Annotated in this window: 28 protein-coding genes; 12 read left to right on the forward strand and 16 right to left on the reverse strand. The window is 55.6% G+C overall.

Translation table 11 applies throughout. The features are described 5' to 3' along the window. Both RDV48_12230 and RDV48_12235 read left to right on the forward strand, forming a co-directional pair. Nucleotides 1–962: VWA domain-containing protein (locus RDV48_12230; protein ID MDQ7823557.1), on the forward strand; the 962-nt coding region annotated here is incomplete at its 5' end. 1 nt (nucleotide 963) lies between these two features. Continuing rightward, nucleotides 964–1,410, forward strand: a complete 447-nt coding sequence (locus tag RDV48_12235; protein ID MDQ7823558.1) for a hypothetical protein — start codon at nucleotides 964–966, stop codon at nucleotides 1,408–1,410. A 58-nt stretch (nucleotides 1,411–1,468) separates the two neighbouring features. Here RDV48_12235 and RDV48_12240 read toward each other — a convergent pair whose 3' ends face one another. From RDV48_12240 to RDV48_12265, 6 genes are all read right to left on the reverse strand, one after another. Beyond that, nucleotides 1,469–2,095, reverse strand: coding sequence for a hypothetical protein (locus RDV48_12240; protein ID MDQ7823559.1), 627 nt, complete (start codon nucleotides 2,093–2,095; stop codon nucleotides 1,469–1,471). 140 nt (nucleotides 2,096–2,235) lie between these two features. Then, nucleotides 2,236–3,102: a tetratricopeptide repeat protein gene (locus RDV48_12245; protein MDQ7823560.1), complete on the reverse strand. Its 867-nt coding sequence runs from the start codon at nucleotides 3,100–3,102 to the stop codon at nucleotides 2,236–2,238. Between the two features lie 106 nt (nucleotides 3,103–3,208). Continuing rightward, nucleotides 3,209–3,997 carry a zf-HC2 domain-containing protein gene (locus RDV48_12250; GenBank protein ID MDQ7823561.1) on the reverse strand — a complete coding sequence of 263 codons (789 nt, stop codon included), beginning with the start codon at nucleotides 3,995–3,997 and terminating at the stop codon, nucleotides 3,209–3,211. A gap of 18 nt (nucleotides 3,998–4,015) precedes the next feature. Beyond that, the gene (locus RDV48_12255) at nucleotides 4,016–4,654 is read right to left on the reverse strand and encodes a sigma-70 family RNA polymerase sigma factor (GenBank protein ID MDQ7823562.1); all 639 of its coding nucleotides are present in this window, start codon (nucleotides 4,652–4,654) and stop codon (nucleotides 4,016–4,018) included. 51 nt (nucleotides 4,655–4,705) lie between these two features. Continuing rightward, nucleotides 4,706–5,191 (reverse strand): GNAT family N-acetyltransferase, encoded by a 486-nt coding sequence (locus tag RDV48_12260; GenBank protein MDQ7823563.1) that lies wholly within the window; start codon nucleotides 5,189–5,191, stop codon nucleotides 4,706–4,708. Between the two features lie 14 nt (nucleotides 5,192–5,205). Then, a complete protein-coding gene (locus tag RDV48_12265) occupies nucleotides 5,206–5,616 on the reverse strand; it encodes a nuclear transport factor 2 family protein (protein MDQ7823564.1) in 411 nt (136 codons plus the stop codon). A 291-nt stretch (nucleotides 5,617–5,907) separates the two neighbouring features. Here RDV48_12265 and RDV48_12270 point away from each other — a divergent pair, with 291 nt between their 5' ends. Then, on the forward strand, nucleotides 5,908–6,528 hold the full coding sequence (locus tag RDV48_12270; protein MDQ7823565.1) for a DnaJ domain-containing protein: 621 nt from the start codon (nucleotides 5,908–5,910) through the stop codon (nucleotides 6,526–6,528). A 186-nt stretch (nucleotides 6,529–6,714) separates the two neighbouring features. Continuing rightward, nucleotides 6,715–10,428, forward strand: a complete 3,714-nt coding sequence (gene gcvT / locus RDV48_12275; protein MDQ7823566.1) for a glycine cleavage system aminomethyltransferase GcvT — start codon at nucleotides 6,715–6,717, stop codon at nucleotides 10,426–10,428. A 60-nt stretch (nucleotides 10,429–10,488) separates the two neighbouring features. Here the strand turns inward: gcvT and glgP are convergent, their stop codons facing one another. Beyond that, on the reverse strand, nucleotides 10,489–13,020 hold the full coding sequence (glgP, locus tag RDV48_12280; GenBank protein ID MDQ7823567.1) for an alpha-glucan family phosphorylase: 2,532 nt from the start codon (nucleotides 13,018–13,020) through the stop codon (nucleotides 10,489–10,491). Between the two features lie 168 nt (nucleotides 13,021–13,188). Here glgP and RDV48_12285 point away from each other — a divergent pair, with 168 nt between their 5' ends. Then, nucleotides 13,189–13,737, forward strand: a complete 549-nt coding sequence (locus RDV48_12285; GenBank protein MDQ7823568.1) for a hypothetical protein — start codon at nucleotides 13,189–13,191, stop codon at nucleotides 13,735–13,737. A gap of 7 nt (nucleotides 13,738–13,744) precedes the next feature. Then, the gene (locus RDV48_12290; protein ID MDQ7823569.1) at nucleotides 13,745–14,296 is read left to right on the forward strand and encodes a hypothetical protein; all 552 of its coding nucleotides are present in this window, start codon (nucleotides 13,745–13,747) and stop codon (nucleotides 14,294–14,296) included. A 4-nt stretch (nucleotides 14,297–14,300) separates the two neighbouring features. On the opposite strand, the gene RDV48_12295 is transcribed toward RDV48_12290, so the two are convergent. From RDV48_12295 to RDV48_12305, 3 genes are all read right to left on the reverse strand, one after another. Beyond that, the gene (locus RDV48_12295) at nucleotides 14,301–14,783 is read right to left on the reverse strand and encodes a zinc ribbon domain-containing protein (protein ID MDQ7823570.1); all 483 of its coding nucleotides are present in this window, start codon (nucleotides 14,781–14,783) and stop codon (nucleotides 14,301–14,303) included. A 105-nt stretch (nucleotides 14,784–14,888) separates the two neighbouring features. Beyond that, nucleotides 14,889–16,007, reverse strand: a complete 1,119-nt coding sequence (locus RDV48_12300) for a hypothetical protein (GenBank protein ID MDQ7823571.1) — start codon at nucleotides 16,005–16,007, stop codon at nucleotides 14,889–14,891. A 43-nt stretch (nucleotides 16,008–16,050) separates the two neighbouring features. Then, complete coding sequence (locus tag RDV48_12305; GenBank protein MDQ7823572.1) at nucleotides 16,051–18,207, reverse strand: hydantoinase/oxoprolinase family protein; 2,157 nt, start codon at nucleotides 18,205–18,207, stop codon at nucleotides 16,051–16,053. A 191-nt stretch (nucleotides 18,208–18,398) separates the two neighbouring features. Here RDV48_12305 and RDV48_12310 point away from each other — a divergent pair, with 191 nt between their 5' ends. Continuing rightward, nucleotides 18,399–22,130, forward strand: coding sequence for a diguanylate cyclase (locus RDV48_12310; GenBank protein ID MDQ7823573.1), 3,732 nt, complete (start codon nucleotides 18,399–18,401; stop codon nucleotides 22,128–22,130). Between the two features lie 2 nt (nucleotides 22,131–22,132). On the opposite strand, the gene glgB is transcribed toward RDV48_12310, so the two are convergent. Beyond that, on the reverse strand, nucleotides 22,133–24,493 hold the full coding sequence (gene glgB / locus RDV48_12315) for a 1,4-alpha-glucan branching protein GlgB (GenBank protein ID MDQ7823574.1): 2,361 nt from the start codon (nucleotides 24,491–24,493) through the stop codon (nucleotides 22,133–22,135). 163 nt (nucleotides 24,494–24,656) lie between these two features. Between glgB and RDV48_12320 the strand changes: the two genes are divergently transcribed. From RDV48_12320 to RDV48_12330, 3 genes are all read left to right on the forward strand, one after another. Next, nucleotides 24,657–25,349: a hypothetical protein gene (locus tag RDV48_12320; protein MDQ7823575.1), complete on the forward strand. Its 693-nt coding sequence runs from the start codon at nucleotides 24,657–24,659 to the stop codon at nucleotides 25,347–25,349. Nucleotides 25,350–25,354: 5 nt separating this feature from the next. Beyond that, nucleotides 25,355–26,125 (forward strand): ankyrin repeat domain-containing protein, encoded by a 771-nt coding sequence (locus RDV48_12325; GenBank protein ID MDQ7823576.1) that lies wholly within the window; start codon nucleotides 25,355–25,357, stop codon nucleotides 26,123–26,125. Between the two features lie 128 nt (nucleotides 26,126–26,253). Then, complete coding sequence (locus tag RDV48_12330; GenBank protein ID MDQ7823577.1) at nucleotides 26,254–27,642, forward strand: MBL fold metallo-hydrolase; 1,389 nt, start codon at nucleotides 26,254–26,256, stop codon at nucleotides 27,640–27,642. A gap of 25 nt (nucleotides 27,643–27,667) precedes the next feature. Here RDV48_12330 and RDV48_12335 read toward each other — a convergent pair whose 3' ends face one another. Next, a complete protein-coding gene (locus RDV48_12335) occupies nucleotides 27,668–29,041 on the reverse strand; it encodes a glucose-6-phosphate isomerase (GenBank protein MDQ7823578.1) in 1,374 nt (457 codons plus the stop codon). Nucleotides 29,042–29,350: 309 nt separating this feature from the next. Between RDV48_12335 and RDV48_12340 the strand changes: the two genes are divergently transcribed. Both RDV48_12340 and RDV48_12345 read left to right on the forward strand, forming a co-directional pair. After that, complete coding sequence (locus RDV48_12340) at nucleotides 29,351–31,360, forward strand: hypothetical protein (GenBank protein ID MDQ7823579.1); 2,010 nt, start codon at nucleotides 29,351–29,353, stop codon at nucleotides 31,358–31,360. A gap of 47 nt (nucleotides 31,361–31,407) precedes the next feature. Continuing rightward, a complete protein-coding gene (locus RDV48_12345; protein MDQ7823580.1) occupies nucleotides 31,408–37,203 on the forward strand; it encodes an FHIPEP family type III secretion protein in 5,796 nt (1,931 codons plus the stop codon). Between the two features lie 105 nt (nucleotides 37,204–37,308). On the opposite strand, the gene RDV48_12350 is transcribed toward RDV48_12345, so the two are convergent. The 4 genes from RDV48_12350 to RDV48_12365 form a co-directional block, all read right to left on the reverse strand. Continuing rightward, nucleotides 37,309–38,478 carry a M20 family metallopeptidase gene (locus tag RDV48_12350; GenBank protein MDQ7823581.1) on the reverse strand — a complete coding sequence of 390 codons (1,170 nt, stop codon included), beginning with the start codon at nucleotides 38,476–38,478 and terminating at the stop codon, nucleotides 37,309–37,311. Further along, nucleotides 38,478–39,926, reverse strand: a complete 1,449-nt coding sequence (locus RDV48_12355; protein MDQ7823582.1) for a hypothetical protein — start codon at nucleotides 39,924–39,926, stop codon at nucleotides 38,478–38,480. The genes RDV48_12350 and RDV48_12355 overlap by 1 nt, the downstream gene beginning before the upstream one ends. 54 nt (nucleotides 39,927–39,980) lie before the next feature. After that, nucleotides 39,981–40,430 carry a hypothetical protein gene (locus tag RDV48_12360; GenBank protein MDQ7823583.1) on the reverse strand — a complete coding sequence of 150 codons (450 nt, stop codon included), beginning with the start codon at nucleotides 40,428–40,430 and terminating at the stop codon, nucleotides 39,981–39,983. A gap of 185 nt (nucleotides 40,431–40,615) precedes the next feature. Continuing rightward, a partial coding sequence (locus tag RDV48_12365; GenBank protein ID MDQ7823584.1) for an HD domain-containing protein occupies nucleotides 40,616–42,534 on the reverse strand: 1,919 nt, incomplete at its 5' end.

The following is a 42,534-nucleotide window of genomic DNA, read 5'->3' on the forward strand; positions in this document are numbered from 1 at the left end:
AGCAGGGACAGCAGGGAAACCAGGCGGGACAGAACCAGCAGGGACAGCAGAACCAGCAGGGACAGAACCAGCAGGGACAGCCGAACAACAGCCAGGGAAGCGGCAATGGAGGCTCGACAAGCACCATCGACCTTCCCACCCTTGAGGAGCTTCTCAAGAAAAAAATGGAGCTCGAGGCAAAGACAGAGTCTCTCAAAAGCCCTTATGAGCGCCTCCTCTGGGACGTGGTGTCCTACTCCGAGGAGATGGCCGGAGAGCTGAAAAACATACTTCATGAGGATTCGAGGCCCCGCCTCATCGGGAATTTCCGGTCAGGCAAGAAGCTGAGCGTCAGGAAGGCAATGCAGAGCGAAGCCCGCTACCAGCAGACGGGCATCTATGACGACGAGGTATGGCTCCGCAGGACCAATCCCACATCGAGGGGTCACGAGTTCTTTTTCGTGCTCGACGAAAGCGGCAGCATGAGAGGCGGCGATAAATGGGAGAACGCCCTCAAGGCGCTGGTGATGACCGGAGAAGCACTCGATCAGATCAACACCAATTTCGCCGTCATAGGGTTCAGTGACACCCCCCAGGTTCACAAGAATCTGGAAGATAAATACGACACCACCTTCCGCGAGGAGATGCTCGCCAGGGTCGAGGGAAGCCAGTCGGGCGGCACCAATGATGCCGATGCCATACAGGTGGCCCTCAACATGATAAAAGAAAAGGGCAACCCCGACACCATGAAGACCATCATCGTCATTTCCGACGGCGAGGGCAAGGAAGCGGAAGTGAAAAAGCTCGTGGAAGAGGCCGAAAAAGAAGGCATCAAGATCATCGGCGTGGGCATAGACCAGGGCATGGCCCACGTAGAAGAGGTTTACCCAGAACATGCCAGGGTTGATGACATCTCAATGCTCCCTGTGGCCCTCAGCGAGATAGTAAGGAAGCAGATTGAAGAAGAAGGGGCGGAGGGCTAGCATGAGCACCAAGCGAGAAGAACAGCTTCGCCGCCTTCAGGACTTCCTCACCGCGCTGGGGAAAGTGAAAGAGAGCGGGATAATCTTTTCCTCGACGGTCCTCAAGAGAGATGTGGTGAGAACCGTCAGGGAGCACTTTGACGGGAAAAAGCTCATCACTCTCGAAGAGACGCTGGGCATCAAGGAAAAGATAGATGAGACATTCAAGGAAAGCCTCCGTGCGGGTAATCCTCTCTTTATCACCGTTTCAGCAGGCACACCTGCGGTCGTTGCCCGCCGCCTGGAGCAGCTCCTGAAAGAGGGCTACCTTCAGGATGCCACTCCCCAGGGCATGAAGAAGCTCTCTCCCGCTGAGGGATGGTATGCCCTCGTGTGGGTTGATGCCTCCGCACTGCAGGACAGGGACTTCGCCCTGAAAGAGCTCTTCGGTTATAAGCTCGTGCTGTAAAGACAGAAAAAAAGCCGGCTGATGAGCCGGCCTTTTTATTTGTCATGAGAAACCCTTCCTAATCTTCATCGTCCTCATTTTTCTGACCTTTCTGTTCACGCTCCACCGAGATACCCTTCACCGAGCTGTACTGGGGGTAATTCTCCTTTACCGAAACGTTTTCATGATTTTTGCCAGAGCAGTATACCGTGTAGGTTTTCTTGTCCTTTGAGACCTCATAGCCGTCGGTATAGGTGTCCTTCGTCACCGAGGGGCACGTGGGAATGAATTCCAGGTAATTGGGATTGGGCGATATGATATTGAGTTTCTTGGGGACCAGCTTGTTGTTGTCGGCGGCATAAAGCCTTATGGCCATGGCAATCTTCTTGAGGTTTTCCTTGCAGATGTCAAAGGCCCCCTCTTCAGGAGTGGTGGCGACACCGGCATCGGTAAGCCTTCTCTTGAGAGCGCCTATCTCCTCGATGTTCTTCTTGATATCCTCGTTCATCTTGGCGTTGTCCTTCTCAAGCAGGTCAATTTTGGACTTCTGTTCGCCGTTCTCTTTCTGGAGCTTGGCTATCTCCGTCTGGGCCTGGTCGAGGGCCTTCTTGTCGCCGCAGCCCCCCGTGAAGACCACCAGTACAATGCTGAGGGCTACCAGGCAGCAAGCGGCGAACTTACGGTATTTATCCGGTGAAAATCCCATTTCCGTTCCTCCTCGAGAGTAGAAAGTGATATCTGCTTCACAGCATTACTGACGACATCATTATACTCGAGTGTATGATGATGTCGTCAGTAATATTTCTTTGTTTCCCGGCAAATTCCTCTCTTGTGAAGCCTCTCTCCCTATTCCCCGTATTTCTGGAGCATGGTTTTCACCTGGGGCACATATTCGCTCTGGGGATAGTCTTTCAGGAACTTCCTGCCTGCGTCCTTCACTTTTGCCACGACACCGCGCTTCTCCCAGCACTTCATGATCCTGAACTGGGCGTCATCGGCAAGGGTGGAGGCGGGGTATTTTGCGAGGAGTCCGGTATAGCCTTCCATGGCCTTGTCCAGCTTCTTCTGCTCCTCGAGGGCAAAGGACTGGGTATAGATCTTGAGAGGCCTGTAGCCGTTGTCGGAATTCTTTTCTATGAAGGCAATTCTCTGCTGGGCCCTCTCCTTGTAACCTGAATAGACATTGGTGTTCCCCCCCGCGATCTGGGTCACCTTCTGATAATTCCGCTGTGCTCCCGAAAAATCACCCTGAGTGAACTCCTTGATCACCGCGTTGTTGAAGAGCGACTGCACTGCCACCTGGCTCTCGGGGAAGCGCTTCGCCACGTCGCCGTATGCCAGGACTGCCTTGTTGTAATCACAGAGGTATTTCTCATAGATCTCGCCCACTTTATACATGGCCTGTGCAACATAGCTGTTATTGGGATTCTTTGAGATAAAGCCCTTGAATGTCTCTATGGCCTGGGAATAATCACCCTTTTCCATCTGGCAGTACCCCACCCAGAAGGGCGTATCGCCAAAGCGCGTTGAAGGATATTTCCTGATGAGTGTGCTGAAGCTCTCCAGGGCCTTGTCCCACTGCTGCTGCATGCAGTAACTGTTCCCCTGCACGTAAAGGTCTTCCTCCTCGCCGGCATTTGCTCCTGAGGGCGCAATGCAGAAGAATACCAGGATAAGCATCACGAGCACCATTATTTTACTTGCGCTTTTCATAAATCTACCCCCTTGCATTGTTTTGCCATCAGCCCTTACCCTTGTCTCCTTTCACATATCCACCTTCTCCGGGCTGCCCGGTCACCGGTCATTCCTTCCCAGTCCCCTATATCTTCATCGACTGGGTCTTTTCCAGGAGGCCGCTCCTCTGCACCTGGGTCTTGAGAAGCTTGAGATCCTCCTGGTAATTTTCATCGCTTCCATTGATTATCCTGATGGAGAGGATCTCCATGGCCTTGGCATGGCTGAGAAGCTCCGGATTTTCCTTGAAGAGGCTCATGGTGGACTCTATCTGCTCCTTGAGGCCGGAGCGCACCACTTCATCCTTGAGAAGGGAATAATTCTCTTTCTTTTCCGGCATTGCCACCAGCTTGATGAGCACAATCTCCGAGTTGCTGAGATAGTTCTTTATGCGGGCTTCCTGGTCAGGCACGGTGATGTAGACATTTGAATATTCAGAGAGGCTCCCCGTGTCAAGGGAGGCGGGAACGGCGGTGACATGGGAGAGCTCCGGCACCTTGATCCCGGGAGTCTCTCCCCCCTTCTGAATCATCATCCTTGGAAGAAATCCTATGAAAAGCGCCACCACGATAATGGTAACGCCCATGGCGAGCTTGAAAGAGAAGCCTCCAAGCCATCCCCACGCATTACGCTTCTTTATCTCCTCGGAAAATATCCGCTCATGGATTCTGGGAACCAGGTTGATAAAGTACTGATCGGAAGGCTTTGAAAAATCATGATTCCTCACCAAGGTATCAACACCCTTCATCTCTTCTATATAGCTGCTACAGGCCCGGCAATGAAGCACGTGGTCCTCCAGGGCCTTTTTATCGGCCTGCAGGAGTTCCCCGTCAATATAGCGGCCTGACAACTCCTCTACTTTTCTGCACTTCATGGCCTGCACCTCGCCCTCTTATATCTTTGCCCTTTCAGGGCCCGCGCCTGAAGTATCGGCCAGGTAGCCCGAGAGAAGGATTTTCATCTTCTCCCTTGACCTGGAAAGGCGTGACATCACTGTCCCCAGTGAGATATTCAGTATCTGGGCAATCTCGTTATAAGTCCTCTCGTCGAAAATCCTCAGGGTGAATACAGCCCTCATAGCAGGCGGGAGTTTCAGGAGCGCCCTGTTCACCTCATCGTAAAGCTCCCTGTTGCTCAGAGCCTGCTCCGGGCTGGAAAGATCGGTGGGCATCGCAGAGAGCTTCACATCGCTGTCCACCTGGAGCTCCTCGCCATCTATCGAGACCTTGGCCTCCCTCTTGTTCTTCCTGAGATGGTTTATGGTCAGGTTTACTGCTATCCGGTAAAGCCAGGGATAAAAGGGAAACTGCTCCTTATAAGTATTTATCGAATAATAGAGCCTAATAAAGGTCTCCTGCAGTATATCGTCGGTGATCTTATGATCTCTTGCCATCCGGAAAATCACCCCATAAAGCCTGGATCCATACTTTTTCACTATGGCGTTGAATGCTTCAACATCGCCATTTTTGAAATTTCTGACCAGTACGCTGTCTTCTTGTTCAGTTTTCTCGAGAGTCATGACGGTGTTCATCTTCTTCTCATCATATTATACCTGCCCGGAAAAAAATTATTCCATCCCGGCTTATAATTTCTTCACAATCTGGTAGCGCTCAATCGCGTAGCCCATGGCCTTGGCAGTGCCCACTGTCCTTGCATTGTCAACGGCGACACTTCCCGTGATATACCTGAATCCCCTCCGGCTTGTCTCCTCCTCGGCTCTCCTGATGAGCCTGTGGACCACGTACTTCCCCCAGTAGGACTTTTTCACCGCCAGGTCCTGAATAAAGGTCTGCTTCTCCCCCGTGGAGCTCTCAACCTCATCAAGAATAAGGGTTACATAGCCCACCCTGCAGTTCTTATCGGAATCTTCGGCAAGGAGGACCAGAATTTTCTCCTGTGTTTCATAGAGGTTTGCGAGATTTTTATAGGCCCGGCCCATGGTATCCCTCAGCTCCTGGCCCTTTACCTCCCGTATCGTCGGGATGCCGTATTCCACCGACTCTCTTGCAAGCTCCTCGATAAAGGCGAAATCATCTTTTGTGGCTGGCCTTACCATGATTTTCGTCATAATGGTTCACCTCTTTATTGCCTCTGCTGACCAGGGCTCCCTTCTCCGGGGCCTTTGAGCTTTTCCGTATCCAGGTAATCACGGAGCTCCCATATTTTCTCCCCCTCAAACTCCAGCACCGTCACGCCACGGTTTTCATAGGGCCCCCCTCTTCTTGTCTTTCCCCTGTTTATCCATTCAATGATGGCCACCTTCCCGGATTCTGCAATGTGAAGGATGGTGAAAGCAAGGTCTGGCACGGCAATGTGCATCCTTCTGAAATATTTCCTCACCGCCTCTTTCCCCTTATAAGTCCCTGACAGAGGGGCGGTTCCGGGGAAGACAAGCGACCCCTTCTCATCAAAATGCTCCATCGCCCTGTCAAAGTCCCCTTTGCTTATGGCATCAAAAAGACTGACTGCCGCTTCTTCCTTGCTGCTCCTCATAGGTGCCTCCTTGTTTTCATCTCTCATATAATTATATACCACACGGCGTCACTCCTCTGCAGGAAAGGCGCCATGAGAAATCAGCCATGGATAAAAACTTTGGAGAAAAAAGGGAATACCGAGTCTTACCAAGAAAATCATGGTGAGAGAAATCCTAGAAATACAGAGATTTTCACATGCTTCAAGAGAAGATGTGTGAACTTCGTTTCTTTTGAAAAGAACCGAAAGATTTTCGAAAAGCTCATTTCCTTTTGACCGGCACGACATTAATCCGCAGAGGGGAAGATAGCCATGAAGGATTACTACAAGACACTCGGCGTCGCTCCGACAGACTCCAGGGAAAAAGTCCAGGAAGTATACAGAAATATCTCCAAGAAGTACCGCGGGGCAATCAAGGCTGAGCTGAGAGACATGTCAGACAGGGATATGAAACTGGTCATTGAAGCCTACAATGTGATCAATGATGAGGGAAAAAGGAAGGACTACGACGCCCAGCCCCAGTTCCAGGTGAGAAAATCGGCTCAGAAGCTCATTGCCGCCTCGGGGAAAAAAGACAAGGACTCCGACGAGAAAAAACCGTTCAAGTGGGGAATTCCCCTCATGGATATCATCATGATGTCCTTCAGGCAGGGCCAGGGGGAAAAGAGAAACGAGACACCTGAGGAAAAAGCCCAGATGCACTTCACCCAGGGAGTGCTCATGGCGGATGACAAGAGCCTTTATGAGCAGGCCAGGAACGAGTTCACCTTCTCGCTGAAATTTGTCCCTGAATTCAGGGAGGCAATTTACAATGTAGGGCTCATGAACTACAAAATGGGAAACTTCCAGGAGGCACTGAATCAATTCAGGAAATGCCTTGAGCTGGAAAGCAGGGATCTCCACGCGAAAAAGATGATCGAGCTCCTGGAATAATGGCCCTCCTCCCTCCCGCAGCCCCGGGAGAGGGCTTCCATCTCATTGGACCTTATTCCCCGATTCAAGATTTGCTATGCGCAGAACATGCACGGAAAGCCGCGCATTCGCTTGATATGATGCCACTCACGCTGCTGGATAAACAGCATGGACTATCACAGGAAAACCTGAGAAAGGCGGGTCACCATGGAAACACGGCACGGCGATACTGAGACAGATGAGGGAAAAATGATGGATTATCTCTTCTCTGAAGAGCTCCACGAGCTCGATGACGATGTCTCGAAAGTCATCGCCCTTGAGGATGAGCGGCAGTTCAGGAAAATAATCCTCATTGCCTCCGAGAGCATGTGCCCCCTCCCTGTAAGGATGGCTCTGGCCACAAGCTTTGTGAACATCTATGCCGAGGGCTATCCCTCCAACAGGCTCATAAGAGAGACCACAGACAGGCTGCCAGACATGGCTCTTCAGCTCTCCTACCTGAGAAGATACTCCGACAGGCGTTATTACAAGGGCGTGGAGTACGTTGACTTCATCGAGGCTCTGGCGCAGAGGAGAGCGGCCCGCGTTTTCGCTACCGAAAAGACCAGGGCCGAGGATATCTTCGTCAACGTGCAGCCCCTTTCCGGCGCCGCTGCCAATAATGCAGTCTATGAAGCCTTTCTGAAGCCGGGCGACACTGTCATGGGCATGGACCTCACCCATGGCGGCCACCTCACCCACGGCAGCCATGCAAACCGCTCAGGCAAAAATTATACCATCATCCCCTACCATGCGAACTATGAAACGGGGGAGATCGATTATGGAGAGCTTTCATCGCAGGCCCTGAAGCACTGCCCCAAAATGATCATAGCAGGCTACAGCGCTTATCCCAGGGTTATTGACTGGGCAAGATTGAAGGAGATCGCGGGTTCTGTGGGAGCCATTCTTCTTGCCGATATTGCCCACCCTGCAGGGCTCGTCGTGGCAGGCTCCTTCCCCAGCCCTGTGGATTACGCCGATGTCATATCCTTCACCACCCACAAGACACTGTGCGGCCCCCGCGGCGCAGCCATTATCACCACCTGCGAGGAGTACGCCCAGAAAGTTGACAACGCCGTATTCCCCGGAGAACAGGGAGGCCCTCACGTCAACAGCATTGCGGCAAAAGCGGTCCTTTTCAAGATCGCTGCCACGGAAAAATTCAGGAGCCTCCAGAGGCAGGTCCTGGAGAACTCAAGGAAAATGGCCGGGACCTTCAAGGCCCTCGGGGCAAAGCTGGCTTATGGCGGCACAGACTCCCACATGTGCCTGCTGGACTTGAGAGACATAAAAGGCCCTTATGGCTTCAACCTGAGAGGCGAAGTCGCCTCCCGGATCCTTGACATGTGCGGCATCACGTGCAACAAGAACACCATCCCCGGGGACACAAACGCAGTTCACCCGGGAGCGCTCCGCTTCGGCACCACGTGGATCACCCAGAGAGGATTCAAGGAAAATGACGTGGAGAGGCTCGCCACCCTTATCTATGAGGCGATCTCGGCGATGAAGCCCTTCAGGTACATTGAGACCCAGGGCGATGTGGCCAGGGCCAAGGTGCCCCTCAAGGTCATGGAAGAGACTGCCAGGGGGGTCCAGGACCTCATCAGGAGCGTCAACGGTGACTCTTCGCTCCCCCGCCGCCATTATCCCTATTACTCTCCCCTTGATGGGAGGGCCTGGGAATGGGAAACGCCTCTTCTTGGCCTCCACAGGGCAGAGAAGGCCAGAATCGAGTCTTTCAACGGCTGCGCGCTGCCCCTCTATTACAAGGATCCCGGCGAGGCAGCAGGCTGGAACGACAGGACTTCCCTCATAGACGGCAGTGACTCTCTCCTCATTGAAATCCAGGGCGAGAGAAGCACTTTTTTCCTGGAAGAGCTCACTACAGGCACCATTGTCACCCTGGCGCCCTTCCAGTCCATCCAGACCCTGCTCCTGGAAAGTGAAGGCGCCGTCACAGACGATGTGACTGTCACAAGGCTTCCGGGAGAGGGTGAGGAGACACGGTACATTGTCAAAACCAACGCAGTGAACAGCAAAAAGGTCCTCACGCTCCTGCGGGCTCTCTCCGACGGCTATATCATCTATGACAGCAAGGAACTGTACGGCAAGATCCAGGGCCCCGTTGTCGTTGAGAGCCTCAGGGACTGCAATGAAAGCTCAAAGCACCTCATGGTGCTGAGCCTGCTGGGCAGCGACGCACTGAAAGCGCTTGAGAGCTGCGGGCTTGCAGCGGTTTTCCCCGAGGGCAGGCACTGCGTAGAGGTGCAGGCTGGATCATTCAAGGTGCTGGTAAATAAGATCCAGGCAGGCGGCACCCTTGCCGGATGCGACCTGCTGGTCCATCCCCGCCATGCGGAGAGCCTCTGGAAGCTCATCATTGAAAAAGGAGGGAAGATTGGGCCCGCCGGCCTTGTCGTGAGGGAAAAGGCCAGGGCGGAGCATGGCCTTCCTGATTACCGCGCCGCCGTAAAGGCCCAGGATCTTTATCAGTCGGTGCTGAAAGAGAGCTTCACCATCACCAAGCCTTATTTCGTGGGCCAGAAGCACCTTGCAGCAGGCCTGGACCTCGCCTCCTCAAAAACACACTTTGAGTTCAGCGGCGGGGAGAGCGGCAGTCCCCTCCAGCGTACGAGCCTTTACGATGAGCATAAGAAGCTCACTAAAAAGATCGTCCCCTTTGCCGGCTACGAGATGCCCGTGTGGTACACCAGCATCAACGAGGAGCACAGGGCGGTGAGGGAAACGGCGGGCCTTTTTGATGTGGCCCACATGGGAGTCCTGGAGATAAGCGGCCCCAATGCCACGAGGTTCCTGGATCTCGTCACCACCAATTACGTCCCCAAGCTCCTCCCCGGCCAGTCCCATTACTCCTATGTCCTTGACTCCAGGGGAGACATCCTTGACGACGTCATGCTCTACCGGCGTGGACAGGACCTCTATATGCTCATTGTAAACGCCGTGAACGCGGCGAAGATTGATGCCTGGCTCACAGGCATCATAGAGGGGAAGTATATCCTTGACGACGAAATCCCCGTCAAGTCCCTCAACTTCGGGGTATCGCTCAGGAACCTCAAGGACCCCGGGCACGGCGATGCATGCCGCGTGGACATGGCTCTCCAGGGCCCCAATTCCCTCCTCACCATCCTCCAGCTTGTGAACGATGAGAGGGACAGGAAAAGGCTGAAAAGGCTCAAGAGAAACGAGTTCATAGAGACAGCCATCGATGGCATGCCAGTCATGATATCCAGAACGGGCTACACCGGCGAGGAGCTGGGCTTTGAGTTCTACCTCCATCCAGATAACGCGCCGCGGCTCTGGAATATGATCCTCAAGGAGGGGAGGGACTACGGGGTAATGCCTGCAGGGCTCGGCGCCCGTGATTCCACCAGGACCGAGGCGGGACTTCCCCTTTACGGCCATGAGCTTGCCGGCTCCAACAACATCACTCCTCACGAGGCCGGCTACGGCTCCTTCGTGAAGTTCCACAAGCCCTTCTTCGTGGGAAGGGCGGCGATAATTGAAAAAGAGGCAAAGAGAGAGAGGGAGATCATCAGGTTCCGGATGCAGGGGAAGGGCCTGAAGATTGTGAAGCCTGGCGACCTCGTCGTCACGAAGAGAGGTGATGCCATCGGTGCCGTAACAAGCTGCGTCATTATCGAGGGCGTCCAGATTGGCCTGGCATCGGTGAAGAAGCGCTATGCCCAGCCGAACACCAGGGTGGCCGTCTTTATCCTTCCCCGTGACAAGGCAGAGGAAAAGCAGAAGCATGAGATCCAGCCCGGCGACAAAGTGCTCCTCCATGAAGAAGCCCTTATCCTCACAAGATTCCCGGCCCAGGGGGAGCTCGATAGAGATGAGGCCCTCTCGGACAGGGAATAAAGGCAGAGCCTCAGGGCATGCGCCTTTTTCACTGCATTTCGCCTTGCCGTGAAGCCTTGCTTACTCCCAGGCGTAAAGGTTCATCGAGTGGGAGTTCACCAGGCTGGGGTTATAGGGAAGGATCCTCACCTTGAAGCCGAACTTTCCCGTCCTGGAACAGGGGATCTCGCCGACAAAGAGGTGCTTCCCATTGCCGAGATCCTTTGCGTGGTTTGTCCTCACTATCTCTCTCTCCTTCATCTCTCCCGATGAATCCAGCTCACCGCAGTAGAGGTCAACCGTCACGTGCTTTTGAGAGATTCTTCCGAGGAACACGGTGATCTTCACCTTGAGGGCCGAGTGGGCCGGCACATCCTGGAGCTTCCCTGATTCCACCTCCAGAATCCTGAGATCATCCCAGGCCTGCTCCATCATCTCCTCCCATTCCACAAGCTCCCTGACAAGCTTTCCATCGTCCTTGACGAGCTTTTTATAGTCTTTCCCGGCCTTCTCATAGAACCTGGAAGTGTATTCTATGAGCATCCTGTGGGTGTTGAAGAAGGGACAGAGAATTTTCATCGCCTTTTTCATCATGGCAATCCACCGCGCAGGCATGTTGTCAGAGGCCCTGTCATAGAATATGGGGACTATCTGCTTCTCAAGGGTGTTGTAGATTGCATTGCCCTCCACCATGTCCTGGTACGCCTCGTCCTCGTAATCCTCTCCCTCTCCGATGGCCCAGCCGACACCAGGCTGGTAGCCTTCAACCCACCAGCCGTCGATGGTGCTGAAGTTAAGGCCGCCGTTCGCAATGACTTTCATGCCGCTTGTGCCCGAGGCTTCCTGGGGCCTGCGGGGATTGTTGAGCCACAGGTCTACGCCCTGCACCAGGTACCGGGCCATATTGATGTCATAGTCCTCAAGGAACACCACGTTACCCCTGAAGCGCTCATCGCGGATGGTCTGCACGATGTGCTGGATGACCTGCTTTCCCTGCTGGTCGTGGGGATGGGCTTTCCCTGCAAAGATCAGCTGCACGGGCCGCTTCGGGTTGCCAAGAATGCGGGCCAATCTCTCAAGGTCGCGGAAAATGAGGTTTCCCCTCTTGTACGTTGCGAAGCGCCTCGCAAAACCGATAGTAAGCGCATTAGGGTTAAGGACCGTTGCCGCCTTGTCAAGATCGGACTGCCACGCGCCGCGCCTTGTGAGCTGTTCATGGAGGCGCTTTCTGGCGAAAGCCACCAGGCGCTCCCTTCTTCTCTCATGGGTGCGCCAGAGCTCCCCGTCGGGGATATTCTCCACCCTTTCCCATACCTTTTCGTTATCGGGATCCTCTATCCACCGGGGGCCGAGATAACGATCAAAGAGAGATGCCATCTCGGCGGAGATCCAGGAGGGGATATGGATTCCATTGGTCACCGAGGTAATAGGGACATCGACGGGCTCAATGCCTTTCCACACGCCCGCCCAGAGCTTTCTTGAGACTACGCCGTTGAGGGCGCTTACGCCGTTGATATAGGCTGCCATCCTGATTGCCAGTACCGCCATGCAGAAATTGCTGTTCTGCATGCCAAGGCTCATCAGGTAGTCAAGCGATATGCCGATTTTCTTCACATAGTCGCCGAAATAGGCGGCCACGAGCTTTGTGTCAAAGCGGTCAATCCCCGCTGCAACAGTGGTATGGGTAGTAAAGACACTGCTTGACCAGACGATCTGCTGGGCCTGGTCAAAGGAGAGGCCCCTGTCCTCCATGAGCATCCTGATCCTCTCAAGGCAGGCAAAGGCGGAATGGCCCTCGTTCATATGGAAGACCTCGGGGATTATATCGAGGGTTTTAAGGACCCTCACTCCCCCGATGCCGAGGACTATCTCCTGCCTGATCCTCATCTCGCTGTCGCCGGCATAAAGCTGGGAAGTAATCAGACGCGCATCATGGGAGTTGTTCAGCATGTTGGTATCAAGCAGATAGAGCGTGATACGGCCGACCTGCATTTTCCATACCCTTATCGTCACTCTCTCGCCCTTCAAGTCCACCGTCACAGTGACGGGCTTCGATTTCTCATCGCGGATCAGCCTCAGGGGCATATTGTTGAAATCATTCTCGGGATAATTCTCCCGCTGCCATCCCTGGCTGTCAAGATACTGGTGGAAATAGCCCTTCTGATAGGCAAGGCCTACTGCCACGATGGGGATATTGAGATCGCTCGCACTCTTGAGGTGATCCCCCGAGAGCACGCCCATGCCGCCTGAGTAAATGGACGCGCAGTCAGCAACGCCGTATTCCATGGAGAAGTAGGCAATTTTATAATCTTTCGGTGCCTCGGCGTTGCTTTTGTAATATTCCTTCTTGTTCATATAGCGGAAATAATCTATATAGACAGTGTCCATCTGGGTGATGAAGCCCTCGTCATGGGTGAGCTCGTTAAGGCGCTCCTGCGATACTCTCCCCAGGAGCAGCACAGGGTTGTGGCGCGATTCATCCCACAGATTCCTGTCAACTCTCTGGAAGAGCTTCACCGACTCGGGGTGCCAGGTAAAGCTGAGGTTATAAGCCATTTCTCCAAGCTGCTTCAATTCTTCAGGTAATGAAGGTACCACGTTAAAAATCTGCATAAAATTTCTTCCTCGCTCTGTACTGTAATAGGGTGACGAAATAAGTATTTCCATTTCAACGAATCTTGGATTCTTCCTCCTGCCTTCCCTTTTGAAGGTATCACCTCCCTTCACGTAAAATAAGATAGGGAGGAATGACACAGAGAAAAGTGCGAGGGAAGGGCACCGATGAGACAGACCTCTTTTAAGAGCATAATTTTCGGCCTTGTGATCCTCATAGGAGTTCTTCAGGTATATTTTATCTTCATGTCAAAATATACCAGGCAGGCTCCCACCATGGGAGTCCGGCAGCGCAACAGGGGAGATGCCTTTAATTACAATGAATCGAGATGGCAGCCTTCAGAACAGATTCACGGCAGCAGTGAGCCCCTTGCTCTGCGGACAATGGTTGCAGGAGTAATTCTCCTTGAGGACGATCCCTACCATTCCCTCACGCCGGAGCAGGCACGGAAGCTTTATCCCCTTCTTGCCTCCATCAAGGACGACACTCTGGAGCTTGACAGGTCCCTGAGAAAAGTGAAGATGACTTTCACCGAGGAGCAGAAAAACTACCTGAAGATGACACGGGCCAGCCAGTCACAGGCACTTACGGGGATGTACCTTGTGAAGGATACGGAGGAGTCCCTTCATAATGCGATAATGATGCTGAAAGGGAATCTCCCGCAAGGTCCATCCGGGCCTGAGCCAGAACCCGAGCCCATTGAAGAGCAGCAATGAGGTAAAGATGAAAAAGCGCATGATCTTTAAAATCGCCGCTCCCCTTATACTCACGGTATTGGTCCTGGGGCTGCTGATAGGCAGAAGCCTTGGCCAGCAGCCCATGGGCGGTTCCGAGGGTCCCGGAATGCAGGGCGGGGGCATGATGGAGCCAGGCGGCCAGGGAGGCGGTGCGATAGGGCCCGACGACCAGGGAGTTCCCTTCCCCGCCGCTGATGAGTCATCTGTCACCGCGATAATGGACAGGGAGATCAAGATACTGATCGGCGACATATTCACCCTTCAGAACAATCCCCGATTCCGCTTCACGGACCAGCAGAATGAGGCCGTCACAAGTGAGCTGGAAAGAATTACCCTTCTTCACGGGAAAATCAGGCAGAAGAGCGGCGAGCTCGAAGGGATATTCGACACTTCCCAGAGTAATTACCTCAGGGGAATCTCTTCCTCTGACCTTGACAAGGTGGCCCGGTCTCTTGCAGCAACAGACGGATCAAGGGAAAAGGCTCTTTTTAATAAAGCCCTGGAAATTCTCAGGAAGAAAATTGAGGAGAAGCAATAGCCGGTCAGAGCGTGCCCTGCACGCCGTCCCTTTCCCTGTTGTCCCTGTTTATCTTCATCGCTTCGTTGATTTTGAGGTTCCCCTGATTTATCATCTCCATGCCGGCGGAAAAGTGCTCCGGGTTCATATCCTCCACATAGAGGTAAATCTCCTGGAGCCCCTGCTCATAGAGGGTCATCCCCTCGTAGCCGATCTCCACCTCATCAGGGGAGATATCCCTATAGCCTGCGGAATCCACGATCTCCTGGATCTCTCCCGAGATTCGGGTGAGCTCTTCATAGGTGACTGTCACAAACTCCGAGAACTCTTCCGGGGTTATCTCGGTCTTCTGTATCATTTCACAGTGGGTCTGTATTTTTTTCACACGGCCCGTCACTATGGTGGGCTCAAAAACCTGGAAAAGCTCAAGCCTAGGAAGAGGGGAGAAACACTGGTCGCAATAGTTTGAGCCTACAGCGTTTTCATAACCGCACTTGATACAGATCAATACCTATCACCCTTCTCTGGCCGCCCTCGTAATTCAGGAAGGCATGTACACCCTATATAATTATATGCCTTTCACAAACAACCTTTTTTGCCCGGAAAATTTTCCTCACGCCCCCCTTTTGAAACGCTTGAAACCAGCCACATCAAGGCATTCAAGCGTGACAGAAAAACGCCGCTCAATCTCGTCAAGCATCAGGTTCACTCCCAGGGAATCGCTTGCGTGATGGCCTGCCACGATGACCGTCATATGGTGCCTGTAAGCCTCTTCCAGGTTGAGCTCGGGAATATGCATATTGATGAGAGTGCCCACGCCATACTTTCCCAGGAACTCGTACATCACCTCGGGACCTGCCGTACCGCCTGCCATATCCACAAAATACTTGGTAACAGGGGGGTCGCAGCCGAGCCTGCTGTGGACCTGGGGCTTGATCTTCCTGTTGTTGCGATAATATTCAAACTCGGGGAGAATCAGAAAAAGATCGACAATATCCCTCGCGGTCCTTATCTGCTCCTTCCTGAACATCTCTACCAGGTACCATTCGGTAAGATTGTCACAGGGTGTATGGATGCAGATAAGAGGCACTCCCTCAAGCCTTGCGTGGGAAAGGGTGTGCTCCAGGTTTTCCGTCGTGAGCTTTCTCGTGATAATATCCTTTCTCGCCGCAATGATGCTGAGCCCCATCTCCAGGGGGATGCCAAACTCTTTCTCCCATATATAGGGCTGCTTGTCCAGTATGAGGGGAAGGCGCTGCGCTGCATAGGACTGGGGATGGTGAGCGATAAGCAGGGCGCCTTCCTGCTTTGCCAGCGCCACATCGGCCGGCGTGATGTCGATGCCCACGAGCACCTTTTTTACCTCCGCCGACGGTTCACCGAAGAGAATCCTCGTATCATAATAAGGATGCTTCAGATCATCAAGGGTAAAGGAGATTATATCCAGAAGCTCCCCGCACTTTCTGGCCTTCTCGAGCCTGGTGAGGCGGCTGTCATCCTTGATGGCGCAGTAATGCTTATAGGCTTCATCATAGATCCTCTCAAACTCCTGCTGCGCTCCCTCAAGATCATCAGCCTCGCAGCGGAAGGCAAAGCCGGCCTTTTCACAGAGCTCCCTGAGGCTCTTTGCATGAGAGAGAAGGGTCTCCCTTATCACCTGCGCGCCGCGGTAATCCTTTTCCATACCGAATTGATAAGCGGTCCTGTATATATCCCCGATTGTGAGTGTCATGGTGCTCTCCTCCTTGGTATCTGTTGAAATAATATCCACTCCCCTAGCTCCCCGCCCGGGCGATGATGAGCACTTTTTCCGCTTTTCCCGCTTTTTCAAGCTCTGTCCTTGCCAGGGCCATTATCTGCTCCTCCTCGACGACACTCGAGAGGTCAAGGAGACGCTGACCGTGGAGCATGAATATGGCAGGGGGCGTTGAGCCGGCATCACCGTATTCCCTGTTCTCCTCAATGACTTTCCTGAGGGCTTCCGGTGCGACTGCGCCCTCGCAGGAATAGAACTTCCCCCGGGGAACCTGGAGCCTTATGGTCCCCTTGCCATCAAGGACCGCCATCACGGTCTTTACCGTCCTGAGCAGGTTGAAAAGGCGTTTTTCCTCCTTTTTCACCTCATATACCGAGAGGTATTCCGTGCTCCCCCTGAGCGCTATCATGTCAGTCCCTGTGGCAAATGTCTCGGCAATGACCTTTCTCCGCCCCTCGTCGCCGATGTCAGCCTGCATGAGATCCTGGCTCTTGAACTCTATGGAGCCTGTGGCGATTGCCCTTACAATGTTCTTCTGCCCGTCAACCTCCATGTGGACCTCCACCGAGTCAGGCGCGGCACCCATCGTGATGACGGACCGCTCCGCCTCACGCCTTATGGCTTCGATATCTTCGGGCTTAGGGTTGAATATGTTCCTCTCTATGGTATCCCTCACCATTGCCAATGCCGCGCCGATTGCGGAGATCACCTCAGCGTTTCGGGCGATTTCATAGTCAACATTCATTTTTTTCGCCACGTAAGGCACGATGGAATAGGATCCCCCCCCGCCTCCGATAAGCCTTATGGCCTTCTCCCTCAAATCATATTCCTTTACGAGGGTCTCCAGGGTAGGGATGACCTTCTGCGCCGCCTTTTCCATGATCTCCTCGGCGACGGCGCGGGGACTCTTCCCGAAATGCCCTGCAAGGGCCTCGAAGACCCCCTCGAGGGACCGGGTGTTCCCGAAGGCATATTCCCCCTCCCTGATGAATCCCAGGTAATTTGCCGCGCACGTGGTGGTGACTGCAAAAGACTTCCCTTCCCCGCTGGTCACGACAAGATAGGGCGGATCGTCGGCAAGAGGTGTCACCGTTGAGACTGCGAGAGGAGGAGGCAGGTCCTCGACAGAGGTGAAGCTTACGTAAGGAAGGCCGGCTATATGGGCGCTCCTGGGGCCCACGTCGGCAATGGCGCCGTCTTTCACCTGCACCATGGAGCCCCCGGCAATGCCAAGGGTCCTGCTGTCGAGGGTCTTCATATAGGTGATATGGCCGCCAATCTGCGCGGAACGGATCACTGCCTTGCCGTTCCTTATCACCGTGATATCGGTGCTGGTTCCCCCCGCTTCGAGGAAGATGGCATCGGTAGCCCTTATGTAGGTGAGAGCGGCGGCGATTCCTGCAGCCGGGCCTGAGAGCAGCGTGAGCAGGGGCCTGCGCTTCATCTCTTCAAGAGACATGACACCGCCGTCGCTCCTCATGATCATAAGAGGGGCTTCCACTGATGAGCGGGAGAGACTCTGGCCGGTAAGGGTGGCCGTCTCCATCATCTTGGGCAGGATGCTCGCGTTTATGACGGCCGTCCTGGTTCTCACGCGAAGGCCATATAGACCTGACATCTCGTGGGTGCCGCATGCGGGAAGGCCGATCCGCGACGCCGCCTCCTTGATCGCGAGCTCCCGTGAGGGATCATCAACGCTGAAGGGCTCAGCAGCCACGATGCTTTTTGCACCTGCGCCCTTGAGAGCGCCGAGCGGGGCCGCCAGGCCGTCATCCCAGCCCTTTGCCGTGTCAAGGTAAGTGAAGAATGTCCTTATGAATTTCCCACTGGTGACCTCTATGTCAGGGACATTGGCATCCATTTTCGCCTTCATGCCCTCCATGCCCGAGCCGACAGCCAGGATGCCCACGGGTGCCACGTCGCCTTCCAGCAGCGCATTGGTAGCCTGCGTGGTGCTGTGAGCGACAAAGACAATATCCCCGCCCGTCACTCCCTTGTCCTTCACACGATCCAGGAGGTCATGAAATACCGTGATGACCCCCCTGGCAACGCCCTCTTCGGCACGGTGGGTCGTTGGTGTCACTGCAAATCCCAGGATATCGAGTCCTCTATTGTCTATCGCCACGGCATGGGTGAAAGTACCCCCCACATCGATGCCCACACGTATCTTGCTCATACGACTCCCCTGTGAATACGATAGTGCCCCCCCACTCCCCGGGGAGGCCGCAAACCACTTTATATTCTTCAAGAACAACAAAACTCCTTGAGAGTACTTTTTCCGGCAGGAAAAAGGAAAGAAGCGGGTAATACCTGTAGAGGCGACTGAGATAAACCGGAGAAAATCTACCCGGTCGCTCATCCTCCTCTATGGCAAAAGAGCTATCAGACAAACCGGCACAGACGGAAGGCCAGCTCTTTGATCTGGTCTACCGTGACGATCTTACGGGCCTCCTCAACAGGAGATTCTTCAGGGAGCAGATTGATAAAGACAGCCAGGCTCTCAAGGAAAAGCCCGGTGATTATTCATTTCTCATGTTCGACATAGACCACTTCAAGAGCATCAACGACGGCTACAGCCATCAGGAGGGCGACGTGGTGCTCAAGGAGGTGGCAGAGCTCTTCAGGGACTCCATAGGCGAGAAAGGGCTTGCCATAAGGTATGCCGGCGACGAGTTCGTGGCCCTTCTCCCGGGGCTCCCGAAACCGGAAGCGAAAGACCTCGCCCTGGAATTGAAAAACATTGTCTCTTCACATTCCATTCATCTCCCCTCGGTGAACGAATCCCTGAGAGTCACCCTCAGCATCGGTGTGGCCCACTGCCCCGATGACACGGCACACGCACAGGAGCTTGTACAGCTTGCCGACGAAGCGGCCTACATAAGCAAGAAGAAGGGCAGGAACTCTGTCTCGACAATAGACGAGAAGAGAACGGAGGATATCGAGGTCCGGTTCCTTCACCGCTACTTTCCCTGCAAGAAATTCGTGGGCCGCGAGGAACTGGTGCAGCGCCTCAAGAGGCTCGCCCTCCCCACATCGTCGGAAAGCAAGCCCATCGTGATGATAGAAGGCCCCCACGGCATAGGAAAATCAAGGCTGCTCTCCGAAATTGCCCAGGCTTTCGACCCCGTGAGGAATCTCCACCTCCGCTGCCATTGCCAGCACATCACGGCGGCCCAGCCCTTCTGGGAGGTCACCGACACCCTCAACAGGAAGCTTACCGAAGCCCAGGAGCTTGCGTCTACAGTGGCAAACCGCCTCAGCAGGCAGAAGCTCCGAGAGATAGTTCCCCTTATGCCGGTTTTTGCCCCTTACTATGTGCAGCCGGCGGAAGGACCGGAAATATCGGCACAGCAGCGCAAGGAGATTCTGCTGGAGGCCATTGAAGAGGTCTTTCTCACTATCAGCGAGAATAAACCCCTCGCCATAAGCATTGATGATTTCCAGTGGTCCAACCTGGGGACCCAGATGCTCATCGAGCGCCTCAAATCCAACCCGAAAGCCGACAGGATCCCCATCTTCATCTCCCTCAACAGTGATGAGCTTCTTGCGTCAAAAGACACTGATCTCCTTGAATACCTGAGGCGCCTCGAGGAGAAATCGGTCATGACGCGCTACAGGCTTGAAATGCTTGAAAAAGATGAAATCGAGAAGCTTGTGGCATCCATCATACCAGGCCTTGAAGTGAACAAGGATGTGGTAAAAATAATAAGGGAGCGTTCAAAAGGCCTTCCGCTCCTCGTGGAAGACATCATCAAGCTCCTGATATACAGGAATATCATCCATACCCGCGAGGGTGTCCTTATCGTCGAGCCCTTTGAGGCAGATTCGATCCCCGTCAATATCGAGGAAGCCTTCAACCCAGGGATACAGCAGCTTGACGAGGAGGTGAAGGGGCTCCTCTGCAGGGCCTCCGTGATAGGGGAGCGCTTCAATATCGATCTTCTCAAGCAGGTGGACGGCAGGAGCGAGGCCTTTGTGCAGGACATCCTGGAGAAAGCCCAGAAGGCGGCCCTTATCACCAACGATCCCATCAATGAGCCGGACACTTTTATTTTTTCCAGCAATAAGACCCATTCCAGCGTCTATGAAAGCATCACAGACGATGAGAAAAAGGTATACCACAAGCAGCTCGCCGAGATAGAGTGGCAGATCCACAAGGAAGAGATCGAGACAGTCCTCTCGAAAATCGCCTATCACTTCAAGCAGTCCGGCGACGAGGCGAAAGCCCAGCAGTATTTCAACCAGCTCCTTGGGAACTACGAGAACTTCCTGTCGCCGAAAGTCATCGAGCTCTATGTGGGAAGAGCCCCCGTGAAGAAGGAATGGGAGAGCGAGAAGGAGCTCACCGAGGAGGAAGAAGCCCTCGCTTTCCAGTTTCTCAAGCTCATCCAGATCACCCTCGGCAACCTGCAGAACTTCCCGATCGAGAGCGAGATTGTGAAAGGCTCCTTTGAGAGCACATACTGGGAGCTCAAAAAGCTTTTCGAAAAGATTGAAATCGTCACCTTTTCCGACGGCGACGGCGAGCTGCTCATCAACAGCAAGCGCCCTTCATCATCGGACAAAGACAGGACGAGCGAGGAAAAGTTCCTGCAGGCAATCAGCAAGGCCGGCCTCAAGGGGATCACCATCAAAAAGGAGATCACCAAGGAGCAGTTCCTCAGGTTTCTGAGAATGGTCATCATTGAAAAACATGACGACATTGAGCAGAAGGGGGGCTGGACAGAAGTCCTTACCCGTGAGGGCATCACTTCTGTCATTACCAACGAGCGCATATTCATCTCCGTTGCCGAGCGCGATCTCTTCGACCCGAAGCGGCTCAAAGAAGAGGTTGTCGTTATCAAGAAGATAGAGACGGAAGACAATGCACCGCCCTCTCCCCTCACCGAAGGAGAACGGCGGGAACAGGCTTCGACCATTGCAGGAAATATTTACGAGCAGCTTCAGCAAATCAAGGAAGGGGTCCTCAAGGATGAGAGCCTTGGTGAGGATGTTGAGAAAATAAGGGATCTTCTGGAAAGGATTTTCGAAAAGCACGTAGGCATAGAAAAGCTCATAGAGAGCATCATGCCCCGTCTTGGGCAGGAGGAGGCCCCGGGCCTGTCAGCGCCTGGGAAAGTCCCTTACTCCCAGACCTATGAGCCGCATTCGGAGACCATGGGAGAGCTTTCAATACTTGTCAGGAAGCTTGACATTCTCACCTTTGCCAAGTTCCGCGTGGAGCCTGAATTCCTGGTCAAAGACCTCGAGTCAGGCGATGATGAGATCTCGTCCTCATCGGCCGTCGCGCTGGGCAAGAAGGGACAGGAATCCATCCCCGCCATTATAAGCTTCTTGAAGGCCACTGAGAGCCCCCTGGGAAGAAAGCGGGCCTTCCACCTTCTCAAGAGACTTGCACCCAGGGCCGAACAGCTCCTCATAGACGATCTCATGGGCGCCACCTCAGCCGAGGAAAAGAAGCATATAATAGAAGTGCTCCACGACTCGGCAGGCATCGATATTCTCGGGGCGCTCAGGTATTACCTGCGGAGCCCCCAGAATGAAGTGCGCCAGGCGGTGATAAACCTTCTCTGCTCCCGCCCCACGGACAAGACAGAGGACCTGCTCCTGGAAATACTCAATGACCCTGTCACCGAAGAGAACCTTCCCATTGTGCGCGATGTGATAGAAGCCATGGGAAGGATGAAGATGACAAGGGCCGTAGAGCCTCTCTCAAAGATGCTCAGGAAGAGGGATATTCTGCTCTATGACGTGTCCCATGAGGTCCAGGAAGCGGCCTGCCTGGCACTTGGAAAGATTGGAAGCCCCGAGTCACTTCCTCATCTGATAAGAGCTGTCAAGAAAAGCCCCTTCTATTTCCTCATGCGCCTTAAGGCTGCAAGGGTGAGAGCCGCCGCAGCGTTCGCCCTCAGCGCCTTTCCTTCCCAGGAAGTGAAAGCCCTCCTCAGGGAAACGGCAAAGGACCCCCTCCCTGACGTGCGCTCGGCGGCTAGCCTGGCCCTTCATAACATAGAGATGGAAGGGGCTCTGCCGAAGCTCGACAAGCCCATCCTTGCAGAGGAGCCACCTGATAAGCCTGACAAGGGAAAAAGAGGCTGACGCTACTTTTTGCCCTTCTTTGCTTTCTTCTCCAGTGACGCCCTGGATGGCTCGTCAATCCCCTCGCCTTCGGGAACAGATGCTTTCTCCCCGGCTTCCTTGGGCTCTGCTGTCTCTTCAGCAGCCTTTTCCGGCAGTTCCTCGGGCTCCGGCTCGGGGAGTTCTATCTTGAAGACAATCATACCCAGGGGCGGGATGCGGAGGTTGAGAGAAAACTCGCGGTGATGGACGGGCACTGGCTCTGCCCAAAGGCCGCCGGCATTCCCGATGTTGCTCCCCCAGTATCGGCCAGAGTCGCTGTTGAAAACCTCCTGCCAGAAGCCCGAGGAAGGAACGCCTATACGGTAGTTACGGTGCGGCACGGGAGTGAAGTTGAAGACAAAGAGGAGAAGCTTTCTCTGGGACTTGTCTTTCCTCACAAAGGACACGATGCTGTGTGCCGCATCGTTGAAGTCTATCCACTCAAATCCGGTATAATGGCAGTCAAGCTCATAGAGTGAGGGCTCGTTCCGGTAAAGGCGGAGCAGGTCCTGCATGAAAGTATGGAGGCCCTCATGGGGCTCATAGCTCAGCAGATGCCAGTCAAGGCTTGAGTCATGGTTCCATTCCCTTACCTGCCCGAAATCACTGCCCATGAAGAGGAGCTTTTTCCCGGGGTGGGCGAACATGTAGCCGTAAAGGAGCCGGAGGTTCGCGAACTTCTGCCATACATCGCCGGGCATCTTGCCTATGAGGGAGCCCTTCCCGTGCACCACCTCGTCATGGGAAAGGGGGAGCACGAAATTCTCGGAGAAGGCGTAGAGAATGCTGAAGGTGAGCATGTTCTGGTGGAACTTCCTGAAGATGGAATCCTTGGACATGTAGGAGAGCATGTCATTCATCCATCCCATGTTCCACTTGAAGCCGAACCCGAGGCCGCCGAGATAGACCGGCGCCGAGACCTGGGGCCATGCCGTTGATTCCTCGGCGATCATGGTGACTCCGGGATAATAGGAATATATCACCTCGTTGAGCTTCCTGATGAACTCGATGGCCTCGATGTTCTCCTTGCCCCCGTACTTGTTGGGAATCCACTGGCCCGGCTGCCGGGAGTAGTCCAGGTAGAGCATTGAGGCCACGGCGTCGATGCGCAGGCCGTCCAGGTGGTACTTGTCAATCCAGAAGAGCGCGTTTGCGAGGAGGAAGTTCTTTACCTCGTTTCTCCCGTAATTGAAGATCAGCGTGCCCCAGTCCTGGTGCTCTCCCTTGCGGGGGTCCGCATGCTCATAAAGGCCCGTGCCGTCATACCAGGCAAGGGCATGGGCATCCTTGGGGAAATGGGCCGGCACCCAGTCCAGCAGGATGCCCACGTCATTCTGATGGCAGTAGTCAACAAAGTACATGAAATCCTCGGGGGTCCCGTATCGGCTTGTGGGCGAGAAATAGCCCGAGACCTGGTATCCCCAGGAGCCGCCGAAGGGATGCTCCGCGATGGGAAGAAGCTCTATATGAGTATAGCCCATCTCCTTGACATACTCCACGAGCTTGTGGGCAAGCTCCCTGTAAGTGAGCACCCTGTTATCATCCTCAGGAATCCTCATCCATGAGCCGAGATGGACCTCGTAAATGGACATGGGCTCATTGTGGTAGTCCTTTTTCTTCCTTGCCTCTATCCATTTGCCGTCATGCCATTTATGCTTTTCAATGTCATAGACGTAGGAGGCCGTGTTGGGAACCAGTTCCGTGCAGAAGGCGTAGGGGTCCATCTTCATGATTACCTGGCGGCGCGCCGAGAAAATCTCGTACTTGTAGAGGAGGCCCTCCTTGAGCCCGGGAATGAAGATCTCCCATATGCCGGAGCTTCCGCGCAGGCGCATCATGTGCCTTCTCCCGTCCCAGTTGTTGAAATTGCCCACGACACTCACCCTTCTCGCCGTCGGGGCCCACACGGCGAAAAGGACTCCCTCGACGCCACCGATGTTCATGGTGTGGGCGCCCAGCCTGTTGTAGGCATAATGAAGGTTCCCCTCGTTGTAGAGGTAAAGGTCTTCCTCGGAAATCACGGGCAGAAAGGAATAAGGGTCCCTGAACACAAGGGTCGCGCCCTCGCTGTCAATGGTCTTGATGCTGTATGAGAAAAGCTTATCCCTGTCCAGGAATATGCGCTCATAGAAGCCGTAGGGATGGACTTTCTCCATCTCGTACTCCTTGTTGCGGTCATTATCGACGATGAAAGCCGATTCAATGTCGGGCAGGTAAGTCCTCACCGACACGATTGTCTTGTTGTCGTGCTTTATCTCGTGGCCCCCCAGCACGGTGAATGGGTCGCGGAGATCGGCATAGATGACGCTGTAAATCTGATCGAGGTTTGCCGTTGTCGCCATTTCCTTCACTTCTCCTTACTTTCCGGCTGCTGGCCGGTGGTTCTGTCTGCTGCCGGCGGTGATCCCCGGGCGGGGCACGCCGGTCATGAAACACTTCCCCATGGGAAGGCTTTCCTCCTCTCTCAAGAGAGGAACAGGAATTTCCCGGGAGGAATTAAAAGGAATGAAGGGAAGGGGAAATAAAATCACCAGGAGCATTTATGAGGTCATTGCCTTTCTCATTGCGCTCTCCCTCTTCATGGGGCCGCATGCCATGAAGAACGCCGCCGTTGCTGAAGAATCTTCCAGGCAGAGTGACTGGGCCTTTGTGGAAGATTTTGTGAACCGGCTCAGAAAGCACCGACCCCTGTGTACAAGCCAGGATGTCTATAAGGGCCTCTTTCAGTACGCCTGCGGTATCGAGCACCTCACACCATGCAGGGAAACAGCCATTGAAGCCCTCAGGAAGGAACTGGAAGCGGCCGCCCCCGCCGAATATCCGGGGGAGCCGATGATTGAGTTTCTCTCCGGGGACCTGCTGCTTTGCAGGCTCAATCTCAGGCCTTATAAGCACCACGGCGGCGACCCTGATCGCCTCTTTTCGGTGATGATGCGCTCCATGGAAAATTTCCGGCCTTCGCCGGGCCGCTTTGAGAGCCTCTGGGGTACCTACATGGATCTCGTGAGAGAAGGGCTCCTCGATTTTCCGGTGGAAGAGGCACGCTCTGTTGACAGTGAGGCAAAGAAGCACGATTATAAGAGAACCTTCAGCCATTCCCGGGTTTACAGGGAGCATTACAGACCCTCTTACCGGGTGATCCTCACGGAGTACCTTGAAGAGCTCTGGCGAACTGCTGAGAACAAAAAAGGGAAGTGAATACCATGGGAAAAACCTGCTCCCGTTGTGGCCGCGATAACAGGGATGACGCGAGGTACTGCGACATGTGCGCCGTAAGCCTCGTTGAAGGCGTTGGCGCCCCGGCGCCGGACATGCTCGACGAGGTGAAAAAAAACAGCATTGCCTGCGTAAAAGCCTGCATTGAGAGGGGATGCGATATAAACAGCAGCGATGATGAGGGCTACACAGCCCTTCATCACTCCGTCATCGACGCGCACCCGGAACTGGTCGAGGTGCTGCTGGCCAGCGGCGCCGACCCGGGGATTGCCAACAATGAAAAGCTCACGCCTCTCCATTCCGCAGTATTCAATAACCATCCGGGAATAGCCGGCATGCTTATCGCCGGAGGGGCCAGGGCTGACGCCCAGGACAAGGTGGGGTTCTCCCCTCTTCATATCGCCTCCATCACCGGTGAAGTGGGGATAATGGAAATGCTTGTCTTCGGCGGCGCCGACGTGAACATAAGGGACAGGCTGGGCTTCACTCCCCTCCATATTGCCGCCACCAGAGGGAATGTGGGGGCCGTGGAATTCCTGCTGAAGCACAAGGCCGACGTGAACGCCTGCCAGCACAACGGCATGACGCCTCTCCATTCTGCGGCCTTCTATGGGCAGCAGAAGGTAGCGGAGCTTCTCATCACCGGCGGCGCCGAAGTGAACGCTCATGACGAGCGGGGCACGACGCCTCTCAAGCTTGCCATACAGAAAGGCCATGAAGCGACGGCAGGTTTTCTGAGGATATACGGGGCCCTGTGAGGCCGGGGAAATTCTCCCGGCAGATTAAGGTTTCAGCGGGGCTGCAGGTAAGCAGGCCCTGTGAAGATAATATGATCAGGGAAGCTCAGAGGCGAGGGTAAATAACTGATGAATGAGAGGTACCGATAATGGCAAAAATCACTTTTCTCGGCGCTGCACAGACCGTCACGGGATCGAAGCACCTGCTCAGCCTGACAGGCCACAGAGTGATGGTGGACTGCGGATTATACCAGGGCCTTAAGCCTCTCAGGATGAGGAACTGGGAGCCATTTCCCCTCCCCCCTGACTCTATTGACGCCATTGTGCTCACCCACGCGCACATCGATCACTGCGGCTTCCTGCCGCGCCTTGCATTGCAGGGATTCCGTGGCAAGGTCTTTGCCACGCCGGCAACATGCGACATCACCAAGATTATGCTCCCCGATTCGGGAAGGCTCCAGGAAGAAGAAGCACGCTACGCCAACAAGGAGGGCGTCACGAAGCACAGCCCCGCCCTCCCGCTCTATACAGAGGAAGATGCCAAGCGCTGCCTCGCCCTCCTCTCCCCCGTGCCCTATGACAGGCCCTTTCTCCCTTTTGCCGGCCTTGAGCTCGCCTTCAGGGAAGCGGGGCACATACTGGGAAGCGCAATGGTTGAAGCCCGCTTCACGGAAGAAGGCAAAGCGACCACCGTCGTTTTCTCAGGGGATCTGGGAAGGCTGAGCGCCCCGATTCTCAGGGACCCGGCCACCATAAAGGAGGCTGACTTCCTGGTGCTGGAATCGACTTACGGCGACAGGCTTCACACCGATATTGACAGGAAACAAGCCCTGGCCGGGGCAATTGTGAATACCCTGAAAAGGAGGGGCGTGGTGCTTATCCCCTCCTTCGCGGTGGAGAGAACGCAGGAGCTCCTCTATATCCTTCACATCCTCAAGGCGCACAGGGATATTCCCAATGTCCCCGTGTATGTCGATTCTCCCATGGCGGTGAGCGTGACGAAAATATTCTCCCGCTACCGCGATCTTTATGACAGCGAGGCAAATGAGCTCATCAAGGCCGGCGAGGACATCATGGGCGCAACGACAATAAAATTCTGCCAGAGCGTCGAAGAGTCCAAGAAGCTGAACTCGCTCCAGGGCCCCATGATTATCCTCTCGGCGAGCGGAATGGCCACCGGGGGCAGGATCCTCCACCACCTGAAGACCAGGCTGGGCGACGCCAGGAACACGGTGCTCCTCGTGGGGTACCAGGCCGTGGGGACAAGGGGCAGGAGGCTCCAGGAAGGTGAAAAGTCCATAAAGATCTTCGGGGAGAAAGTTGACGTCAAGGCAGAGGTTGCCTCAATCGACGGCTTCTCATCCCATGCCGACTACGGCGAGATCATGTCATGGCTCTCTGGCTTCACCAGGGCCCCGAAGAAGGTCTTCCTGGTCCATGGCGAGGAGGCGTCCCTGGAAGGCCTCAAAAAGACCATCACGGAAAAGCTGGGCTGGGAGGTCCATGTGCCCGCCTACCAGGAGGAAGTGGCGCTGTAAAGAGAGGCAAAGCGCTACTCCTCCCTTACACCTCGTAGGACGCCTGGTGGGCCTTGGACTTCTTCAGGGCCTCGTACTGGGCCTCGAAGCCGGGCTTCCCGAGAAGGGCGAACATGTTTTTCTTGTAGCTCTCCACGCCGGGCTGGTTAAAGGGGTTCACTCCCAGCATATAGCCGCTCACGGCGCAGGCATACTCAAAGAGGTAGAAGAGCTGCCCCACGTAGTAGGGCGTGATGGCGGGGAGCTTTATGGTCATATTGGGCACCCCGCCCTCCTGGTGCGCAGCAGCCACGCCCTCGACGGCCGTGCTGTTCACGAAGTGAAGGGATTTCCCTTCAAGGTAGTTGAGATTGTCAAGGTTCTGGTCGTCGTGGGGGATGATCACCGAAGCCCTCTCTTCTTCAGACCAGAGGAATGTCTCAAAAAGATTTCTCACGCCATCCTGGATATACTGGCCCATCGAGTGAAGATCGGTGGTGAAGTCAAGGCTGTCAGGGTAGATCCCCTTGTTGTCCTTCCCCTCGCTTTCACCGAAGAGCTGCTTCCACCACTCGCCCATGTAGTGCAGGCCCGGCTCAAAGCTCGCCAGGATCTCGATTCCCTTGCCCTTCGAGAGGAGGAGGTTTCTTATCGCGGCATACATGCAGGGCACATTCTTGTTGAAGTCCGTTTCAGCAGCGAGTTTTACGGCATCCCTGGCGCCTTCCATCATCTGCTTGATGTCTATTCCCCCTACCGCAATGGGGAGCAAGCCCACGGGCGTGAGCACCGAATAGCGGCCGCCCACATCGTCGGGGATGACGAAGGTCTTGTAGCCCTCCCTGTCAGCGAGGCGCTTGAGGGCCCCCTTGGACTTGTCGGTGGTGGCTATGACTCTCCTCTTGGCCTCCTCCTTACCGAACTTGTTGATGTAAATATCCTTCAGGAGCCTGAAAGCGAGGGCAGGCTCAGTGGTGGTCCCCGACTTGGAGACGACATTGATGGTGATGCGGCGGCCTTTCAGGACATCCAGCAGATCGGCGAAATAGGCCGGCGATACCTCGCACCCCACGAAGTATATCCGCGGGAGCTGCGCTGCCGAGCTCGTGGAAGACTCGTTGTGAAAGTTGGATAGGAGGGCCGAGAGGGCGGCCCTGGCGCCCAGGTAGGATCCCCCGATGCCCAGCACCAGGAGGGCGTCGCTGTTTCCCCGTACTTCAAAGGCCGTCTTCTGGATGTCCTCAAGCTCAGCGGGATCCATCCTTGTGGGCAGATCGAGCCATCCCAGGTACTCCTTGCCGGGACCGCTCCTGGTGTCCACCGTCTCCTTGGCCTTCCGGACCTCAGGCGCGATCTTGTCAAAGTCCTGGGAGGAAAGAGTTTTCATGACCCTCGTATAGTCAAGCGTGATTTTTTTCATGGCTTCCGCCCCTTTCTTGTAGCTTTCCCGGGTAAATCCCGGCACCGGGAGAAAGGTGCCGGAGGGTACCAGTATTTCAAGAATCGTATCGATAATTCCTGTTATTCCCTATGGCAGCAGGCAGGCGGCCGGTCACAGAGGACCCGGCCCGCGGGAGAGGCGCCGTAGAGGGTATAATGCCCAAATGTTAACAATTCTTTTACATCACCTGCAGCGTCTCATGCTTTACTTGATGGCGTACTCATGTTACCATAGGGTTGAAGGGGTCTTACCCCCCGTATCCATGATTTTATGCCGGGAGCAAAAAGCATGAACCCTGTCAGCGGGAGCTACCAAGATTACAGCGGTCTCCCCGTTACCCCCCAGCCTCCCCAGAAAGCCCCTCCCGATGGCGCCCAGGGGCCTTCAGGCTCACTTCTTGATGAGACTGACGTGTACCAGGCTTCAGCTCTGCTGAAAGAGAAGGGCAAGGAAGAGGCAAAAAGAGGCCAGGACCTTGCCGCCGCGGGAGAAAAGAAGGTTGACGCCGGCATCGAAAATATCGGCAAGGCCGCCGAGCTCAGTGAAACCGGGGAGCAGGAGAAGGCAAAAGCAGAGAAGCTCCTTTCCAAGGCAGGCAAAAAAGAAGCCCACGGAACAAAGCTCGTCCAGGAAGGCCTGGCCCAGAAAGAGAAAGGAGCCGCCAAGGAATCCCGGGGCATTGCCCATATCCGCGAGGGAATCCTCATGGATGAGGAAGGCGACAAGGCAAAGCGCAAGGGAATAAGAGGCGTCGAGTGCGGCCTGAGGAGAGAGGACAAGGCGGAAGGGCTCCAGAAAGAGGGCGTTACCTTTATCACCCAGGGAATCTTTGAAGAGGAACAGGCCGAAGCGGTAAAACAGCAGAGCATTGGCACGATAGAAGACTCCATAGGCAAGGGTAAAGAGGCGGAGCTCAAGGAGAAGGAGGCCCTCAGTGGCCTCCAGGACGGAGCTGACAAGGAATCGAACGGGATATCGCTCAAGGACGAGGGCCTCTCCCTTTACAATGAGGGCCTGGAAAAGACCACGCAGGGCGAAGCCCTTCTCAGCCACGCAAAAGCCGATTTTCAGAAAGCCCAGGACCTTGAGGTTGACGCAAGAGACAAGGCCGTGCAAGCCTCATATCTCAAGGAGGGCGCCGCAGGCAAAGAAAAGAAGAGCGTCGAGGTGATGAACGAGGCGCAGAACCTCTGGAATGAGTCCGAGGTAGTAGCGGCAAAGGCCAGGGAAGCCCTTAAGGTGGCTGCAAAAGACCGTGCCATGAGGGAAAAGCTTTACCAGGAAGGCCAGTACTGGTACCAGAAGGGCTACTGGGACTACATGCAAAGCTCATATTTCTTCTGCTGCCCCTTCTTCTATTACGGGGGATGGGGAATGAACCAGCAGGCCATGTGTGAGATGCAGCATGGCATCCAGCTCCTGAACCAGGCCAACGCCTATGGATCCCATGGAGCCCAGATGGAAGCCCAGGCCCAGGAGCTCATGCGCAGGGCTGAGGATATGAAAAGGCAGGCCCTCGACAAGGAAAAAAAGGCACTTTCCCTCAAGGCTGAAGCGAAACAAGACAGGCTTGAGGCACAGAAGCTCACCTCAGAGGCCCAGGAAGAGATGGATTCGTCCTACGCTTACAAGCTCCAGGCCAGGCATGAGCATGAAGAGGGCCAGGCCCTCACCGGCCAGGGATCGCAGCTCAAAGAAGAAGGCGAAGTCCTGATGGAAGAAGGAATCGATCTGGCCCAGGAAGGCAGAACCATACAGGAAAGCAATATTGCCGGTTTCCAGGAAGGGCTTGACGCGGAAAAAACCGCCGCGGAATCGGGGCAGGAAGCGCGGGGAGATATCGGGGAAGCCTTCGCTCAAGAAACAAAGGCCCATGCCGCAGAGCGGCGGGGAGTAAGGAAATTCAGAAAGGGCCTCGCCCTCGAGCAGGAAGCAAGAATCAAGGAGCAAGAGGGTCTCTCATCGATAAAGCTCGGCTTCAAAACATCAAAAAAAGCCCGGGAGCTTGAGCAGAAGGGAATAGGCGAGATACAGCGGGGAATACTCACGGAAAATCGGGGGAGGGTAAAAGAGAAAGAGGGACTGGCCCGCCTTGAGGAAGCCCGGAAGCTCAAAGTTTCCGGTGACAGCCTCGCGGCACAGGGCGCCGCCCATACCTCCGAGGGACTGGAACTTGAACTGCAGGCCTATAAGGAGATTACCGAGGGCCTCCAGGCCCAGAAGGCCGGCAAGATCATCCAGGACAAGGGAATGGAGTACCTCCGCATGGCCGATGAAGCCGAAGAGAGCTCTCGGTAGAGGCCTCACCGGCCTCCATGAAGCCCGCCCCTCCGGACAACACTCACATGAATCCTCCATCCCACATTGAAGAGCGAAGACTACGGCAGATCATCCAGGAGAATCCCCGTGACAGCTCGGCTTTTTACAGGCTCGCCCTGCTCTTGGAAGACCACCACTCCTATGAAGATGCCCTTGCCACCCTGAAGAAGGCCCTTGCCATTGATCCCGCTTTTAACAAGGCCTTCACCCGCTCGGTGATGCTCCTCCACACCACAAGCGGAAAACGGCGGGGGAAGTGGATTTTCACCACACCCTCGGGTGCCGAGCACCCGGGAAAAATGCCGGTTCTACCCGACGAATGCCGCTTCAGGATGTATGAAAAAGGGAGCGAGGTGCTCCTTGTTCCTTTCATGCAGCGCTTTGGAAAGGCTGCGCAGTTCCTTGACGAGGGAAGAGAGGAGGAATGGAAAGCCCGCCATCTTCCTGAATCCTTCAGGGAAAAAGCGATCCTCACCTTCCGGAAGGCCCCCCCCCCTGGAATCTCTCTCGATGCCTCTTCCCTCACCGTGGAGCTGGGCACCGATTTCAGGGATCTCTTCAGGGATATCTCGCTGAGAGCCGTCCATCTCACGGAGCGCTTCAGGAAAGAGAAGGGCATTGCCCTTGCCCCCCCTGCATTCAGAGTCACCAGGTCCCTTCCCGCCGACCGCTTCAGGGTGATTTCGGGGCCTTACCTTCTCGGCCAGGGGGGCATAAAAAAAGACCATCTTCTTGCCGCCAGGGAGCATCAATCGGCGCCGCCGTCACTTGTACCCGGTGTAGACACCTCCATCGATGCCCTGGGCCTCAAGGGAAGGTGGATCGGCAGGGAGGGGAAGAAGCAGGCTGAGAGCGAGGGTTTCCACGTATTTGAGGCCATTCCCCTTATACTGGAGACCGCATACCGCCTCATGGAGGACCATCTTGATCTGCTGTGGAGCGAGAGCCACACGGGGCGCTTCATGGAGTTCCTCAGCAAAGAGAGGCCCCGGACTCCCTGGAAAACCCTTGAAACCACCCTTTCCCTGGCAGCCCTCACGGGCCTCATAAGGCATGCCCTGCGGGCAGGCGCCGCGCCGGCAGAGCTCCCTTACTGCCTGGAGCACCTCATCGAATCGGCTCATGACGATGAATATTCCATGGCATGCCTGCTCTGGAATCGCACTGTCGATCTCGAGGGAATACGCATGCTCGCCCAGAAAGGGGCTTTCCAGGCACTTTCAATCGCTCCGCAGCTTGAAGAAAACCTTCTCATATTCCTGGGCACTCATGGTGACGAATCAGTCGGTGATAAGCTCTTTCCCTTCTCCACGGTGCTTGATCAGCTCAGAGACCTGTCCTCAAAAATCCTGCAGCTCGGAAAAAGACCGATGCTGATCTGCGATTCATTCCTGCGGCCTTTCATTTCGGAGTGCATGAGGATCTTCCCAGAGCTCCTTATTCTCTCAAAAGAGGAAGCCTCAATAATTCCCCCGCAGCAGATTTTTTACGAAATCAACGAGCACCCCCTGGCCCTCAGGGCCGCAGCGCACCAGCATGTCGAGTCGGCCCTCTCATTCTACCCGGCACCTTCCGGGAATAACCCTTTTCAGGACAGGGACAGGATTTCCTTTGCCTCCTTCTTCAAGGAAGAGGAGAGGCTCCTGGTGGATATCGAAGCGGCAATGATAGAGCGGTGTGAGGCCATGAGCACCGTCCTCATATATTACCAGGAGATGGGATACCGCTACGAGGGCCTCCTGTCTGCCAGCGTCACCGGCAGCGAAGGAGGAGTCCACGAGCCCGCGGAGTTCGTCCAGTCCTCACCTTTCAGCGTGGAGCTCGGCCGGGCCTATGCCCCCCTCCTGGCAAACAAGGAGGAGCTGAAAAGGCATGTTGAAGGCATGCGCTCCCTTTTCTCTGAAAAGTACTCGGTGATACTTCCTGAAATCCATTTCCACGTGGACCCTGCGATGGAAGAGAGCACTATCTCCCTGCTGTTCAGGGGAAAACCCCTTTTTTACTCCACCATGCAGGACAATCCCGCCCTTACCCACATCCTCGGCGGTGAAAAGATCGTGGAAGACCCAATAGAGGCTTTCATGGCAAGCCTCGCCCTGGTGATGGAGAACCACCTCGCGGATTTTATTGATTATGAGATCACCGCTGATTTCCTGGAGAGCCTGAAAGGAGCCTGTGAAGGCGGTGCCGAAGCGCCTGTTGAGAGGGTAGCCCCGGTGCTCAGATCGCTTTTCGAGGAGAAAGTGCCCTGCAGGAAAAAGGACTTCATCGCGGCAGAAATCGAAAGCCTCTCCAGGAAGGGCGCCTCCTGCGGTGAAATCGTGGAGAGCATCAGAGAAGGCCTGAAGGAAGAGCTGCTTGAGCCCTTTCTCTCAGAGGAAAAGAGGCTTCCCGCTGTTCCCCTTGGCGATGACATGGAGATTATCCTGAAATCGCCTCTTTTCGAGTATCTGTTTGATGGCCAGGACGCCTCCTGCATGAAAGAAAGAGACTACATCGCCGAGCTCATAGCGAAAGAATACGAAGCGACGCCGGGCAGCAGAAGAAAGCTGCCCATCATGTGCACAAAATCTCTCAGGAAGCCTCTTTTCCATCTTCTGAAGCCCTGGCTTCCCGGTGTGGTCATTCTGTCACGAGATGAGGCTGCCGGGAGCGAGATTCAGCCTGCAGGCGTCATAGAAGCCTCAGAGGGTTTCAGGAAATTCATCTTTGACGAGATCCTCAAGCAGGGCATTCTCTCTGACCACTCCCACCTTGAAAAGGAGCTGGCGCGGAAGCTCACGGAGCTTCTGGAGCACCAGGAAAAGGAGCACGGGGAGGAGGAGAAGGCAGAGAGAGAGAGAGACTTCATCACCATCACCATGAACCCGGTCTTTTTTGAGAGCCTTGGAGGCGAAAGGGATAAGACGGGGTTCTCCTCCACCATTCTCTTCCTCAGGGAATGGCTGGGGAAGGTGACGGGAAGAAAGGTCCCGCAGGTCCTCGTGGCACTTGATGACGAGGCCCTTCCTGAGCAGGCTGAGCTCTCGCCTGGCACCGGCAGGACCCTCCGCATCACCATACCCCGGGGATGCGCTCTCAGCTTCTCCAGGGGGATACAGGGCTTTGCAGGCTCATCGGTGCCGCCTGCACCGCCGTGCCTGCAGGGCTGCTGGCATGAGGAAAAAATCCCCCGGGAACAGAATGACCGCATTCAGGTCAGCGCCCTCGAATATATCCTTCTCGCCCTCTTCACCCTTCTAAAGAACAGGCTCTGCCAGGCACCCCTCGCGGCAGGGCAGAAGAAAAATCTGCAGCGCAGGGCTGCGGAGTGCGGCCTGATGGAAGACGATAGTGAAGCGGTCCTTCATATGGCAGCCACGGCCGCCGATATCCATCCCGCCCAGGTCTGCGGCGCCCTTTCGCCCGGCATGGCACTTGTCCTCGGCGACAGGGGTCTCAAGGAGAGAATTCTCGAGCTCCTGTCACCGGTACGGGAGGCCTCTCTCAATGCTGAAGGCGGGATCCTGCACGCGGTCGTCGCAGAAGACGATCTCGCCGCCTTTCTGCGCGGTTACATGCGCGAGGCCTCACCGCAGGAGATTGAGCGCTTCCGCCCCCCCTCGCTTAAAAAAGTGGCCGGGGCCTTCGCTGCTTCCCTGCTGCGTCTCCTGCGGACAGGACGCCGCGCGGTGGCCGTTGTTCCCTTCGAGCTTGAGCCGATGCTGCAGGGCCTCCTCGCCTCCATTGTTCCCCAGGCTATAGTGCTCCCCAGGGAGTTCATATCAGCTAAGACCTTGATTGAGCCCTTTGAGACAGTCCCTTACAAGATCCTTTTCGCTCCCCTGGAAGACGAGGAGGAGACCGGTCCAGAAACTTTCACCATCGCTCTTGACGAGTTCTACCTTTTCCTGGCCCTTCTTGCAGATGAGAAGGGTGACACGGAAAAATCAGGGCATTTCTGCGAGGCTGTCACAGGCTTCTTCCCCTTGCACCCCCTTGCCCTCTGGCGGAATGCCTTTTCCCTCCAGAGGAGGGGAAACCGCGACGAGGCAGCAAAAACAAGGGAGATGGCTCTCCGCGCGCTTCCCGAGCTGCCCTTCATCGATCCGGCTTATTATATGCCTGAAAGCGCCAGGTGGGAGAGCGAGAAGGCCTTCCTGGAGGCGTCAATGAGGGAAGCCCCCCTGCCTGTCCATCAATACCGCCACCTCTATTGCACTTTCATGGAGGGCGCGGCCGGGGACAGCCTCAGTATTCCCCATGAGCTCTTCGACAGTCTTCCCTTTGATGACGAGCTCCTCGTCCTCGCGGGGAACATTGCGGGCGACAGGGAAGACTACCGCGATGCCCTTGCATGGTACAGGAAAGCCCTTGCATTGAACGGGAGCAACAGGGAGGCACTGAGGGGATGCGCAGGAGCCCTCGCAGAGGACAGTGAATTTGAAAAATCCTGGAAAATCTACCGAACACTTGCAGGGGAGAGCCCCTTCGATGACAGGATGCTGTATGACAGCGCAATGGTCCACATGGACAGGGAGGATTACCACTCGGCGCTTGCCTGTGCAGAGACCATTCTCGCCATGGACAGTGAAAATGCCGATGCCTTCTTTTTGAGAGGCCGCTGCTGGGGAAGCCTGGGGAAGACATCCAGGGAAATAGCGGACCTTACAAGCGCCCTGGTCCTTGAGCCTGACAACATTCTCTTTAACCGCACCATGGGGGAGCTCCTCTGGCAGTCAGGCCTTTACCAGGAAGCGGAGCCATACCTGCTCAGCGCCTTCAGGGTATATCGGGAGAGCCCCTTTGCGGCGATCCACAGGATAAAGATACTTCTCATGCTGGGCGACATCTCCTCTGCCATGAAACTGACAGACGAAGCCGCGGAACAGTCGGGCTCGCCGCCTTCAGCACTGCTCCACCTGCAGGGGGAAATCTCGGCATTGCTGGGCTTCCGGGAAAAAGCCGGTGAATGCTTCAAAAAAGCCCACGGCATCAACAGGACAAACCCTGTCTATGCGATGAGTGTCGCCGAGATGGCCTGCCTCGACGGAAGACTTGACGAGGCCGCGCAGATCTACCGGGAAGCCCTCCAGAGAAATCCTTACTGGGTCAAGGCCTCACATGCGCTGGCCCTCATAGCCTCAAGAAAAGGTGACGTTGAAGGCGCCAGGAAGCAGCTCAGGAGCGCCATGAGCTATTCCCCGGGCACCCCTGAGCTTTATGCCTCATACTTCTCTCTCCCCCCCGCCGAAGGAGAGCATGGCATGTGGGCAGAGCTCCAGAGGGAGCTCATCTTTCTTGACCCCCTCAACTATGGCGCCTATTACTGCCTCTCCCTTCTCTACGCCCTGCAGGGGGATTTTGACAGGGCCCTCGGCGAGGCGGAGCGCGCCTTTCTCATCGCACCGGACCATCATGCCATCGTGGAACAGCTCTGCCGCATGCACATGGTGAAAAGAGACGGCAAGCGCGCCCTGGTCATCCTGAGGGTCGCCCTCAAGAAGATCACCCGCTCCGAGAGGCTCTGTTTTATCGAGGGTATGTGCTGGAAATCCATAGGAAGCCTTGAGCGGGCCCGTGAGAGCTTTCTTAGCGCTTCGCGCCATGGTCCCCTCACGCCTTTTGCTGCCGTATCGAGGGGATATGCGGCCCTCATCGGCGGAAAAGCCATTGAGGCAGCCGCTGAGGCAGAAGGGGCGCTCCTGGGGGACAGCCGCTTCTCTCCCGCAATGGTGCTTATGGCGGAAATCAAGCATTCCTCCGGGGAAGGCGACGAGGCGGAATCTCTGCTGGCGAAGGCACTTAAAAGTGATCCCGTGAGATCCTGGGGACTTTTCTGACGGCTCCTACACTGCTCCTGCGGCCCTGAGAATCTGCACCACCTCGGTTTTGCCTGCAAGCGCCGCCACGTCACCTCTTCCCCGCCGCTTCATGAATGGTGATGTTCACTGGGCCCGCCCCACGAAGGCCTCCTGGACCCTCTTCAACAGAGCTCCATCAGTAAGGAGGTCACAGGCAGTGAGGGCCATCGCCTTCACGGAGAGAATAAGGCTCTCATGGGCAGGCTCCGTTGCGGAGAGGCGGGCAAACTCCTTTGTGTGGAGCGGCTTTCCCGGCGGCGCAGTGGCGGCGTACATATAGACCGAGGGCACCACGTGGCTCACGTTTCCGAAGTCCGTCGAGCCTGGCTCAAGGTCCTCCCTGGCGATGTCAGTGACTCCGAGCCTCCCAAGGTTCTCCTCGAGGAGCCCCATCACGACAGGATTGTTAAACATGTCGTCCATTGAGCGCTCAAAGCTCTTGATCTTCAGCCTGCAGCCCGTGGCTTTTGCGGCACCGCGGGCGCAATTCTTCATCTTCTCAGTGACAATGCCGAGATCGCACCTTTTCATGGAGCGCACATAAAAGCGGGCTGCCGTGAAGTCGGGAATGATGTTGGGATAGGTCCCCCCATGGGTGATGATCCCGTGGATGCGTATGTCAGGCTTTACCTGCTGCCTGAGGGCATTGACGGCATTAAAAAAGGTGATCATCGCGTCAAGGGCATTGACACCCTCATGGGGAGCACAGGCGGCATGGGCCGCCCTGCCCCTGAACTGGATCTCCAGGGCATCCATGGCAAGGGTGATGGTGTTCACCATCCAGAGGCATTCGGGGTGCATCTCCAGTGCCACGTCGATGGGAGCGAAGACTCCCTCGGCCAGCATGGGAATCTTCCCCCCGTCATACTCCTCGGCAGGAGTGCCGAAAAACCAGACGCTCCCGCCCGTTTCCTCGAGGAATGGCGCCATTGCTGCGGCGGCCCCGAATGCTGACGCCGCGATGAGGTTGTGGCCGCAGCCATGACCGATGCCGGGAAGGCAGTCATACTCAGCCATGAACCCGACAGCCGGCTTCCCTCGCCGCCCTGCGGGGGCAGCCCTCAGGGCCGTGGGAATTGATTTCATGGGGTGCTCGACGGTGAAGCCCTGGGACTCCAGCTTCTCATGCAGATACTTTGAAGCTTTGAACTCCTTGTAACCCTCCTCGGGATTCCGGTGGATATAGCGGCTCACCGCCACGATCTCCCCGGAAAGTGAGTCCACCCTTTGAATGATCCTGTCCTTGATGTCCATCAGAAAGGCCCCCAGTTCGCAAGAGTAGGCCAGACCAGCAGCAGCATGCAGATTATGACAAGCCAGGCCTGGAGCTTCCAGGCCCACCGAAACCAGGCCCACATGGGCACAAGCCCTATGTTCAGGACTGCGAGCGTAATGCCGTTCCAGGGGATGGCGAAATTGGTGAAGCCGTCTCCAAGCTGGAAGGCCAGCACGGCCGTCTGTCGCGTGATTCCCAGCAGGTCGGCAAGGGGCGCCATGATCGGCATGGAGACTGCCGCCTGGGCGCTTCCCGACTGGATGAAAAGGTTCATGAAGCACTGCACGAAGAACATTATCTGCACTGCGATAAGCTTTGGAAAATGGGAGATGAGAGAGCTCATGTAAAAGAGAAGGGTGTCCATCACCATGCCGTCCTCAAGGAGGATCTTTATTCCCCGGGCTATCCCTATGAGGAGTGCTGCCGTCACCATGTCACGGGCGCCCTCGATGAAAGACTCGGTGGTCTTGTTGAGGCCCAGCCCCCCCAGGAGGCCCGAGAGGATCCCCAGGGTGAAAAAGAGGCCCGTGAGCTCCTTTATGGCCCACTTGTACTTGATGACACCGACGGGAAGGAGGGCAAAGCCGATGAAAAGGAGCACCAGGACGGCGTAGTGGCGCCTGGTAAGAGTGAATCCCTCGCCTGAAGCGCTCTGCAGTATGGTCTCTCTTATCTTTTTGTCACTCTCGAAAGTCTCGCTCATCTGGGGGTTCTTCTTCACTTTTGCCGCATATATCAGCACATAGACTATGGCAGCCGTCATCATAACGGACCAGACGACGAGGCGGTACTCCACACCGGAAAACAAGGGCAGCTTGGCGACGCCCTGGGCGATTCCCACGGTGAAAGGGTTGAAGAAGGCGCCGCAAAATCCCATGACGGTTGCAAGGTAGACCATGGCGACGCCCACTATGGAGTCGTATCCCATTGCCACTGCCATGGGCACCACGAGGCCCACGAAGGGAAGGACCTCCTCATACATGCCGAAAATGCCGCCGCCAAGGCCGAAGACAAGCATGATCGTGGGAATCATCACCGCTTCGCGGCCCTTGAGGAGCTGCGTGACCTTGTAAATGCCGGCGGAAAGGGCGCCGGTATCCTTGATAATGCAGAATGCCCCGCCTATGATGAAGAGGAGCATTATGATCTCGGAGGCCTGCATCATGCCGCTGAAGGGCACCAGGACAATCTCGATTATCCCCTGGGGCTTGTGGGGCACGAAAGAGAACGAGTCCTTGGACTCCACGACCATCCTGCCGTCCACCTCTATGCGGCGGTACTGGCCCCCCGGGATCACCCATGTGGCCAGGGCCGCCATGATCACTATGGCAAAGATGATGATAAGGGGATGGGGCATCTCAATGCCCTTGAGCTTTTCAAGAAAAGCCGGTGATTTTTCTCGGGGAGCCTCTTTTTCCGCTGCCATGGGGAGATTATATCACTTTCCCCGAAGCTCCGTCAATTTAGGACAATGGATCAGCTATGCAGGGGCACGGAGGCTCCCGATAGCCATCGCATAAAGGAGTACAAGAAGCACGATCCTTAAAAACCAGACCGCCACTTTCTTTTCAGCCTCAGAGGGCATGGTGGCACCCCTGAATACCGCCCAGCCTCCCAGGAATTCTTCCATGAAGTCAAAATATGAGAGCCCGTAGAATACTATGAACACGGCCATGACAATGAGGTTGTTATAGGCAGGGATGGCTTTGTAGAATCCTCCTTTTGACACCATCACGGTAGTCTTCCAGAGGCTGCCGTTTATCACAAGGGCAATGATATTGAGAAGAATACCCGGCACGGCAAGGAAAAGCGGCACCACCACATTGATTACATAGTTTTTCCGCTCACTCTGCCGGCGCTCATCGCGAAAACGAATTTTCAGCTCCAGGCGCTTTACTTCATTCTCTATCACCATCACAAGGGGCGGCACACTGATGGCGCCTTCTGCCCTGAGCTTCGCGAGAAAGTCCCGGGCCTCCCCGAGGGCCGCATCGTATTCCCTCGCATCATCAAGCCTGGTAATCCGCTGGCGGCACTCGGCAGTCTCCCGCTCCAGGGCGTCGATTGCTTCACTGGAATCGCCTGACAGGATTCTTGCCCTCCTCTTTCAGAACGTTACTTGCCGGCTTTTTCCCTTTCTATGATCCTGACGAAGGCTTCGACGAGCCGGGGATCAAAATGTGATCCAGCGCATCGCTTCAGCTCGGCAAGGGCATCCTCGACAGGCATACCTTTGCGGTAGGGCCTGTCTGATACCATGGCATCGTAGGCATCGGTAATGCCCACTATTCTTGCCGCCAGTGGAGTGTCCTCTCCCGTTTTTTTGTCGGGATATCCTTTCCCGTCGTAGCGCTCGTGATGGTGCCTCACCACGGGAAGGACGTGCTGCAGGGAGGGAATGGGCTTCAGGATGGCCTCGCCTATGACGGGGTGCTGCTTGAGAATCTCGTATTCCTCGTCGGTGAGCTTGCCGGGCTTGTAGAGTATGCTGTCAGGGATCTTCACCTTGCCGATGTCATGGAGAAAGCTGCAGTTCTGAAGGTCAACGGCGCCCAGGTATTTCGAGAGCCTGTTCTTCGCCGAATCCGGCGCTTTCCTGAGGTCAAGCTCCACCTCGCCCACATCATGGAACATGGCGCCTTCCTCTATGGTGCGGAGTTCATCCCTGTCAGTGATGCCGAGCTCGCGGGCCAGGTCCACCGACAGGTCAATCACCCGGGAGGAATGCTCAAAAGTGAAAGTGCTTGAAGCCTTCATGAGAAGGTAGATAAGCTTGGCTGCCATCTCGTCGCCCGTCCAGAGGTCATGCTGTGATTTTTTGATTACTGACTCTATTGATGTGGCCGCCTGCTTTGCCGCCTGCTCAACCTGCTTGTCCGGGATGAGCTTCTTTGTCTCGACGGCAGTCTTTTCCATCTCTCTTGTCTCTTGGACCAGTTCCTCATGGTGAATCTCTTTCTGGATATCCACGAGGTCTCCGCGGCTCCCGCGGGGCGACTGCTCCTCAGGGGCCTTCGCCCCCGTCCCTGGCTTTCTTGAAGCGCTCCTCTCGAAGGTCTTTTCCTTTTCATGCCTCAGGAAATCCTGGAAGCTCTCCTCTTCCGTGAAGCGGCTGTCATTGCCTGAGAGCTCGTCGATGACACGCATGGAGCTGTCGATGCCTTTCCTGGATTCAGTCTTCTCATTGATCTTCACGGTATTTCTCGAGGGATCAAGAATGAAAGGCGACGTGTGAAAGGCCGTGCCGAACATGGAGAAGAGGCGATCTGTCTCCTTGATGGCCCTCACGGCCTCAATCATGGTATTTCCCCTCCTTGTGAACTGGGGAATATTCTCATCCTTCTCGGCAGCCTTTTTCTTCCGCTCCACAAAAGACTTCTCCATCAGAGGGGGCCTTGATGGCGCTTTCTCTCTCTGCTGGCTTCCTGTGACTCCGCCTGCCTTTTCCTCCTGGAGTGCGCTCTTCTCACTTTTCGCATCGCTGCGCCTTGCAGCTTTCGCCCGGGTGACCGCGTCGCCTCTGTCCCTCCCCTGATCCTGAAATTCCACGTGGGAGCCGTCAAGGCGGATTCTCAATTCATCAGCAGCCGGACGGGACGGGGGAGTGATAAGGTTATCCCTCGCGGAGAGCCTGGGCTGCATTTCAAGTGAGGTGGAGAGAATAAATGAGCGCCCTGTTTCCAGCTCAGAGGCCCTGTTCGACATCTCCACCCTGCCGGAGCGGGGCACTCCCTTTGCGGCTGCCTTCTCAACAGGCAGTACGGGCTCCGATTTTTCGCTCTTCAGGGGCATATTCATCTCTGCCTGCAGCGGCGGAACTGTGCGGCGGATTTCCACCACCTCGCGGGGGCGATCCACGCGGGGTACCACAGGCTCGCCGGGAGCCTTCGGGGCACGGCTCTCTGCCACCTCGCGGGGGCGATCCACGCGGGGCATCACAGGCTCGCCGGGAGCCTTCGGGGCGCGGCTCTCTGGCACTTCGCGGGGGCGATCCACGCGGGGCATCACAGGCTCGCCGGGAGCCTTCGGGGCGC

Source organism: Candidatus Eremiobacterota bacterium (assembly GCA_031082125.1).
Classification (GTDB): Bacteria; Vulcanimicrobiota; CADAWZ01; order CADAWZ01; family Ess09-12; genus Ess09-12.

Excerpts from the sequence above, each read along its gene's own strand:
- glgP (MDQ7823567.1), bottom strand. The coding sequence starts at position 13,020 with ATGCAGATTTTTAACGTGGTACCTTCATTACCTGAAGAATTGAAGCAG.
- RDV48_12310 (MDQ7823573.1), top strand. The coding sequence starts at position 18,399 with ATGGCAAAAGAGCTATCAGACAAACCGGCACAGACGGAAGGCCAGCTC.
- RDV48_12345 (MDQ7823580.1), top strand. The coding sequence starts at position 31,408 with ATGAATCCTCCATCCCACATTGAAGAGCGAAGACTACGGCAGATCATC.
- RDV48_12305 (MDQ7823572.1), bottom strand. The coding sequence starts at position 18,207 with ATGAGCAAGATACGTGTGGGCATCGATGTGGGGGGTACTTTCACCCAT.
- RDV48_12250 (MDQ7823561.1), bottom strand. The coding sequence starts at position 3,997 with ATGAAGTGCAGAAAAGTAGAGGAGTTGTCAGGCCGCTATATTGACGGG.
- glgB (MDQ7823574.1), bottom strand. The coding sequence starts at position 24,493 with ATGGCGACAACGGCAAACCTCGATCAGATTTACAGCGTCATCTATGCC.
- gcvT (MDQ7823566.1), top strand. The coding sequence starts at position 6,715 with ATGGAAACACGGCACGGCGATACTGAGACAGATGAGGGAAAAATGATG.
- RDV48_12265 (MDQ7823564.1), bottom strand. The coding sequence starts at position 5,616 with ATGAGGAGCAGCAAGGAAGAAGCGGCAGTCAGTCTTTTTGATGCCATA.
- RDV48_12325 (MDQ7823576.1), top strand. The coding sequence starts at position 25,355 with ATGGGAAAAACCTGCTCCCGTTGTGGCCGCGATAACAGGGATGACGCG.
- RDV48_12300 (MDQ7823571.1), bottom strand. The coding sequence starts at position 16,007 with ATGACACTCACAATCGGGGATATATACAGGACCGCTTATCAATTCGGT.
- RDV48_12245 (MDQ7823560.1), bottom strand. The coding sequence starts at position 3,102 with ATGAAAAGCGCAAGTAAAATAATGGTGCTCGTGATGCTTATCCTGGTA.
- RDV48_12240 (MDQ7823559.1), bottom strand. The coding sequence starts at position 2,095 with ATGGGATTTTCACCGGATAAATACCGTAAGTTCGCCGCTTGCTGCCTG.
- RDV48_12290 (MDQ7823569.1), top strand. The coding sequence starts at position 13,745 with ATGAAAAAGCGCATGATCTTTAAAATCGCCGCTCCCCTTATACTCACG.
- RDV48_12235 (MDQ7823558.1), top strand. The coding sequence starts at position 964 with ATGAGCACCAAGCGAGAAGAACAGCTTCGCCGCCTTCAGGACTTCCTC.
- RDV48_12355 (MDQ7823582.1), bottom strand. The coding sequence starts at position 39,926 with ATGGCAGCGGAAAAAGAGGCTCCCCGAGAAAAATCACCGGCTTTTCTT.
- RDV48_12320 (MDQ7823575.1), top strand. The coding sequence starts at position 24,657 with ATGAAGGGAAGGGGAAATAAAATCACCAGGAGCATTTATGAGGTCATT.
- RDV48_12350 (MDQ7823581.1), bottom strand. The coding sequence starts at position 38,478 with ATGGACATCAAGGACAGGATCATTCAAAGGGTGGACTCACTTTCCGGG.
- RDV48_12270 (MDQ7823565.1), top strand. The coding sequence starts at position 5,908 with ATGAAGGATTACTACAAGACACTCGGCGTCGCTCCGACAGACTCCAGG.
- RDV48_12330 (MDQ7823577.1), top strand. The coding sequence starts at position 26,254 with ATGGCAAAAATCACTTTTCTCGGCGCTGCACAGACCGTCACGGGATCG.
- RDV48_12340 (MDQ7823579.1), top strand. The coding sequence starts at position 29,351 with ATGAACCCTGTCAGCGGGAGCTACCAAGATTACAGCGGTCTCCCCGTT.
- RDV48_12335 (MDQ7823578.1), bottom strand. The coding sequence starts at position 29,041 with ATGAAAAAAATCACGCTTGACTATACGAGGGTCATGAAAACTCTTTCC.
- RDV48_12260 (MDQ7823563.1), bottom strand. The coding sequence starts at position 5,191 with ATGACGAAAATCATGGTAAGGCCAGCCACAAAAGATGATTTCGCCTTT.
- RDV48_12255 (MDQ7823562.1), bottom strand. The coding sequence starts at position 4,654 with ATGAACACCGTCATGACTCTCGAGAAAACTGAACAAGAAGACAGCGTA.
- RDV48_12285 (MDQ7823568.1), top strand. The coding sequence starts at position 13,189 with ATGAGACAGACCTCTTTTAAGAGCATAATTTTCGGCCTTGTGATCCTC.